General features: G+C 49.3%; 55 protein-coding genes and 2 riboswitches (2 of these 57 only partly in view). Of the genes, 46 read left to right on the top strand and 9 right to left on the bottom strand.

What is annotated here, in order from left to right:
* The 11 genes from CRG97_RS19855 to CRG97_RS19805 form a co-directional block, all read left to right on the top strand.
* Positions 1–137 carry the 3' portion of an indolepyruvate ferredoxin oxidoreductase subunit alpha gene (locus CRG97_RS19855; RefSeq protein ID WP_015736133.1) on the top strand. Its footprint begins 100 nt before the window's first position, so the window shows 137 of its 237 coding nt (coding positions 101–237); its start codon lies beyond the left edge, outside the window; it ends in the stop codon at positions 135–137.
* 1,015 nt (positions 138–1,152) lie between these two features.
* Positions 1,153–2,313, top strand: coding sequence for an ROK family transcriptional regulator (locus CRG97_RS19850; protein ID WP_098746494.1), 1,161 nt, complete (start codon positions 1,153–1,155; stop codon positions 2,311–2,313).
* Between the two features lie 29 nt (positions 2,314–2,342).
* Complete coding sequence (locus tag CRG97_RS19845) at positions 2,343–3,347, top strand: asparaginase (RefSeq protein WP_098746491.1); 1,005 nt, start codon at positions 2,343–2,345, stop codon at positions 3,345–3,347.
* Between the two features lie 94 nt (positions 3,348–3,441).
* Positions 3,442–5,031, top strand: a complete 1,590-nt coding sequence (locus CRG97_RS19840) for a glutathione ABC transporter substrate-binding protein (RefSeq protein WP_098746489.1) — start codon at positions 3,442–3,444, stop codon at positions 5,029–5,031.
* 114 nt (positions 5,032–5,145) lie between these two features.
* Positions 5,146–6,072, top strand: coding sequence for an ABC transporter permease subunit (locus CRG97_RS19835; RefSeq protein ID WP_076322007.1), 927 nt, complete (start codon positions 5,146–5,148; stop codon positions 6,070–6,072).
* Positions 6,073–6,084: 12 nt separating this feature from the next.
* Positions 6,085–6,993 (top strand): ABC transporter permease, encoded by a 909-nt coding sequence (locus CRG97_RS19830; protein WP_098746487.1) that lies wholly within the window; start codon positions 6,085–6,087, stop codon positions 6,991–6,993.
* A 15-nt stretch (positions 6,994–7,008) separates the two neighbouring features.
* Positions 7,009–8,013: an ABC transporter ATP-binding protein gene (locus CRG97_RS19825; RefSeq protein ID WP_098746485.1), complete on the top strand. Its 1,005-nt coding sequence runs from the start codon at positions 7,009–7,011 to the stop codon at positions 8,011–8,013.
* A complete protein-coding gene (locus CRG97_RS19820) occupies positions 8,010–8,999 on the top strand; it encodes an ABC transporter ATP-binding protein (RefSeq protein WP_076322004.1) in 990 nt (329 codons plus the stop codon). Before CRG97_RS19825 ends, CRG97_RS19820 begins: the two co-directional genes overlap by 4 nt.
* A gap of 38 nt (positions 9,000–9,037) precedes the next feature.
* On the top strand, positions 9,038–10,498 hold the full coding sequence (locus tag CRG97_RS19815; protein WP_098746483.1) for a leucyl aminopeptidase family protein: 1,461 nt from the start codon (positions 9,038–9,040) through the stop codon (positions 10,496–10,498).
* 29 nt (positions 10,499–10,527) lie between these two features.
* Complete coding sequence (locus CRG97_RS19810; protein ID WP_098746481.1) at positions 10,528–11,214, top strand: copper homeostasis protein CutC; 687 nt, start codon at positions 10,528–10,530, stop codon at positions 11,212–11,214.
* Between the two features lie 35 nt (positions 11,215–11,249).
* Positions 11,250–12,203, top strand: coding sequence for an ROK family protein (locus CRG97_RS19805; protein WP_098746480.1), 954 nt, complete (start codon positions 11,250–11,252; stop codon positions 12,201–12,203).
* Positions 12,204–12,600: 397 nt separating this feature from the next.
* Here the strand turns inward: CRG97_RS19805 and CRG97_RS19800 are convergent, their stop codons facing one another.
* Positions 12,601–13,128 carry a hypothetical protein gene (locus CRG97_RS19800; protein ID WP_098746478.1) on the bottom strand — a complete coding sequence of 176 codons (528 nt, stop codon included), beginning with the start codon at positions 13,126–13,128 and terminating at the stop codon, positions 12,601–12,603.
* A gap of 258 nt (positions 13,129–13,386) precedes the next feature.
* Positions 13,387–13,517, top strand: a riboswitch (cyclic di-AMP (ydaO/yuaA leader).
* A 3-nt stretch (positions 13,518–13,520) separates the two neighbouring features.
* Here CRG97_RS19800 and CRG97_RS19795 point away from each other — a divergent pair.
* The gene (locus CRG97_RS19795; protein WP_098746476.1) at positions 13,521–13,997 is read left to right on the top strand and encodes a C40 family peptidase; all 477 of its coding nucleotides are present in this window, start codon (positions 13,521–13,523) and stop codon (positions 13,995–13,997) included.
* A 229-nt stretch (positions 13,998–14,226) separates the two neighbouring features.
* Here the strand turns inward: CRG97_RS19795 and CRG97_RS19790 are convergent, their stop codons facing one another.
* Positions 14,227–15,501, bottom strand: a complete 1,275-nt coding sequence (locus CRG97_RS19790; RefSeq protein ID WP_098746474.1) for a stalk domain-containing protein — start codon at positions 15,499–15,501, stop codon at positions 14,227–14,229.
* A gap of 227 nt (positions 15,502–15,728) precedes the next feature.
* Between CRG97_RS19790 and CRG97_RS19785 the strand changes: the two genes are divergently transcribed.
* The 3 genes from CRG97_RS19785 to CRG97_RS19775 all read left to right on the top strand — a co-directional run bounded on the left by CRG97_RS19785 (position 15,729) and on the right by CRG97_RS19775 (position 19,305).
* Complete coding sequence (locus CRG97_RS19785) at positions 15,729–16,115, top strand: 2Fe-2S iron-sulfur cluster-binding protein (RefSeq protein WP_098746473.1); 387 nt, start codon at positions 15,729–15,731, stop codon at positions 16,113–16,115.
* Positions 16,116–16,532: 417 nt separating this feature from the next.
* Positions 16,533–18,809: a PrsW family intramembrane metalloprotease gene (locus tag CRG97_RS19780; protein ID WP_237566498.1), complete on the top strand. Its 2,277-nt coding sequence runs from the start codon at positions 16,533–16,535 to the stop codon at positions 18,807–18,809.
* A 4-nt stretch (positions 18,810–18,813) separates the two neighbouring features.
* Positions 18,814–19,305, top strand: coding sequence for a hypothetical protein (locus CRG97_RS19775; protein WP_098746472.1), 492 nt, complete (start codon positions 18,814–18,816; stop codon positions 19,303–19,305).
* Between the two features lie 90 nt (positions 19,306–19,395).
* On the opposite strand, the gene CRG97_RS19770 is transcribed toward CRG97_RS19775, so the two are convergent.
* Entirely contained in the window at positions 19,396–20,253 is an 858-nt protein-coding gene (locus tag CRG97_RS19770) for an AraC family transcriptional regulator (protein WP_098746471.1), read from the bottom strand.
* A gap of 202 nt (positions 20,254–20,455) precedes the next feature.
* Between CRG97_RS19770 and CRG97_RS19765 the strand changes: the two genes are divergently transcribed.
* The 4 genes from CRG97_RS19765 to fucU all read left to right on the top strand — a co-directional run bounded on the left by CRG97_RS19765 (position 20,456) and on the right by fucU (position 25,028).
* The gene (locus CRG97_RS19765) at positions 20,456–22,249 is read left to right on the top strand and encodes an L-fucose isomerase (RefSeq protein WP_098746470.1); all 1,794 of its coding nucleotides are present in this window, start codon (positions 20,456–20,458) and stop codon (positions 22,247–22,249) included.
* Positions 22,250–22,274: 25 nt separating this feature from the next.
* A complete protein-coding gene (locus tag CRG97_RS19760) occupies positions 22,275–22,934 on the top strand; it encodes a class II aldolase/adducin family protein (RefSeq protein WP_098746469.1) in 660 nt (219 codons plus the stop codon).
* 73 nt (positions 22,935–23,007) lie between these two features.
* Positions 23,008–24,519 (top strand): rhamnulokinase, encoded by a 1,512-nt coding sequence (locus CRG97_RS19755; protein WP_098746468.1) that lies wholly within the window; start codon positions 23,008–23,010, stop codon positions 24,517–24,519.
* Between the two features lie 83 nt (positions 24,520–24,602).
* Entirely contained in the window at positions 24,603–25,028 is a 426-nt protein-coding gene (gene fucU, locus CRG97_RS19750; protein ID WP_098746467.1) for an L-fucose mutarotase, read from the top strand.
* Between the two features lie 62 nt (positions 25,029–25,090).
* On the opposite strand, the gene CRG97_RS33800 is transcribed toward fucU, so the two are convergent.
* Positions 25,091–25,465 (bottom strand): DUF4183 domain-containing protein, encoded by a 375-nt coding sequence (locus tag CRG97_RS33800; protein ID WP_237566497.1) that lies wholly within the window; start codon positions 25,463–25,465, stop codon positions 25,091–25,093.
* Positions 25,466–25,578: 113 nt separating this feature from the next.
* Here CRG97_RS33800 and CRG97_RS33795 point away from each other — a divergent pair, with 113 nt between their 5' ends.
* The 7 genes from CRG97_RS33795 to CRG97_RS19715 all read left to right on the top strand — a co-directional run bounded on the left by CRG97_RS33795 (position 25,579) and on the right by CRG97_RS19715 (position 32,696).
* Positions 25,579–26,016: a hypothetical protein gene (locus CRG97_RS33795; RefSeq protein WP_237566496.1), complete on the top strand. Its 438-nt coding sequence runs from the start codon at positions 25,579–25,581 to the stop codon at positions 26,014–26,016.
* A 302-nt stretch (positions 26,017–26,318) separates the two neighbouring features.
* On the top strand, positions 26,319–26,732 hold the full coding sequence (locus CRG97_RS19740) for a DUF4183 domain-containing protein (protein WP_098746465.1): 414 nt from the start codon (positions 26,319–26,321) through the stop codon (positions 26,730–26,732).
* 710 nt (positions 26,733–27,442) lie between these two features.
* Entirely contained in the window at positions 27,443–27,964 is a 522-nt protein-coding gene (locus tag CRG97_RS19735) for a MauE/DoxX family redox-associated membrane protein (RefSeq protein WP_237566517.1), read from the top strand.
* Positions 27,965–27,969: 5 nt separating this feature from the next.
* On the top strand, positions 27,970–28,560 hold the full coding sequence (locus CRG97_RS19730; protein ID WP_098746463.1) for a hypothetical protein: 591 nt from the start codon (positions 27,970–27,972) through the stop codon (positions 28,558–28,560).
* Positions 28,561–28,588: 28 nt separating this feature from the next.
* Entirely contained in the window at positions 28,589–30,367 is a 1,779-nt protein-coding gene (locus CRG97_RS19725; protein WP_098746727.1) for an ABC transporter ATP-binding protein, read from the top strand.
* Between the two features lie 275 nt (positions 30,368–30,642).
* Positions 30,643–32,139: an amidase family protein gene (locus CRG97_RS19720; protein ID WP_098746462.1), complete on the top strand. Its 1,497-nt coding sequence runs from the start codon at positions 30,643–30,645 to the stop codon at positions 32,137–32,139.
* Positions 32,140–32,159: 20 nt separating this feature from the next.
* Positions 32,160–32,696, top strand: coding sequence for a hypothetical protein (locus CRG97_RS19715; RefSeq protein ID WP_098746461.1), 537 nt, complete (start codon positions 32,160–32,162; stop codon positions 32,694–32,696).
* Between the two features lie 144 nt (positions 32,697–32,840).
* Here the strand turns inward: CRG97_RS19715 and CRG97_RS19710 are convergent, their stop codons facing one another.
* Positions 32,841–33,122, bottom strand: coding sequence for a CD3324 family protein (locus CRG97_RS19710; RefSeq protein ID WP_006211013.1), 282 nt, complete (start codon positions 33,120–33,122; stop codon positions 32,841–32,843).
* Between the two features lie 437 nt (positions 33,123–33,559).
* Between CRG97_RS19710 and CRG97_RS19705 the strand changes: the two genes are divergently transcribed.
* The 11 genes from CRG97_RS19705 to CRG97_RS19655 all read left to right on the top strand — a co-directional run bounded on the left by CRG97_RS19705 (position 33,560) and on the right by CRG97_RS19655 (position 47,326).
* Positions 33,560–35,278 (top strand): GAF domain-containing sensor histidine kinase, encoded by a 1,719-nt coding sequence (locus CRG97_RS19705; protein WP_098746460.1) that lies wholly within the window; start codon positions 33,560–33,562, stop codon positions 35,276–35,278.
* Positions 35,256–35,921: a response regulator gene (locus tag CRG97_RS19700; RefSeq protein ID WP_098746459.1), complete on the top strand. Its 666-nt coding sequence runs from the start codon at positions 35,256–35,258 to the stop codon at positions 35,919–35,921. Before CRG97_RS19705 ends, CRG97_RS19700 begins: the two co-directional genes overlap by 23 nt.
* 179 nt (positions 35,922–36,100) lie before the next feature.
* Positions 36,101–36,661 (top strand): NADPH-dependent FMN reductase, encoded by a 561-nt coding sequence (locus tag CRG97_RS19695; RefSeq protein ID WP_098746458.1) that lies wholly within the window; start codon positions 36,101–36,103, stop codon positions 36,659–36,661.
* Positions 36,658–38,370: a VOC family protein gene (locus tag CRG97_RS19690; RefSeq protein ID WP_098746457.1), complete on the top strand. Its 1,713-nt coding sequence runs from the start codon at positions 36,658–36,660 to the stop codon at positions 38,368–38,370. Before CRG97_RS19695 ends, CRG97_RS19690 begins: the two co-directional genes overlap by 4 nt.
* A 102-nt stretch (positions 38,371–38,472) precedes the next feature.
* Positions 38,473–39,015 carry an NADPH-dependent FMN reductase gene (locus tag CRG97_RS19685; protein ID WP_098746456.1) on the top strand — a complete coding sequence of 181 codons (543 nt, stop codon included), beginning with the start codon at positions 38,473–38,475 and terminating at the stop codon, positions 39,013–39,015.
* A 119-nt stretch (positions 39,016–39,134) separates the two neighbouring features.
* Complete coding sequence (locus tag CRG97_RS19680) at positions 39,135–40,754, top strand: response regulator (protein ID WP_098746455.1); 1,620 nt, start codon at positions 39,135–39,137, stop codon at positions 40,752–40,754.
* Complete coding sequence (locus CRG97_RS19675) at positions 40,751–42,547, top strand: cache domain-containing sensor histidine kinase (protein WP_098746454.1); 1,797 nt, start codon at positions 40,751–40,753, stop codon at positions 42,545–42,547. Before CRG97_RS19680 ends, CRG97_RS19675 begins: the two co-directional genes overlap by 4 nt.
* Positions 42,544–43,524 carry a substrate-binding domain-containing protein gene (locus CRG97_RS19670; protein WP_098746453.1) on the top strand — a complete coding sequence of 327 codons (981 nt, stop codon included), beginning with the start codon at positions 42,544–42,546 and terminating at the stop codon, positions 43,522–43,524. Before CRG97_RS19675 ends, CRG97_RS19670 begins: the two co-directional genes overlap by 4 nt.
* 132 nt (positions 43,525–43,656) lie before the next feature.
* Positions 43,657–45,156 carry a sugar ABC transporter ATP-binding protein gene (locus tag CRG97_RS19665; RefSeq protein WP_098746451.1) on the top strand — a complete coding sequence of 500 codons (1,500 nt, stop codon included), beginning with the start codon at positions 43,657–43,659 and terminating at the stop codon, positions 45,154–45,156.
* Positions 45,157–45,190: 34 nt separating this feature from the next.
* A complete protein-coding gene (locus CRG97_RS19660; RefSeq protein WP_098746450.1) occupies positions 45,191–46,159 on the top strand; it encodes an ABC transporter permease in 969 nt (322 codons plus the stop codon).
* 150 nt (positions 46,160–46,309) lie between these two features.
* A complete protein-coding gene (locus CRG97_RS19655; protein ID WP_098746725.1) occupies positions 46,310–47,326 on the top strand; it encodes an ABC transporter substrate-binding protein in 1,017 nt (338 codons plus the stop codon).
* Between the two features lie 223 nt (positions 47,327–47,549).
* Here the strand turns inward: CRG97_RS19655 and CRG97_RS19650 are convergent, their stop codons facing one another.
* Positions 47,550–48,095 (bottom strand): AAA family ATPase, encoded by a 546-nt coding sequence (locus tag CRG97_RS19650; RefSeq protein WP_098746448.1) that lies wholly within the window; start codon positions 48,093–48,095, stop codon positions 47,550–47,552.
* Between the two features lie 393 nt (positions 48,096–48,488).
* Here CRG97_RS19650 and hxlA point away from each other — a divergent pair, with 393 nt between their 5' ends.
* From hxlA to CRG97_RS19635, 3 genes are all read left to right on the top strand, one after another.
* Entirely contained in the window at positions 48,489–49,121 is a 633-nt protein-coding gene (hxlA, locus tag CRG97_RS19645; protein WP_098746446.1) for a 3-hexulose-6-phosphate synthase, read from the top strand.
* 6 nt (positions 49,122–49,127) lie between these two features.
* Positions 49,128–49,691, top strand: a complete 564-nt coding sequence (gene hxlB, locus CRG97_RS19640) for a 6-phospho-3-hexuloisomerase (protein WP_098746444.1) — start codon at positions 49,128–49,130, stop codon at positions 49,689–49,691.
* An 83-nt stretch (positions 49,692–49,774) separates the two neighbouring features.
* Positions 49,775–50,191, top strand: coding sequence for a winged helix-turn-helix transcriptional regulator (locus CRG97_RS19635; RefSeq protein ID WP_098746443.1), 417 nt, complete (start codon positions 49,775–49,777; stop codon positions 50,189–50,191).
* 297 nt (positions 50,192–50,488) lie between these two features.
* Here CRG97_RS19635 and CRG97_RS19630 read toward each other — a convergent pair whose 3' ends face one another.
* Genes CRG97_RS19630 through CRG97_RS19620 form a run of 3 tightly spaced genes read right to left on the bottom strand, consistent with a single transcriptional unit; the run spans position 50,489 to position 51,709 of the window.
* Positions 50,489–50,995, bottom strand: coding sequence for an SRPBCC family protein (locus CRG97_RS19630; protein WP_098746441.1), 507 nt, complete (start codon positions 50,993–50,995; stop codon positions 50,489–50,491).
* 33 nt (positions 50,996–51,028) lie between these two features.
* Positions 51,029–51,346 carry an ArsR/SmtB family transcription factor gene (locus tag CRG97_RS19625; protein WP_098746439.1) on the bottom strand — a complete coding sequence of 106 codons (318 nt, stop codon included), beginning with the start codon at positions 51,344–51,346 and terminating at the stop codon, positions 51,029–51,031.
* Positions 51,347–51,370: 24 nt separating this feature from the next.
* Positions 51,371–51,709 carry a DUF1801 domain-containing protein gene (locus CRG97_RS19620; RefSeq protein ID WP_098746437.1) on the bottom strand — a complete coding sequence of 113 codons (339 nt, stop codon included), beginning with the start codon at positions 51,707–51,709 and terminating at the stop codon, positions 51,371–51,373.
* Between the two features lie 210 nt (positions 51,710–51,919).
* On the opposite strand from CRG97_RS19620, the gene CRG97_RS19615 reads away from it, so the two are divergent.
* The 6 genes from CRG97_RS19615 to CRG97_RS19590 form a co-directional block, all read left to right on the top strand.
* Positions 51,920–52,198 carry a hypothetical protein gene (locus CRG97_RS19615; protein ID WP_098746435.1) on the top strand — a complete coding sequence of 93 codons (279 nt, stop codon included), beginning with the start codon at positions 51,920–51,922 and terminating at the stop codon, positions 52,196–52,198.
* Positions 52,199–52,435: 237 nt separating this feature from the next.
* Complete coding sequence (locus CRG97_RS19610) at positions 52,436–53,644, top strand: GTP-binding protein (RefSeq protein WP_098746433.1); 1,209 nt, start codon at positions 52,436–52,438, stop codon at positions 53,642–53,644.
* A gap of 355 nt (positions 53,645–53,999) precedes the next feature.
* The gene (locus tag CRG97_RS19605) at positions 54,000–54,251 is read left to right on the top strand and encodes a YolD-like family protein (RefSeq protein ID WP_076321967.1); all 252 of its coding nucleotides are present in this window, start codon (positions 54,000–54,002) and stop codon (positions 54,249–54,251) included.
* A gap of 108 nt (positions 54,252–54,359) precedes the next feature.
* Positions 54,360–54,439: riboswitch (ZMP/ZTP riboswitch) on the top strand.
* A 65-nt stretch (positions 54,440–54,504) separates the two neighbouring features.
* Positions 54,505–55,353: a bifunctional 5,10-methylenetetrahydrofolate dehydrogenase/5,10-methenyltetrahydrofolate cyclohydrolase gene (locus CRG97_RS19600; protein WP_098746722.1), complete on the top strand. Its 849-nt coding sequence runs from the start codon at positions 54,505–54,507 to the stop codon at positions 55,351–55,353.
* A 298-nt stretch (positions 55,354–55,651) separates the two neighbouring features.
* The gene (locus tag CRG97_RS19595; protein WP_098746431.1) at positions 55,652–56,644 is read left to right on the top strand and encodes a LacI family DNA-binding transcriptional regulator; all 993 of its coding nucleotides are present in this window, start codon (positions 55,652–55,654) and stop codon (positions 56,642–56,644) included.
* Positions 56,645–56,825: 181 nt separating this feature from the next.
* On the top strand, positions 56,826–57,671 hold the 5' portion of the coding sequence (locus tag CRG97_RS19590; protein ID WP_098746429.1) for a glycoside hydrolase family 32 protein. It continues 660 nt past the right edge of the window; 846 of the gene's 1,506 nt are visible here — the first part of the coding sequence; the start codon lies at positions 56,826–56,828; the stop codon falls past the right edge of the window.

Here is a 57,671-nt window from a genome sequence, read left to right as displayed (position 1 = left end):
TCGATACCGATATTTGTATCTCCTGCGGAGCTTGCGAAGCGGCTTGTCCGGTTGCGGCCATTTTCTATTTTGAGGATCTGCCGGAAGACCAGAAGCATTATTTCGATAAAGCGGTTGAATATTACAAAAATAAGTAGGGCGCTCCGGTTTGGTTCGCTCCGGTTTGAGGCTATCCGCTCTGTTGTCCGTCCGTTTCCGGATTGGAATAGGTAAGGTAGAAACTGACTCCCAAAGGATCGGCTATCGGGCGCTCCGGTTTGAGACTATCCGCTCTGTTGTCCATCCGTTTCCAGATTGGAAAAGGTAAGGTAGAAACGGACTCCCAAAGGATCGGCTATCCTCAAACCTCCGCTGGTGGGGGAAAACCCCAAGTTCAAAAGATAAAAGATTAACAGATTAAGAGAGTAACATTAGAGATTAAGTAATGATAAAAGAATTATAAAAGACTACGAACTATAAGAAATAATCATGTGTTAAGAGATCAAATAGAGAGTCAGCTATAATAAATGGGATTCAATAAACATGAAAGCCAGAGCACTCAAAAATTCAGGATCAAACATTTACTATCATGTAGATTCAGCGCATTCTATCAAGAATCAGAACAATATGAATATAAAGTTTCTATATACATAAGCCATCCGAGATCATTTGAGGGTCACCTCGAATTTATTTCTCGGGTGGTTTAATTCGTTTTAGGCGGGTAGCAGGGAAGCAACTAAAGACTTGGGATAATACCGAAATAATCATAGATTCCCTCCTTTTGAAGCCATCCGAGATGAAGAATGTACCCAGCATTCTTTCCTCAGATGGCTTTATTTATGAGGTGGAACGACGTTGTTATCTACATTTTAGGAGATTTTGTGTTAAGTTGATGTCATGTTGTGCGCGAAGCGCGGTCATCTGTATGTATGCACGAGATTGAATTTCTTTCGCAAAATATTGAAACACTTACATTTCCAGAAACAAAAAAATATTAATTTAAATGTGTCATATATATTGACACATTTACAAAACACGTTTTATTATTAATATCACTGGAGAATAAAAAAACAAAATTTGATAATAATCACGGTTTTTTGATGATTTCGGATCGTTTTATTTGGAAAAATGATCTAATTAATCTACTGGTGAAATTAAATAGGGGATGTCTTCATGAAAAAGCATGATCAAGACTTTATGAAGCGGCAGAACAGACTCACAGTATTCCAAATCATCAAGAACGAACAGCCGATTTCAAGAGCAGCTATTGCCAAACAGACGGGAATGAGTCCGACAACGGTCAGCCGGATCGTATCGGAGCTGACGGAAGAAGGGTACGTTCACGAAACGGAAGAACAAGCCTCAGCCGGACGCGGAAGAAAGTCTTCCTTAATAAGACTGCTGGATACGGCGGTCATCTCGATTGGCGTTGAGCTCGATCGCCATCAAGCCAATATTGGCTTCATCGATGTTCAGGGGAATGTATTGTGCAGCGGAAGTTTTCCGAGAGCAGCGGAGGATACAGCCGAAGCCACGGTGGCCCAAATTGCAAACACCATTGAGGAACTCATCGCGGAATGCGATATCGATCGCAGGCGGGTGGTGGGCATTGGCGTGGGACTGCCGGGCATCATCGATGTTGATGCCGGAGTGGTTAATTTCTCGGTACAGCTTGGTTGGAAGAATGTGAGGCTTGCCGAGAGACTCAAGGAATTAACCGGGCTTCAAGCGGTGGTAGACAATGAGCTTAAGGTAAAGGCATTGGCAGAGCAGCTTAAAGGCTCGGCATACGGCTCCAACCGGACGGTTCTCCTTGGGTTCGGTAATGGCGTAGGCTCAGCGCTGATCCTGGAAGGGGAGATTTACCGCGGGGTGACCAATAGCGCGGGGGAAATCGGACACACGACCGTTGATCCTGAAGGCATGATGTGTGACTGCGGAAAAGCCGGTTGCCTCCAAACTTATATCAATATACCGTCCTTGTTGTCGGAAGCCAGCAAGATTAAGCCTGTTCGTACGATTGAGGAACTGTTTGCGGAAAGACGGGCTGGAACACGATGGGCGACCTATTTAATCGATAGGGCACTCGCGTATATGGCGATTACGATTAATAACGTCGTCAGCATGTACAATCCAGACAGCGTCATATTGAGCGGTGAGATTCTGGACAAGTTCCCTGAAGTATATGAAGAGATCACCGAACTGTGCTACTCACAGTATATCTGGGAACCGCTTCAGGATTCCTTCACGATTGTCCGCTCCGAGCTTCACGAGCATGGGGTCATCATCGGATCGGGAATTGTCGCACAGGATCGTTATTTTCAATTGAATTAAATACATCTGAAGATCGGGGGAGCAAAATCATGGGATTTGTGCCATTGGTAGAGGAATATCGCGGAAACGTACTGGAGAACATCCACTACGGAGCGATCAGTGTTGTAGACGAGAGCGGAAAGGTGGTCTATGCAGCGGGTGATCCGCATCATATGACCTTTCTGAGATCAGCGGCTAAGCCGTTCCAAGCAATACCTGTGATGAAACGCCGGATTGACGAAGTGTACGGACTTACGGGGGAGGAAACAGCATTGTTTGCCGCTTCCCACCGGGGCGAACGCTTCCACATTGATGCATTAGAATCGATTCTGAAGAAAACCGGGATTCAGGAAGAAACGCTTCACTGCTGCGCAACTTATCCATTGAACGAGGATGCCAAGGCGCAGCGTCATCGCGATCATGAGGACAAGCGGCGGATCTTCCATAACTGCTCAGGCAAGCACAGCGGCTTGATTGCTTTGTGTAAGCATATGGGCTGGGACGAGAGCACGTATTACAAGCCGGAGCATCCGGTTCAGCAAGAAATCATCGAGACGCTGGCTTATTTTGCCGAAGTTCCGGTTTCCTCGATTCCGCAAGGCATTGATGGCTGTGGGCTTCCCATTTTCGCGCTTCCGCTGGACCGTATCGGATACGCTTTCCTTAAGCTGGCCTGCCCGGATTTGATCAAGGACGCAGAGACGGCGGATGCAGCTGCCAGAATGGCAAAGCTGATGAATGAGTATCCGGATATCATTGCAGACACGAAGTTTGTGTGCTCCGCCTTGCTCCGGGACCACAATCTGGCAGCCAAGGGCGGCGCCAAGGGTGTGTATGGCATCGGACTTCGGAAAGAACGCTTGGCGATCTCGCTTAAAGTATCCGATGGCTCCGAGCAAGTATGGCCATGCATTATCGCTTCCATTCTGGAGCGCCTCGGTTACAGCGATCAAGCTACGATCGACCGCTTGTATGCGCTTGTTCCGAATGAGATTTTCAATGATGGCGGTACGCTGGTTGGGAAGCGACGCGCGGTGTATGAATGGAATGTTTAAGCTGTGAGGAACTCAAGGTGATCGGCAGGATGTTACATGCTGACGCGGCGAGTGAATCTATAGATATTCACTACATCAAAGGGGGAGTAAAACAATGAGATTCAAAGGTAGAACATGGTCACTGCTCATGCTGCTGCTCGCATTTACGATTGTTGCGGCAGGCTGCGGCGGAAACAGCGGAAGCGGCAAAGGGGCAAGTGAAGGCGGCGGCGAGAGTAAGCCGGTGACAAAAGAGAACAAAGATGTTGTCATTGCGATTAACGCCAACTTCATTACGCTTGACCCTCACAATGCCGGAGACACGCACTCCATTTCCGGTGCACGCACGATGTACGAAGGTTTGATGGGCTTCAACGAGAAAATGGAACTTGTTCCTGTGCTGGCTGAAGACTACAAGATCAGCGAAGACGGTCTGACCTACACATTCAATCTGCGCCAGAACGTGAAGTTCCATGATGGAACAGATTTCAACGCAGAAGCTGTAAAAGTCAACCTGGATCGCATCATGGATGAAAAGAACAACCTTAGAATGCGCAAAAGCTTCTCTACCGTCGCCGATGTTCAAACTCCGGATGACCACACGGTTGTCATCACCCTTAGCCAACCGTACAACGCTTTCTTGAACAAGACCGCGATGGCGCTGATGATCAGCCCGAAAGCGCTCAAAGAAAGTGCCGACATCACGAAGAACCCTGTAGGTACAGCGTCATACAAGTTCAAAGAATGGATTCAAGGCGACCGCCTTGTCGTTGTAAAGAATGAAGATTACTGGCAAGAAGGTCTTCCGAAGGTAGACAGCATTACGTTCAAACCGGTACCGGAGAACGGTTCCCGGATCGCGATGCTGAAGACGGGCGAAGCGGATTTCATCTATCCAATGCCAACCGAACAAGTCTCTGAAGTAGAAGGCGATTCCAATATTGTCATTGATAAGATCGATTCCACCATCGTTCGTTATATTACGCTGAACACCATGAAGAAGCCTTATGACGATCTGAAGGTTCGTCAAGCTATCAACTATGCTATTGATAAAGATGCTTACATTAAAGTAGTTAAATCCGGACTGGGTTCGAAGCTGAAGTCTTCCATGTCCTCTATGACACAGCACTACTCCGAGCAATCCGGTTATGAGTATGATCCGGAGAAAGCTAAAGCTCTCTTGGCGGAAGCAGGATATCCGGACGGATTCGAAGCTGAGATTTGGGGAGAGAACGATTCCGAAACGGTAAAAGGCATGCAGTTCATTCAGCAGCAGCTGGCTCTGGTCGGAATCAAAGTGGATCCGAAACCGATGGAGGGTGCTACCCTGTCCGATCAGATTAACTCGGCTGCACCAGAAAACGCAAAAATTCAAATGTGGTATGTAAGCTGGTCACCTTCGTCAGGTGATGCTGACGGCGCAACAAAAGGTCTGTTCAGCAGCGAGTTCTTCCCGCCGGCTGGTTCCAATACGGCCTACTACAAGAATGACAATGTAGACCAATGGATCAAAGATGCTAACGCATCCGTAAAAGCTGAAGATGCAAAAGAAATCTATGCGAACATCCAAAAACAAATCTGGGAAGACGCTCCTTGGGCATTCCTCGGGGTCGATCAGGTCATCACGGGCAAGAGAACTTATCTTGAAGGCGTTAAAGCCCTTCCGGACGGATCGATCAGTGTGATCAACGCAGAAGTCAAATAATCAGGCAGCGAAGAGCTTGCTAAACGTATACCTTGTGGTGGGCCGCCTCTTGAATCAATAAGGAAGCGGCCCATCGTATTTTAAAAGCTGGCATGTTGAAAGGAGGCACATCCTTTGGGAAGATATGCAATTCAGAGGCTGCTGGGTGTTATCCCGCTATTGTTCGTTGTATCCATACTTGTATTTATGTTCATTCACCTTATTCCTGGAGATCCGGCACGACTTGTTGCAGGTAAGGATGCCACCCTTGAGGAGATCAACGGGATTCGAGAGCAGCTAGGCTTAAACTTGCCGCTATGGCAGCAGTATGTGAACTACATGGGTGATCTGTTGAAGGGTGATTTGGGTGTATCCGTTACTTCCGGTTTGCCGGTGACGGACATGTTGGAAAGCCGCTTTTTCCCGACGATTGTCCTGACCTTTACGAGCCTTGGCTGGGCACTGGTCATTGGTCTGATCATTGGTATCGTATCTGCCGTCAATCGCGGAAAATGGCCGGACTATATCGGGATGTTGACTGCGATATCCGGTATTTCCCTGCCAGGCTTCTGGCTTGGTCTTGTACTTATTCAAATTTTCTCCGTCGAGCTGGGCTGGTTCCCGACAGGCGGTGTCGACAGCTGGCAGTCCTACATTCTGCCTTCCTTTACGCTGGGGGCCGGGATTATGTCCATGCTGGCAAGATACTCCCGTACTTCGATGCTCGAGACGATGCGTGAGGATTATGTCCGGACGGGACGCGCGAAGGGTCTGCGGGAATTCGTCGTTGTCGGAAGACATGCACTGCGCAACTCCCTGATTCAGGTCGTAACCGTTGCGGGGCTGCAGTTCGGATTTTTGCTGGGCGGCTCGGTTATGGTTGAGACGGTATTCAGTATTCCCGGCATGGGGCGTCTCTTGGTAGACTCGATTGCATTCCGGGATTATACCGTCATTCAAGCGCTATTACTGCTGTTTGCAGCCGAATTTATTCTGATTAACCTGATTGTCGATTTATTGTACGGTGTACTGAATCCAAAAATCCGGTATGCATCGAAATAGGAGGGGGAACCCATGAGCGACAATTCAACAGTGACGGTCAATTCCTCCGTACCGGAGGATACGCTTGCGAAGAGTCAGGCAACTGGCAAATTCAGAGCGTTCATGTCCAAATTTATGAAGCAAAAGCTTGCCGTTATATCGAGCGGATTTATCTTGTTATTGTTAGTGCTGGCGGTGATCGGTCCGCAAATCGTTCCGTATCCTCCGAATGAGCCCAACTATGATGCGATGATGCAAGGCCCGTCGGCAGCCCACTGGGCGGGTACGGATGAGTACGGCCGCGATATCCTAAGCCGCTTGATTGACGGTACCCGGTTGACTATGGCGGTCAGCTTAAGCGCGGTATTTATATCCGCAGTTCTCGGTACGATTCTCGGCCTGATCAGCGGCTACTATGGTGGCTGGATCGACCGTCTTATCATGCGGGGAAGTGACGTTATGTTCTCCTTTCCTGACCTGCTGCTTGCAATCGGAATCGTAGCGATTCTGGGACCGGGCTTATCGAATGTGGTGATCGCGGTGGCTGTCTTCGGAACCCCGTCGTTTGCCAGAATCATCCGAAGCGTAACACTCTCCTCCAAGGAGTCTTTATATGTAGAGGCGGCAAGATCCATGGGCGCCAAGCATAACCGGATTATATGGAAGCATATTTTTCCTGAGACGGTTCCCAGCATCATTGTCAACGTATCGATGAGAATCGGCGGCGCCATTCTGGCTGCTTCTTCTTTAAGCTTCCTCGGACTTGGTGCCAAGCCGACGGAACCGGACTGGGGCGCCATGCTCAGTATGGGGCGCGATTACCTAAGTATTGCGCCGCATATCGTGTACTACCCGGGACTCCTGATATTCTTGACCGTGCTTGCATTCAATCTGATCGGTGACGGACTGAATGATGCCCTTGATCCGAAAACGAAAAACTAATAGGGGGGATAGATCGTGACGCAAACATTGCTTGAAGTAAAGGGTCTCAAAACCGAATTCAAACGCGATGGCTCATCGGTGCTTGCCGTAGCAGGGGTCGATTTTCACATCAATAAAGGCGAAGTGCTTGGACTCGTGGGTGAATCCGGATGCGGCAAAAGCGTGACCTCCCTGTCCATCATGAGGCTTCTTAAAGATACGCCCGGCAGAATATCCGGGGGCTCGGTAAGCTTTGAGGGCAAGGATCTCGTACAAATGTCGGAAAAAGAAATGCGCCGCTATCGCGGAAATGAGCTGGCCATGATCTTCCAAGAGCCGATGACATCGCTGAATCCCGTCCTTCGTATCGGGAAACAACTGGAGGAATCCATCATGCTGCACTTGGGCTATAGCCGCAAGAAAGCGCGGCAGCATGCCATCGACTCGCTCAAACTTGTGGGTATTCCGCGGGCCGATGAAGTTGTGGATGACTATCCGCACCAATTGTCCGGCGGTATGCGACAGCGGGTCATGATTGCGATGGCGATGTCCTGCAATCCGAAGCTACTGATTGCCGACGAGCCGACCACCGCCCTTGACGTCACGATTCAGGCTCAGATTCTGGATCTGATGAATCGACTGAAGACCGAGCAGGAAATGGGTATGCTGCTCATTACCCATGATCTTGGCGTCGTGGCCGAAATGTGCGACCGGGTGGTTGTCATGTACGCAGGCAGAGTCGTGGAAGAGGCGACGGTTGAAGAGCTGTTCGAGAATCCTCAGCATCCGTACACCAAAGGACTCATTCATTCAGTGCCCAAGCTTAGACAAAAGGTACGCCGTTTGGAATCCATTCCAGGGAATGTACCGGATCTACGGAACATGCCGAAAGGCTGCAAGTTTGCCCCACGGTGTCCGTTCGTGATGGAGCAGTGCCTCTCCCAGGAGCCGGAGCTTTTCCCTGTCGCACATGAAGAACATCGTAAGAGCCGCTGCTGGCTGACACAGGAAGGTCACTCGAAGGGAGGAGAAACCGCATGAAAGAAACACCTCTATTAGAAGTAAAGAATTTGCAGAAATCATTCACGGTGAAAAAAGGGTTCTTCGGTACGTCCAAGCAGCTTCGTGCCGTGGATGGAATCTCCTTCGCGATCCATAAGGGCGAGACCTTCAGTCTGGTTGGCGAAAGCGGCTGCGGCAAATCGACGACAGGCCGCTTGGTGACCCGTCTGCTGGCGCCAAATAGCGGCGAGGTCCTGTTTAACGGAACGGATATTAGCGGATACAATGAGAATCAGATGCGCCCTCTGCGCAAAGACATGCAGATGGTCTTCCAGGATCCTTACGCTTCCCTAAATCCAAGAATGAAGGTCAAAGAACTGGTCGCGGAGCCCTTGCTCATTCATACCAAGCTGAGCACCAAAGAGCGGGACAAACTGGCTTGCGAGCTGCTGGAAACGGTCGGATTGAACAGCTTCCATGCCGAACGCTTTGCCCATGAGTTCAGCGGCGGTCAGCGGCAGCGGATCGGCATTGCCAGAGCGCTGTCTGTGCGTCCGAATCTGATCGTAGCCGACGAACCAGTATCTGCGCTGGATGTTTCCATCCAATCGCAGGTGCTGAACCTGCTGCAGGATCTTCAGGAGGAGTACGGCCTGACTTATCTGTTCATCTCCCATGATCTCAGCGTGGTTGAGCATATCAGCGATCGGATTGGTGTCATGTATCTGGGCGCGCTGGTGGAGACGGCCGATAAAGATACCCTATATGACCGCCCGCTGCATCCTTATACTCAAGCCCTGCTATCCTCGGTACCCGTTCCGGATCCGAAGCAGAAGAAGGAACGGATCATTCTGAAGGGGGATCTGCCGAGTCCGGTGAATCCGCCGACAGGCTGCCGCTTCCATACACGCTGTCCATCCTGCATGGAAGTGTGTAAACAGATTACCCCGGTTTACCGTGAGGTGGAGCCGGGCCATCAGGTGGCATGTCATTTATATGACGAAGAAATCATGAAAAATGCTTAACAGCGTTGATTCTCTTATATAGGAGGGAAGGCCTCGATATGAATATCACAATAGATGAAGCTTCATTGGCAGATACTTCGATTTATGTGGTTTATGAGGGCGAGGAGTCTCATTTCCGTTTAACGGAATCTCGAAAGCATAGCATGAAGCTGACTTGGTTCTATGGCCGCTCCGATCAAGAAGCGGACGATCTCGTTGTTGGAATGGGGCAGCGCTCGAACCTGACGTTGGAGCAAGTGCGCAGAACAGGCGCATCAGCTGCGAGAGCACTGCTCAAGGAATACAAATCAAGCGCAGTACTGATACGCACCTCAATCCGCGATGACCGGGCTTCTTCCCGTATTTCGGTGGAGGAAGAACTCCAGGCGTGGGTTGAAGGCTGGATGTATGGATTATATCAATTCAATAAGCATCGTGGGGTTACGGCCAATCTGCAAGCTCTGTCCCTAAATCTTCGACAGGAAGATTGGCAGGGGCTTTCCCGTGAAGAGATGGAAGTCATCATACGGACGGCAGAAATCCGAATCGAAGGGACGCAGCTCACCCGAGACCTGGTGAATGAATCACCGGAAACGCTAAATCCGGAGGCGTTCGTTACGGTTGTCGAGGATCGTTTCAAGAAGGCACCCGTTCAGCTTCATGTGTATCGCGGACAAGAGCTCCATGATCGGCAGATGAACGGTCTGATCGCTGTGGGTGCCGGTAGCAAATACGAGCCTGCCATGATTGAGATTTCCTATAATGGGGTGGATTCCGAGAAGGAAAGTCCTCATATTGTGCTCATCGGTAAAGGCGTAACCTTTGATATGGGCGGGATGAACGTCAAAATCGGCCGAGACATCAGCGATGCTCGTATGGATATGGGAGGCGCTGCAGCCGTCGTGGGTGCCATGGATATTCTGGTGTCACAAAAAGCTCCGGTACGAGTAACGGCGCTTATAGCCGTTGCGGATAATTTATCGGGACCGGATGCAATGCTTCCTTCTTCCGTTGTTCATTATCCGAATGGTTTAAGCGTTCAGGTCGCAAATACGGATGGGGAAGGGAGATTGATCATTGCGGATGCGCTGCTGCACGCAGCAGAGCTTGACGCAGATAAGGTGATTGATATCGCAACCCTCACCGGTAATGTCGGAGCCGCACTGGGCTTGGAGATTGCGGGCATCTGGGGCGATCAACAGATTACGGCCGATTTGGTTGAGATCGGTGAGCGTAACGGAGAACGCCTATGGCCTATGCCGCTGATGGACGAGTACGAATCGGATCTCAGAAGCGATTATGCCGATCTGAAAAATGTGGGTACGTCAACTTTGGCAGGCGCTATAACGGCTGCGCTGTTTATCCGTCATTTTGTGGCGGATTCCATGAAATGGGTGCACATCGATATGGCGGGCACGGTCCAGTATAAACGGGAATTCCCCCACTCCGCAGCGGGGGCTACCGGCTATGGTGCAAGATTGTTGGCGGATTATGTGGAGAAGCAGTTTCTCCATGCATAAAGAATCAACTTCAATAAGGAGTGACGATGATGCTGCTTGAAATAATCGCAACATGCGTGGATGATGCCATCACAGCAGAGAAGAATGGCGCGGATCGTCTGGAATTGATCACGGCGATAACCGAAGGCGGGCTAACGCCCGGAATAGGGCTTGTTGAAGAGGTAGTGAAAGCCGTTCAGATTCCAGTTCATGTCATGGTCAGACCTCATAGCAGATCCTTTGTGTACAACGAACATGATATAGCTACCATGATGGCGGAGGTTAAGGCGATCCGCAAGGCAGGTGCAGCTGGCGTTGTGCTTGGCATGCTGACTCCGGAAGGGAAGATTGACGAGGTCTCCTTGGTCAAAATGCTGGAATGGACAGGAGATATGCAGGTCACGTTCCACCGGGCTTTTGATGAACTGGAGGATCAGTTCGAAGGGCTGCGTACATTGCAGAAATACCCGTTGGTTACCCGTGTCCTAACGTCAGGAGGGCCGCAGCCTGCACCGCAGGCCATCCCGAGAATTCGGGAGCTTGTAGAACAAACGGCAGGCAGTGAGCTTAAAATATTGGCCGGCAATGGCCTGAAGTGGGAAATCATACACGATTTTATCGACCGGACCGGTGTGAGCGAGGTCCATTTCGGCTCAGCTGTCCGGTACGGTCGATCAGGGCTGAAGCCCATCGATCCGGTCGAGCTGCGATCGCTGGCTGAGAGCATACATCAATAGAAGTAGCAAACCTATCGGAAACAGGTGAACAAAAATTGCAAACCGTATGGAATAAACAGCAAGAATTTGTGGTTGGCGTTGACCTTGGGGGTACGAAGATCGCGGCAGCGCTCTTTGATTCCGAAGGACAGCTGCTGAACCGGGAGCAGATGGAAACAGCAGGTACACGTACGGCGGAGGACGTGGTCGGAAGAATTACGGCCATGATCCGCAGCGTGTCGGGCGGCCACACACTCCGAGGCGTAGGCATGGCATCGCCGGGAACGGTTAACAGCCGGGAGGGCATTGTCATTCATGGAACGAATCTGCCGGAATGGACGAATGTCCCCCTCAAAGCATGGATGGAACGTGATCTGCAAACGGAGGTTCAGGTGCTGAATGACGCGAATGCAGCCGCATGGGGAGAGTATGTAAGAGGTGCCGGAAGAGGCTCGACGAACATGGTGTACGTGACGCTAAGCACCGGCATCGGCTCAGGCATCGTGCTGGATGGGAAGCTGTTCCTGGGCAGCAGTTCCTTTGCTGGGGAACTGGGACACCATATCATTGATCCGAACGGTCCGCAGTGCAATTGCGGCAGTCACGGCTGCTGGGAGGTATTTGCTTCAGGAACGGCCATTGGTCATGAGGCCTCCCGGCGGATGCGCTCCCAGACCAGCGTCATAACTGAACTGGCTGCAGCCGAATCGGGAGTGAATGCAAAGCATGTGTTTGAGGCAAAACGTCTGCATGATCCTGTAGCCGTGGAGGTCATCGACCGTGCTATTTATTTCATGGCGCTTGGTCTGGTTAACGTCATTCACAGCTTTAACCCCGATCGCATCGTGATTGGAGGGGGAGTAAGCAGAGCGGGCGAGCTTTTATTTCCGCAGCTGCGGGAAATGACAGACAAGCTGGTGATGCCATCCTATTTAGGGACGTACGAGATCGTTCCTGCAGGACTTCGGGATGATGTTGGTCTGGTTGGAGCTGCGGCCTTGTTCCAATAGCATAGGGGCAAAGAGAAGGTTACGGATAGGATAAAGGATGGAATAGAGCTTAGATAGAGAGTGTTCGGATCGGCAACGTAGTCTCATGTTGACCGAGCTTAAGCGAATTTGACAAAAGCCGCCCTTCAGGGGGCGGCTTTCCAATTATTCATAGAGAGCGGGAAACGGAGCGATCATTTTTTTTCGTAATAAGTCCGTAACATGTGACAGGTGATAGGCGTGAACCGTAAGCCGTCATCCGTTTTCACTGGAGGCGATTTTTTGGTTTCCTGGTTAGGTTTGTTTGTATCCGACAAACAATAAACGGTTGCTCACACTTTCCCGCGATGCCGGCGGAAACCGCCGGCTCCAAACCCGCACGTGGGGTGACCTGCAGACTTGGAGCCGGCGGCTGCCGCTATTCCATGTACTTGGATGCGTCAAACGTAATCATGGACGTATGATTGGCATGTTCAATCAGTGAAGAGAGCTTGGTTACTTCGCGTTCCTTCTTGCGCGCTTGCGCCTGATAAGCTTCCGGATCATATAAGGCGACGTTGAACAGCGTTACGGCACCGTCTCCGCTGCCACGGCTGCTCTGGCGCTCCAGCTTCTTGCGGGAGCCGAGATGGGCAAGCTGTCCGATATCGCTGCGTATCTGCTTGGCCAGCTCGATCGCTTCCATGATGGTCATGTCGGAGCCGTTCCAGCTAATGGTTTGCGTTGTGTTGGAGATTGCCATCAGCAGATCCAGCTTTCTGTAATCCGCCGCGGCCGCTTCGATCTCTTCCGTAATGGCATCCACGCTGCGCGCAGGGTATTCCGCCGTCTCCCCTTTTTCAATGATTGTGCTGCTGTTGTTCAATCGTTCCGACATCAATTGATTGATGAGACGGTTGATGGCTGCCCGGACAGCCAAAGCTTCTGCCATCGTAATTTGACTCATAAGGGATGGATCACCTCTTTAATTTCATTTCTGATTATGTAAACGCATAGACCTGTAAAAAGTTGCTAGATTATTAAAAAAACAGTACGAGAAGGAAAGCAGAGTTACATAATTGTCATGATTGTGTGAGATGGTAACAAATATCCGGCAGAATTTCTTTATCTTTACGACAGCTCCAAACATAAAACGATAGATTCTTAGGATATTATTGACAGCATCCTTGCTTGTATACTATATTAAGAGAAGGTTACAAAACGTTAATGAATTTTGCCGAATTTCGTTTGTGAAAACGGGGGAACCGTCTTGGGTGAATTACTCTTGTATAGAGAGTATAGGGAACCTTCAACCGAACCTTTAGCTAACTCCGTAGGCATCGAAGGAGAGAACATATTTTGAAGAAGTTTGTCATCACTTTACTAGGGTCTGCAATTATTTTTTCTTCTGGTGCCGTATCAGCATTTGCTGATCAACAACCGAATTTTCAATATCAAGTGAAGCAATTGGTAGGAACGCCATACAAATGGGGCGGAACGACCACTAGCGGGTTTGATTGCTCCGGATTTATTCTGTACATGTTTAGAAATTTCGATATAGATCTTCCACGCACATCCCAAAGCCAGGCTAGCGCTGGGGAACATGTGGATCGCGAAGATCTGCGTGTTGGAGATTTGGTATTCTTCAATACAAGCGGCAGCGGAATTTCTCATGCAGGCGTTTACATTGGTGACGGACAATTTGCACATGCTTCCAGCAGCAAGGGAGTCAGAATCAGCAAGCTTAGCGATTCATATTACGAGCCACGTTATGTCACGGCACGTCGTGTGTTGAGTCAAGAAAATTATGCGAGGCTGGTAGGAAGCGCAAGCTAATTGGATTACATTGCAGTTTAGGGTTCAATACATAACCAGAAAGCCTGACAAAGGGTTGTCCTTGTCAGGCTTTCTTTTTTTTAGATATCAGAAAGTATAAACTTCGAAGCTTGTGACTTCCTGATATCGCAAGAATAACTTCTACTAACTGCGGTCTGTCATCTGTGAAAGTACGTCGATAGAAGTTTTTCTTACTATAAGTCTATCAATCCCACAGGGAGTTGTTCGGTTACTCCTTAACAACAGAGGCATTCACAGCTGCTTCCATCCCGTTATTATAGAGACGGAACAAGCCAAGACGCCAGAAAGCAGCACCTTTCAGATCATAGCGTTTGGCCAAACCGAGCTTATCGTCTACGGAAGTGGCTGTTTCGCTGCTTAAGCTGATGCCGAGCAAAAGCTTCTGCTTCGGGACACCTGCTTGGAGTGCCAACTGGATCGCTTGGTCCACCATACTGTTTGGTTCGGGAACCTGAGATTTGGTTCCGACTGGATTGTACTGATAAGCCATAACGATGAGATCATCGGCGATGGAAGCCAGCGTCTTGTAATCATAGCCTTTATAGGCGCTGTTCAATGGCGGCACCGCTAAGGACAGGGCAATATCATGCGGCAATAATGCCTTTAATTGCTTGACATAATCATTGAGCAGCTTCTGCTGGTTTACGGCATCCAGTTTAAAACCAAGCCCTTCAAAATCAAGCACAACGCCGCCGAAGCCGTTCTCCGTTACCGCGGCTGTGATGCCTTCAATGGACTTTTGGCGCAGGCTGCTATCGCTCAGGACCTTGGTTAATTCGCCGTTTCCATCCAAGGCGTAGACCATGAGGTACGATTTAATCTTCTGGTCCGCAGCATCTGCTACCATCGACTGCGGCGTAACGTCACCGGCCGCAGCGGGCAGGCGGTACTCGTCGCCTTGAAGCGTGAACTGACCCTCACGATCGATGCGGCTCCATCCAAAGGCGACTGAATTCATAGATGCAACAAGATCCCGTTCTTGGAAAGATTGCAATGCATAGAAGGCTCTCAAATGCATCTCGCGCTGCGGCGATACAAGGGAAACCGTGCGAGTTGCCTGATTCCAGCCCACATCGACACCGAATTGGCTGCTGAACGAGCTAAGCGGGATCAGTACACGGCCTTCCCGTTGAACCGGCGGGGCCGCAAGCTTCACTTGTTTTCCATTGACCGTTGCTGTCGTGCTTCCCACCTGAAGTAACACTTCAGTCGATTGGCCTTTCACACTGCCGATGGCCTTTACGGTTTGCGTCTTGCTATTCCAGGTGATTTGAATGCCCAGCGCTTCACCGACCGTCCGGAATGGAACGTAGGTGACCCCTTTGTCTACCCGCGGAGCCGCATCGAAGGTTAGCGTAACATCATCCAGCTTTACCGATATGGCAGGCTCAGCATGTACCTGACCAACATGGGGTGCGGTGCCGAGCAAGGATAAGGCAAGAACGGCAGCGACAGCTGTTTTTCCTATTTGTTTATGCAGCATGCTTTGGTATTTCCTCCGATCCATTAAATAATAGAATGATTTCATAGAATATGGAATTGGGTCTAGCATACGCTAGTATAGCAAAATTTTCATAGAGTTCCAATTCCATGATGTCAATGTCATAGAATAGATAAGAGTAAGCGTGTTGATTTTTTAAACTTTCCGGTATAATAAATGAAGGATTTTATACATAACCTGATGATTACATGCATAGGGGGATAACGCGCGTGTTTAAATTCTGGAAAAACAAAAAGGGTAGGAATAGCGAAGACAACAACTCGCCCATCCCGGAAGAGATGATCGAAGCCGTACCGGATCGGATCATTGAACTAACAGGTCGCGAGGTTCGCCGCAGTGTGGCGCCTGTTCTTGGCATGACGGTGCTTGATCTGGCCGAACGGAATGACGTGGACTGGAACTCTTTTTGCAAAAGAGGAACTTGTGCGCGCTGCCGCTGCATGGTGGCGGAGGGAATCGAGTATTTGTCCGAGCCCAATCTGGCCGAAGAACAACGCCTGGATCCTGAGGAGATCGAAGAAGGATATCGTCTGGGATGCCAGAGCAAGATCGAAGCGGTCGGTCCCATCAAAATCAAGCATGCCCCATACTTTTGATGTCATAGAAGGCAGATTGCAATTTCATATTTAAAAAGCAGGCAGCCATATAATGGATATGATCCCCTTCAAGTAGACAGTGCGAAGAAAGAGCACATCCGTTTACTTGGAGGGGATTTTTCATGGGGAACAAAAGTAAGCCACCCTTGATAATTAAACTTGGTTTCCTGGGATGTTGTCGAAAATATTCATCAGATATGAGACTAGCGCCTTTTGCCACATTTTACTAGAATGACTATACTACTAATATCTTGTAAAAAACAGACTATAGATAATTTGCGGAGAAACTCAAAAAAACCTCCGCTGCGATCGATCGGTGACCATGGTTTTATGAGTTCTTATCATTACTCGTGGCAGGACCGACATCAAGGGAGATGTCCTGCTCGCACGAAGCCGCTTTCAAAGGAGGCGACCGTTATGAATTCGATCTGGTCCATCCGAACCGGAATTCGGGATTTCCTGGAGTCTATCTATCGAACTGGCCGGTCCTGGATTGAGAAATATCCATTTATTAAAACGGCGTATACGATATTTTCCTGGTTGTCGCTAATCCTGTTTGTTTTAAGCTTGTTTTTCGTTAAAGAATCGCGTACCATGATGGTTCAATATTTATGGTCGTTTTATGTACTCCTGCAATTTTGGTTTCTATGCCGAAGCAAAACGATTCCGTGGAAGCAGATTGTGCTGTTTGTTCTGGCGGGCGTTTTTCTTGTCGTACCTTTTACGACGCTTACGGTCAATGCTCTCCACGTGCTTTTCGGCGGAAGCACATCTGACACCTGGTCCATTGCCGTGATCACGCCAATTTTCGAAGAATTGTGGAAGCTCCTTCCGCTAGGCATATTTCTGTTGTTCTCGCGTCGAGCTTCCGCTTTGAGTTTAAGCGATTACACGCTCATCGGCGCGGCGACTGGCGTTGGCTTCCAACTGATGGAAGAGCTCTCCCGAAGATGGCTAAGTTCCGGCCCACTTGAGGAAAAGTTCGGCTACAGCTTTACATGGCTGGGCGGCGAAACGATTCATTGGGATTTGTTCTCGTTGTTTCCTGGGCGTTTCGAAGAAAGTGTGTTTCCGACACTGATGACCGTCGGTCATCCTGTGCATACCGCCATGATCGCGCTTGCGTGCGGAATAGCCTATCGGCTGCGGACAAAACTGACGAAATGGGTTTTTCTGTTCCCGGCAATCATGTTGCTGTGGGCCATCCTGGATCACGCGGCTTATAACGGTCAGTATCAGCTGCCGGGTTGGATGTTACGGCTTCATGATTGGACCGGCAGCGGTTATAAAACTCAGCCGGCCTTCCTACTGATGCTGCTTGCATCGATTACTGCCGACTATTGGTCGCTGAACAAAATACGAAACCGCCTGCCGTCGCTGCCGAGCGAGCTGCTGCTTAATCCGTTCACCGAGCTGTGGAATATGACCCGCTCTTTTTGTCTAGACCGTGGGAAATTCGTATATTGGCTAGGATTTTACCGGGAGCGCAGGGAGCTCGGATTTCATTTGCTTTATGGAAATGAAGAAGCAGCCGGTAGACAGGAACCTGTCCAGGCTCGGGTAAAAGCTCTTTACCAGGTGCTAACCGGAATCGCTATAATTCTGCTCGTGGCCGGTCTGTTCGCAGGTATCGGGACACATGCGAGCGGAGGAGAAACGGCATGTTTCGCCTGCATGTTCGACTCGCTGCAAGATTGGTGGGATCGGCTGGATTGGTATGAACAGGGAGCGATCCTGCTCGGAGCCCTTGCCTTGTCACTGCTGTTCGTTGGATTCTGGCCGGCTTTTGGCATTGCAATGACGGGGATGGGAATAGCCGGAAGCGGGCATGAGATTGCCGGCTATATCCGGGATCCGAAGAAGCTGTTTACTCCCGAAAAGGCGATTTCTGTCGCAATAGGCATTGTACTAAGCCGAATTCCATTCGGCAAAGCGTTAAGCTGGGCAGGAAAAAAAGGACGCCATTATGTGAGCAAGCTTCTGGATAAACTTGGTTCCCGGAAGCCGGATATCGACGTCCCGGTTAAACCGAAACCTCCGAAGCATGACGGCCCGGATCATCATCCGGGCGATCCAAAGAAGCCGGATGACAATTCCAAGAAGCCGGATGATGATCCGAAGAAGCCAGATGGCGATCCCAAGAAGTCGGATGACGATCCGCAGAATAAGGATAAAGCCGATGAGGGGACGGAACAAGATGAGACCATTGGAGACGTAGTTAAGGAAGGAAATAAAACGAAATATACGAATCCAGCTGGAAATGAACTTACTTGGGTTGATCAATCTCCGAAAAATATTAATCGAGATATTGACCAATTCTTAAATAGTAAAGACGTTGGTAAAGCAACTGAGGCTAAGGTTGCGGACTTTGTAAGAAATGAAACAGACATAAAAGCGTATGCACAAAAAGTTATGAGGAGTGATGGTCAAGCTGCCGGTGATTTAGACGTCGTAACAAAAGATGCGATTATTGAAGTCAAAGCATCCATTAAAGCGGTAAAAGAAGACCAGTTGAATAAATTTACGGATCCAACCCATGATTTATTCTTTAATCCAGATCAAAAAAAGGTTATTTTGTATATTGATAAACCTTTGAGTAATTTAAGACCCGAACAACAAGCCATGCTGGAAAGCATAAAGTCTAAAGGCGTTACGATCATTAACTCATTAGAGAAGTTGAAGGAGGTTATATAATCGGATGGGGACTTCTGCTTTTATCTTAATGAACCACAAAAAATATACACCGGAGCGTCTTTTAGCTGATTCTATTATTTCTGCTTTTCATGCGGATGTAATGCTGAACTTTCATAACAGTAAAAATTATGCCAGCAATGGACAATTGCTTTCTACGACGTTGAATATTAATGATAAGAAAGTACGAGAAAATAATGAATCGTTTATACTTTATGTAGATGCATTGGATAATCCACAACTTGATTTTTTTTACTATGAGGATGTGGGTTTGGATTCCAATCATAAACTATATCAAGTAGGGGCAATTGAAGATATTTTTGGCGTTGAAGAGTTGGTATTTCGATTTATATATCATTATCTCGAAATAAATCCTGACGACTATTTTTGGGTTGCGGATTATGATTGGGTCTACAGTTGGGAAGACGTGCAACAATTAAAATCCCAACCATATGACTCAGATTGGTGTTATAAAGACCCTAGTGAAAGTTCTGGATAAACAATAAGTAACGAACATACAGAGGCTCATTCCAACTTGAACGATGAGGAGGAATGAGCTTTTTTTAACTGTCTACAACTATGAATCCCTTTACTCCATGGCCATTTTACTTTGTTCCCGGAACGAGCTCGGCGTTTGTCCGGTAATTTTTTTGAATAACATCGAGAAGTACTTATCGTTGCCGTAACCCACTTGAGAAGCAACCTCATGAACCGGCATTTCAGAATCTGCCAGCAGGCGCTTGGCCTCTTCAATCCGGCGGGATATCAAGTAATTGAAGGGGGAATCGCCGACTTCTTTTTTAAACAGATGGGATAAATAATGCTGACTGACATACATCGTATCGGCAATGTCCTTAAGACTGATGCTCTGGGTATAATTGGTGTCGATAAAGTGTTTGGTCCGCAGCGCGATTTCGTTCTTGCCCTTCAAGGACTGGAATTGGTGTTTAACGTCCACAATGCGATAGATCACGGTAATCAATGACATCAGCAGGTTGGTGCTCAGTGTTTCATACCCCAGCACCTGAGAATCGCATTCGCGGAGGATCTCGGAAAGATAGCTCTCTACTTTATAGGCGTATTTCTCACAGGATATGACCGGCTCCACATAAGCCGGGAGCAGCATCCCTTGGGGAACCCCTTCAATGTGAAGCGAGTCCACGCCGCAGTATATCACCTTGAAAGGCCCGTCCGTGATAGATCTCTCTTCATGAGGAATGCCGGGGTTATAAATCGCGACATCGCCTTTGTGGAGTTCGTATACTTTTCCTGCAATAGTAAATTCTCCGCGTCCTTCTACTATATAGATGATTTCGCAGAAATCATGAATTTGCGGCGGTCCATAAAAGAAGTCCTCGTCCACGACCTGCCCGGCAAAGAGCAGCTGCGGATTTTTGATGAAGCGGAAGTGATCGCTTTTGCTATGCGAGATTTCGATCTTTGGCACGTTCTTGTCCCTCCTGGAAAGCAACATCCTCTACTTATTATAATGCATAACACCCTTCGATGCAGAAATCGTTTACATCCTTATCCGGAAAGGTTCACTGTCTTGCTGAAATTAAGATCCGATATAACAAAATAGTGGGTTATCTCTTGCACCAAATAATCTTACAATGATGTCATAATCCTTATAGGGAGGCATGACAGATATGACAATTGAAAACGATTACAGATGGCGGGACGGATTTCCGAAAATCGGCATTCGCCCTACGATAGATGGAAGACGGAGAGGGGTACGGGAATCTCTCGAGGAACAGACCATGAATCTGGCTAAGGCTGTCGCCGAGATGTTGACGAGAGAGCTCAAATATCCGAACGGCGAGCCGGTTGAATGCGTGATTGCGGATACGTGTATTGGTGGTGTTGCCGAAGCGACTGCAGCCGCCAAAAAATTCAAGAATGCCGAGGTCGGCCTGACCATAACCGTTACGCCTTGCTGGTGTTACGGCACCGAGACGATGGATGCCGATCCTTCCCGTCCGAAGGCGGTATGGGGCTTCAACGGAACTGGACGTCCAGGCGCGGTTTACCTGGCCGCCGTACTGTCGGCCCATGCCCAGAAGGGGCTTCCTGCATTCGGCATCTATGGCGAAGACGTTCAGGATGAAGGGGATACCCGTATTCCGGACGACGTTCAAGAGAAGCTTCTGCGTTTTGCTCGAAGCGGCTTGGCTGCATCGTACATGCGCGGACAATCGTATTTGTCCATGGGATCGGTGTCGATGGGCATCGCTGGCTCAATCGTGGACGACAGCTTTTTCCAGGAGTATCTGGGCATGCGGAATGAATATATAGACATGAGCGAGTTTACGCGCCGCTTGGAAGAAGGCATCTATGATCCTGAAGAATATGAACAGGCGCTTGCTTGGGTGAAGGAGAACTGCACGGAAGGACCGGATAACAATCCGGATCATCTCCAGAACAGCCGGGAGCGCAAGGATCTGGAGTGGGAAACCGTCGTTAAAATGACGCTGATCACCCGCGATTTGATGATCGGTAATCCGCGTCTGAAGGAGCTTGGCTTCGAAGAGGAAGCTCAGGGCCACAGCGCAATCGCTTCCGGATTCCAAGGTCAGCGCCAGTGGACGGATCATTCCCCTAACGGTGACTTCCTGGAGACCATTCTCAATTCCTCTTTCGATTGGAACGGCAGACGTTCGCCATATATCGTGGCAACGGAGAATGACAGCCTGAACGGTGTCGGCATGCTGTTCGGATACCTGTTAACCAATACGGCACAGATTTTCGCGGATGTGCGGACTTACTGGAGTCCGGCTTCGGTAGAACGGGTTACCGGCTATAAGCTTGAAGGCAAAGCGGAGAACGGCATCCTGCATTTGATCAATTCCGGCTCGGCTGCGCTGGATGGAACGGGAGAGCAGGAGCTTGACGGCAAACCGGCCATGAAACCGTTCTGGGAGATCACGGATGAAGAGGTCGATCGCACGCTGAAGGCCACGCAATGGAGACCGGCTAACTTGGAGTATTTCCGGGGCGGCGGTTACTCGACCGACTACTTGACGCGCGGCGGCATGCCGATGACGATGTTCCGTCTTAACCTGGTAAAAGGACTTGGTCCCGTACTGCAAATCGCCGAAGGTTATTCCGTGGACCTGCCGGCGGAGGTACACGACACGCTCGACAAGCGTACCGATCCAACATGGCCAACGACCTGGTTTGTACCGAATCTTACGGGGCAGGGTGCGTTCTCAAGCGTTTATGAGGTCATGAACCAGTGGGGTGCTAACCATGGCGTGATCAGTTACGGACATATCGGAGCGGATCTGATCACCCTGGCTTCGGTTCTGCGTATTCCAGTCAACATGCATAATGTGCCTGCCGAAGAGGTGTTCCGCCCGCGTGCATGGGGGATGTTCGGAACGACCGATCCGGAGAGCGCCGATTTCCGCGCTTGTCAGAACTTCGGTCCTCTATATAAATAAGGTCAATCGAGAGGAGTAGGACATCATGCTGAACATGGACACGAGAAACGAGCTCTGCAAGTATGCCAAAAAAATCGTTGACAGCGGACTCGTTGTAGGACCGGGAGGAAACATCAGCGCCAGAGCCGGGGACAAAATGTATTTGTCCCCGAGCGGTTTTGCGCTGGAGGAGATAGAACAGGAGCAATGGATTGAAGTGGATATCCCAACCGGCGATATTACCGATATAGGTTTACGGCCTTCGTCCGAAGTGCTGATGCATCTGTATGGATACCGCAGCAACCCCGATATCGGGGCGATGGTGCATACACATCCATCCCATTGCATTGCCTTCACGTTGGTTGAGAAGGAACTACCGGTGATGTTTCCCGACCAGGCGGCATTGGTTGGTCGAACGGCCTATATCCCTTACATCATTCCTACGACGGATTTGCTGGCAGATGCCGTCGCGGAGAAAGTAACTGCAGCCAGTTCCATCCTGCTGGGGAACCACGGACTGGTCACAACTGGCCGGAATCTGCGTGAAGCGTATTACCGAACTCAGGTGGTTGAAGAGAGCGCCAAAATTTATCTGAGCGCCAAGGCAGCCGGCACACCGGTGCCGCTGACAGACCAGGAAGTGGATGATATCGCTGCGCTGGAGAGCGAAGATTATCGTATTCAGCTCCTACAGAAGATGAAATAATGGATTTTGGATTTAGATCCGGTTGTTCAAACTCGGATCGGTATAGTACTAAAGGTGAGAAAGGATGCGGCTTATGAGCAAATCATCTGCGGTGCTTGCGTTTGACATGGGGGCCAGCAGCGGCCGGGCGCTGCTGGGCGAGATCACCTCTTCTGATCATGAATCACCCGGCATGCTGAAGATTACCGAGATTCACCGCTTTGCCAATATCCCCGTCCAGATGGGAAAGCATTTGCACTGGAATTTCCCGATGCTGCTGCAGGAGGTTAAGCATGGCATTCGCAAGGCTTTCCAGGCCGGCTATCAACCGGTCAGTTATGGCATCGATTCATGGGGTGTCGATTATGGACTGATTGACCGTAATGGAGAGCTTATCGGAGTGCCTTACCATTACCGGGATCTGCGGACGGAAGGCATGGTGGAGGAAACCTGCGAGCAGGTCGGGAGAGAACGTCTGTTTCAAGAAACCGGTCTGCAATTCATGCCGTTTAACACGATCTTCCAGTTAAATGCGATGCTGAAGTCAAAATCCCCGATGCTGGATATTGCGGATAAGTTTCTGCTCACTCCGGATCTTCTGAATTATTTTCTGACGGGGGTCCAGGCGTGCGAGTTTACTATGGCAACCACTACTCAGCTATACCATGTTACTGAAGGCAAGTGGAATGAACCGTTAATGGAGGAGCTGGGGCTTCCCGCATCCCTGTTCATTGAACCCGTACAGCCAGGAACCGTGATCGGAAGTCTGCGGGATACCGTGGCGCAAGAGCTGGGTGTTCCGGCGATTAAAGCGATTGCTGTAGCTTCGCATGATACGGAATCCGCCGTGGTAGCCGTTCCGGCGAACACATCCCGTTTCGCCTATCTTGTATGCGGGACCTGGTCACTTCTCGGAACCGAGCTTTCGGAGCCGCTTGTTCATACGGACGTGCTGGAAGCAGACTTTTCCAATGAGGGTGGAGCTTATCAAACCTTTCAATTGCTGAAGAATATCATGGGCCTCTGGATTCTTCAGGAGTGCAAGCGGCAATGGGAGAATCAAGGCTTGACGTATTCTTTTGCAGAGCTGGTTGAACTCGCACAGGATGCGGAATCGTTCAGCAGCTTCATAAACCCGGATGACCTACGCTTCATGAATCCGGCGGATATGACGGCTGAAATTCGGGATTACTGCCGGGAGACAGGGCAGCCCATTCCGCATAGCACCGGAGAGTATGTCCAGTGCATCCTGAAGAGCCTGGCCCTAAGATACCGTGAAGTGCTTGAGCGGATGGAGGTTCTTACAGGACAGTATTACGATGGGCTTCATATGGTTGGCGGCGGCATTCAAAACGAGCTGTTATGCCGGTATACGGCCAATGCCATGGGCAGAACGGTGTGGGCCGGACCGATCGAAGCAAGTGCTATCGGGAATATGCTGGTTCAATTTGTGGCGAATGGTACATTGCGCAATCGGGAAGAGGGAGTAGAACTCGTCAAGCGGTCTTTTCCGCTTGCCTGGTACGAGCCTGAGTCCAACGAAGATTGGGAGGCAGCATTCCAACATTATAAGACCATTGTCGAGCAGCAGCAGGTACAACAGTGAGGTTCAGGGATCTTTGGAGACTGACGGTCTCCTAATGTAATCCAAGCCTTACATTTAAATCTGATAGAGAAGGATGTTATACCATGCTAAAAGGCATATCTCATTTGCTCTCGCCTGAGCTGCTGAAGATTCTGATGGAGATGGGTCACGCGGATGAAATTGTGCTCGGTGATGCCAATTTTCCGGCAGCCAGTCATGCCCAGCGGTTGGTCCGGGCAGACGGACACGGGATTCCTGCGTTATTAAACGCGATATTGCCGTTATTTCCGCTGGATACGTATGTTGAGTCCCCGGTAGCGCTGATGGCCGTGACGCCGGGTGATACCGTGGAAACTCCGATTTGGAATGAATACCGTGAGATCGTTCAGCAGTTTCACAGCGTTCCCATAGAATTTGATGAGGTAGAGCGATTCTCGTTCTATGAACGGGCGAAGAATGCTTATGCCATCGTGTCGACAGGTGAAAAGGCTCTGTATGCAAATGTGATCCTCAAAAAAGGCGTCATCTAAATATAAAACAAACGTAAATAACCCCGCTGCTCGGTTGCAGCGGGGTCATTTGTGTGTAGCTGTTAAGCTACCACCTGAACGGTGAGATACAGCACTTCTAGTTGGATAGGTGTTCCGGCCAGAAGAACATCACCTGGAGAATACAGTGTTAGTGTCTCCGGAGTGAGGGTGTATATTCGGCCTTCCTGTATCATGCCGTTGATATAAAGAGTTGAGGAGCTGTTTGGACCGACTTCAATATTTAGAAAAGTATGATTTCCATCGTCATCCGTAAATTGATCGGCAGATATGACAAGAGGAGTATCCAAGCTAACCTCCGATATCAATACGTAAAAATATCGGATCATGGTCGGGAGTACACTGATCTCCGGGATAATCACGCTGCCGGGTACTCCTTGAGGCCCTTGCGGGCCTTCAGGTCCTGGTATCCCAGGCACTCCGGGAATACCTTGAATGCCTGGAGAGCCCTGAGGACCTTGTGGCCCGACTGGCCCAGGAATACCAGATAGCCCGTCATTACCCGGAGGGCCTGGAGAGCCCTGAGGACCTTGTGGCCCGACTGGCCCAGGAATACCAGATAGCCCATCATTACCTGGAAGACCTGGAGAGCCCTGGGGACCTTGTGGCCCGACTGGCCCAGGAATACCAGATGGCCCGTCATTCCCTGGAGGACCTGGAGAGCCCTGAGGACCTTGTGGCCCGACTGGCCCAGGAATACCAGATAGCCCGTCATTCCCTGGAGGACCTGGAGAGCCCTGGGGACCTTGTGGCCCAACTGGCCCAGGAATACCAGATAGCCCGTCATTACCCGGAAGACCTGGAGAGCCCTGAGGACCTTGGGTACCTGGTAGTCCAGGTGTTCCAGGGAAACCTGCAGGACCGTTTGCCGCTTGAGGTTTTTGCTGGACAGACAGATGAGTGGATCTGGAGTGACGTTTCCATTTTCTGTTACCTGGTGACACGATATGTTTACACTTGCTCTTCTTGAAACTTCTGCGCTTCGGATGTCTGGCAGGCTTTAGCTTAGGACACCGTTTTCGTTTGATCAAGGGAGTTTTCAGTCTTTTCACCGCCCCGGATGAATGTATGTAATTAGCTTATGTCATTTGAGGGAGAGTGGAGTGGACATTTATCCTTCCTTCAGGGATAATTCGACCAGATCATTGGTGATTACTAAATTATTTTGAAAATAATAGGGAGAATGCCAGAGTCAAATCTCTAAAACTATCATTTAATGATACTATGGCACAGCCATATTTTTATTATCCCACAACAGAGAGGAGTGATTATATGCCAGTTATCAAACCTGTTATTACCGCTGTCTCATCGGTTCCCGTTTCAACAGGCGGAACGATCACCACAACGGTAACGCCAACTGTAACCCGTTATTTTGCGCTGATCACGGAAGCTATGATCGGAGCAGACTCGATTACCATGCCGGCAACGAGCTTTGTCGATGATGCCGAAGCAGCCGTGACAGCATTCCCAGCGTTGACAGGGACAGAATATTTTAATGTGTATATTAACGGCATGCTTCAACAACTTGCTTTATCGACATTAACAACCGCCAGCTTGGTGCTTGATACGACGGATGTTCCAGTCGGGATACCGGTTTTATTGGAAATTGCCAGCTTCACGAATACAGCATCCACTATCACGACACAGCCGACGATATCGGCGCCGGTCATTACGATCATTAGTTAACAGCCAAGCAAAAGGGTTGCCCTAATCAACATGAGAAGGGCAACCCTTATTATGTAATTTCTTAAATAAGGGATAATATCCTATTATTTTACTGTAAGATATTATCCTTGCAATAAATTACAAATATAGTATATTTGTAATATCTTGAAAGCTAGTTAGTTAGGACAAGCTCCTCTTACGCTACTTCTGAATTGAACCCGCTTACAATGTTTTCGGCTTATGAAATGAAAGCTCCTACATCCAGTGTTTAATACACCTCGATCCTTCAGCACGGCAGCACCTTTCATATATATGGATGAATTTCATGACTTGAAAGGAGGTGAACATTTATGTGTATTCTTCGTCATACTTCCTGTAACACAACGGAGCAATGCGGACGTGATAAATTCGGCGTTCGTCTTGAGGTATGGGACTGCGGCAATGGTTCCGAAGAGAGATATACTTGCGGTTGCTAATATTTTATGAAAGCGCATGCATAAACAGCGGAACTCTTTGTTCCGCTGTTTATATTTCGCGCCGGTTCTCTGGTTTCTTATCACCGTTGAAGAGTGAGGTATCAATTATGATGACGGGTCCATTGCAATTGCAATATGAAAGAGAGACAGTGAACAGCGAAGAAGAACAGCAAGGAACAGTGTTAGCAAGATATCAATGTCATCGGATGGGGGCTTGGTCTCCCTGGTTGTCGGGAAGGAGAATGAACGGTGTCCATGAGTGCGCTGTGCCTATTGTATCTGAGCTTGATTTTTGTGTTTTCGGGAGTGTCGAAACTGTTGTCGTTAGCGGATTTCAGGACGACAATCGAACGACTGCAGCTGCCTGCAGGTCGCTTACCGATTGTACCTGTTCTCATTTGCACCGCTGAGATTGCAGCTGGGGCAGGTTTATTGTTTTCCTGGAGCAGAATGCTTGCGCAAATCGCGATTTTTATTTTGCTGGCAGGGTTCGGCTACGCTGTTTACCAAGCCAGGGTCGTGCAGAAACAGGAGATAACATGCAGCTGCTTCGGCTCATGGTCTAATGAGACCCTCGGCAGGAATACGGTTGTTAAAGTTGCATGCTTAGGTTTATTAAATGCGCTAATTTGGCTTTTTACAGAACCCGTGAATACACTCAGTATGCCGGTCCAAGAGGCGGTTCTCACCGTGCTGTCCTCCGTCGGCATTGTCGCAATTTCGTTAGTCGCACTGAATGTTTATACTCTTGATTCCATACAGGCGAGGGGAGAATAAAATCTATGGATTTGATTACAACTGTACTCGTGATTCAATATGGCTTGATATTCAGTTTGGCCTTCTTCGTCATGAAGCTGTACCGGCATGTTCGAGAGTTGAAGTTGAGGCCGCAGACAGCCGTAAGCGGTGATGAGGAACCGACCGTTCCGAAGGAGGGACTAGAGCTCGGCATGCAGATTCCCCGAACAACCTATGAGAGCATGAGCGGGGACCCCCTTAATCTGTATGACGATAAGTCCAAAATCCTCTTGTTCACGATGAATCATTGCAATGCATGCAAGGAAACATACGGGGCCATCAAAACGTTCATGACATCGCATCCGGAACTTCCGATTACGTTGTTTCTGTACGCCCAGGATGCCGAGGAGGCCGCTGAAATGGCCAGTGTCAACGGATTAACGGATTTGCAGGTGGTGTGGGCTGATCGGGCCTTGATCGATTCGTTTAAGGTGAACCGGTTTCCGTTGGCGTTCTATTTATCTGAGGAGCAGATCGTGATCAACAAAAGCGTAACCAATTACTTGCATCATTTTGAACAAATGATCAAGCAGCTGCCGCAGGCAAAACCTTCAGCCCTTAACAAATCGGCTTAATGACGAAGGAGGCTCAAGGTTGCACAACATGAAATATGCAAACCTGATGTTTGAGGTTATGAAGCAGGTGTACCGTGTCTCACCACGCATGTTTACTAGATCTACGATGATATATCTACTCCAAGCTTTTCTGCCCGTAGCACAGATTTACGTTACGGCTCAAGTCATAAACGCCATTACCGGTGTTCTTACTCGGGGCGAAGCTCCAATCAACGCATTATATTGGCTGGTTCTTCAGCTGATGGCTATGCTGATTGGCATTGTGCTGGCCTCCCTTCAAAAGTATACCGAGCGAAAGATGAATGCTTATGTTTCCTTCTGGTTTAACCTTCAGGTATCTGAGAAATTAAGCAAGCTTCCGTTCGTATTCTTTGAATCTCCAGAAAGCTATGACAAGCTGCAGCGGGCTCTGCGCAATCTGAATATATGCGGTATTAACATGGTGTTCTACATGTTCTCGATTGCACAGAGCGTCATTACGCTGGTCGGTTTGCTCATTCTATTGTTTAGCTTTCATTACATATTGCCTATAGTCATGCTGCTTCTGATCATACCACTGCTGATCATCCAGAAGAAAGAGGGCACTTCCCGATTCGTGGTGATCCATCAGCAGACCGCTTCATCCAGGATGGCGGCGTATATGAACCAGCTGCTGCAGACGAAGGAAGCGGCCAAGGAAATCCGGCTGTTTCATGCTAAAGACTACTTATTGAACAAATGGCGGGGTATCTATTTCAAGAATACGTATGAAATGCTAGGCGTCGAACGGAAAAATATGAAGAATCGCCTGATCGTGGAATCGGCGGTCACGATTTTTTCTTTTAGCATTTTAGCTGTATTCATATGGATCGGTTCCCGTGTCAAACTAACCATCGGCAGCTATGTCGCGCTCTATCAAGCGGTACAGGACACCCGTTATTCCATACAAAACATCAGCCAGAACATCGGGCAAATCTATCATGACGGCTTGTTCATCCACGAACTGTTTGAATTTCTGGATACGCCGGTTCCGCAAACGGATCAAGCCCTGCCGATGGGCACGCCTTTACGGAAAGGAATCGATGTGGAAGGCGTAACGTTTCGATATCCGAATCAGGAACAACCTGTTCTTGAAGATTTGACGATTCGCATCAAGCCCGGAGAGAAGGTCGCGATTGTCGGCGAGAACGGTGCGGGGAAGAGCACCCTCGTTAAAGTTATGCTGGGACTGTATGAACCGACGCATGGTGTCGTGCGTTATGACGGCATCCCGATACAGGATTATGATCCTGCGAGCTTTCGCAGTAGAGTAACGGCGGTCTTTCAAGATTTTTACCGATATGAATTGACACTTGAGGCCAACATAGCGCTGCGGGAGATTGATCCGGATGATCGTCAAGCGCATCACCAATTGAATGATGCCATGGAAAAGGCATCGATGACCTCACTTGTGGATTCGCTGCGAGATGGTGTCTCAACCCAGCTTGGAACGCGTTTCTCGGGAGGGCGTGAACTGTCTCAGGGCCAATGGCAGAAGGTGGCGATCGCCCGGGCGTTCTATCGGGATTTCGAAGTGATTTATCTGGACGAGCCGACAGCAGCAGTAGACCCGTTGACGGAATCCGCCATTTTCGAGAATCTGATGTCCATGACCGATGGCAAAACTGCCATATTTATATCCCACCGATTGGGAAGCTGCAGACATGCGGACCGCATTCTCGTTCTCAAGGATGGGAGAATCGTCGAAGAGGGAAGACATGAGGAGTTAATTGAGCAGGGTGCCCACTATGCCGAGATGTTCAACAAGCAGGCTCAATGGTATCGGTAGAATCGTACATTAAGTTGAAGATTTCGAATTGGGACAGGAGCGGATCAAGAACTATTCTTGGTCCGCGTTTTGTGTTTCGTTCGAGATGAAGAGATAACAAGCAGAGAACAGGGGAGACGGAACATACAGGTACCGCTTGGATTATGCATAATAAGAGGAATTTTGTTCCTGAATTCCGAATTAAATAAGGATATAACAGACTGGAGGATAAAATATGAAACATTAATTCCCATCACCTACCGTAAGGTCAGTAAGATAAGTCAGGGGGACTATATATGATCATGGATAAAAAAACATGGATTGTGGAAGCAACCATTTCGGATATGCAGCAGGCGATGGCAGAGGGTTGGATGACTTCAGTACAGCTGGTTCAATTGTATCTGGAGCGGATCGAGTTATATGATGGAATTCTCCGTTCGATTCTTGAAGTGAACCATGAAGCGCTGCAAATTGCCGGGGAGCTGGATCGGGAGCGCAAAGACCAGGGAGCAAGAGGATTGCTGCACGGGATTCCCATCCTGCTCAAAGACAATATCGACACCGGGGATCGGCTGCATACGAGGGCCGGCTCCATCGCCCTTGCGGATTCGTTTGCCACGAAAGACTCTTTTGTTGCAGCTAAGCTGCGTAAGGCGGGTGCTGTTATTTTGGGTAAGAGCAATATGACCGAGTGGGCGAATTTCATGTCATCGACGATGTGGGCCGGATACTCGTCAAGACATGGACTTACGTTAAATCCATACGGCCCTGGCGAAATGTTCATTGGAGGTTCAAGCTCAGGCTCCGGTGCTGCGGTGGCGGCGAATTTGGCTGCAGCGGCCATCGGGACGGAAACATCCGGATCGATTATCAGCCCTTCCAGCCAGAACAGTCTGGTTGGCATTAAGCCGACGATCGGACTGGTAAGCCGGTCAGGTATCATACCCATCACCCATACGCAGGATACGGCAGGTCCGATGACCAGAACGGTGGAAGATGCCGCAATTCTGCTTAGCGCGATCGCGGGAACCGATGATTTGGACGAAGTGACCAAGATAGACCCTCAAAATAGGGTGGAGGACTACACGAAGTTTCTGGATTCGAGTTATTTGAAGAAAGCTCGAATCGGGATTCCCCGATACTACTATAAGCACCTGGATCGGGATAGACTAAATATTGTAGAGTCCGCTATTGAATTGCTGCGGGATCAAGGAGCCACTATTATTGATCCGGTGGAGCTGCCTTGCCAGGATACCAAGTGGGATGCCAATGTCCTTCGCTATGAGTTCAAGAAATATGTCAATGATTATTTGGCGAACCTAGATGCGTCTCTGCCGGTTCATTCGTTGGCTGAAGTTATCGCTTATAATGAGGCACACGCCGATGCTGCCTTGAAATATGGACAGGGGACATTGATTTGGGCCGAGGAGACGAGCGGTACGCTGACCGAAGCAGAGTATCTTGAGAGCAAGCAGAAGAATAAAGAAATGGCGGGAACGAGAGGGATTGACCATGTTCTGCAGACATATCAGCTGGACGCCCTGCTGTTTCTGGGTAATGAATATGGACCAGATTTGGCTGCCCGGGCAGGGTATCCATCGGTTACCGTTCCCGGCGGTTATGCCGAGAATGGCGTCATTGCACCTGGAGGCTATATTACGAAGGGACCACAGGGCATTACGTTCATCGGGACGGCATATAGCGAGCCCGTGCTGATCCAATTAGCTTACGGCTTTGAGCAGGCTACCCTGCATCGGGTACCACCAAAGCTTTCATCCCAGTCATCAGAGTAAAAGAGAGGTGAAGTTCCATCATGCCGCGCAATTTGGAGTATGTTCCTTACGGTTACGAGCCCCCGAAGCCAACAACCAAAGGGACCTTAATATTCTACGACCTCTTCGAGCAGATCCAGAAGGATTTGGAGCAGGCTTCTGCCATTTTAGAAGAACGGTCATTTGTTAAATTGGTGCTGTATCCGCTGCATGAAGAGACGGCCAGGCGGATGTTCAAGGAGCCTGTAAGCCCTTATTACAAGCGGGAGAAACAGCTTCAGGAATGGATAGAGGAGCATGAAGGATCATCGGTTGTGATTGAACCCTTCGAGTCGAAACGGAAAAAATACACGCCGATCGATACTGCGCTTCGTCATCTGGTAGAGAAATACGGAAGTCCCCATTTTCTTATTCTGACACCTGAGATGGCCAATGTGTTTGCATCCTTTTCTTCTTTTGAGGAATGGATTGTGAAGCTGAGGCTCATCCTCCTGTCAGAGCCGCCGCAGCTTCATCCGCGATTGGAGAAATTTCGCCATCGTTGGGATGTCGCGGGGGAGAAGCGGGAAGATCACTAGAGTATAAAAAAATGCCCGATTGTAGATTCACCTACAGTCGGGCATTTACTATTATGTAGTAGCATTCATATAAAATGGAAAGGACTGCGCCCCAGGGGAACAGTCCTATGTTAATCCGTGTGCAGACCGTTAAATCTCATCGATTCAGGTCCCTACGCGGGTAAGTTTACTTATGATCTTGCGCACGCTTTCTCCAGACAGGAAGTAGGTCCGTTCCAATTCCTCGATAGACCGTCCTTTGCAGTAAGCGCGATACATTTCTTTATTTCGACTTTCGATGCGTTGTTTGGAACCGCTTAACTCTCCCCAGCCGGCTCTTTGCTCGCTCTGTTTCGGTATGTAGAGTAATTCTCCATCTATATACTGTTGAATTTGCTGCAGCAGCTCGGGGGGAAGCACTTCTCTTCCGTTCTTGTAATGGCCCATCGATGCCCTCCTCTTTCTGTATACATATTTAAGCTATCGTTGAGTTTCAAAACAATTGCATTGATCATGCTTGCCCTCCTCCTTTCGTGATATTGGTTTTTTTGGGTTTTTAGATTTTTGGATTTAAAAATAGATATAGGGAGCCCGCAGCGGGCTCCCATTTAACGGATATTCGCTTTACGCGAATACCACCTCACGGATCTGAATCATTGCAATCAGCCTCCTTTCAGCTCATTTCGTCGGCCCCGACTTCTATATTAAGCCATATGTAGGTGGAAATTTGCAAGAGATAAAACAATATTAATTGTTTTTTACCAAAATTCATGGGGTGAATGATCTGTGAAAAGCCGAAGGGCTCATAGGGGATTTTGATGGTGTGTGACAGGATTATATAATATAGTTACTTCAGAATGCAAAAAAAGAAGGAGCTTTCGTGTATGTCCAATCACGATCCGCATATTCAGGAGTTAATTACGCTGAAAACGATCGCAGAAACGTTGAACGAGTCCAATGAGCTTGCTCCCATGCTGGACGTTGTTATTGCCAAGCTGCTGGAGCTAACGGGACTTACGACCGGCTGGCTGTTCCTGGTGGAAGATCGGGGAACGCATGAATTCGTAGCCAGCCGGAATTTGCCGCCTGCCCTGAGCCGGGATGATAACGAACCCATGAGATGCGGCAGCTGCTGGTGCCTGGAGCGTTACGATGACGGACGCTTGAAAAATGCAGTGAATATTTTGAATTGCAAACGTCTGGATAACGCCGTTCGGTATCAGTGGGGCGATACGGAGGGCATAACCCACCATGCAACCGTTCCACTTCGATCCGGCAGCCGCAGGTTCGGCGTACTGAATGTGGCTGCACCCGGGAAGCTGCATTTTACCAAAGAGGAACTGGCGCTGCTGGAATCGGTAGCCTACCAAATTGGCAGCGCCATTGAGCGCATGCGGCTGTACGCTGCCGAGCAGCGCCGCGCGGATTTATTTGCCCGGCTTGGGGAATATAGCAGTGCTCTCGGTGCTTATGCTTCCCAGGCGGTTAACCGGGCCGAATTGACGAAGCAAGTCATGAGTTTAATGGGACGTTACTTTGACTGGCCAGTTGCCGCATTACTAGAGCCTATCGGTAACGATATGACACTGCGTGCCCTATACAGCGGAGGTCAGACGACGCTGCCCCATGCTCAATTTCCACTTCCTGAAACCGCACGAACCCGTTCTGGCAAGGGAAAGGTCTCTGCGGATCCGGTCAGTACCGAAGACGCACAGCGGCTTGCGGATTTATTGGTTGAACAGGGATGGATATCCTCCATCACCCGAGCGGTTGCGGTTCCGCTGGCGGCTGCCGGAGACACCTTTTTTGGACTGCTTTTGATAGGGTACGATCATTACGGGGATGCGTACCGGGCGGATATGGAGGTGATCGAGGCACTGGCTGAACATATCGGCATGACCCTTCAGCGCATCCGTCTGGAGGAGAACCGGCGGGAGCTCGCAAGAATGGATGAACGAAATCGTCTAGCCCGAGACCTGCACGACTCGGTAAGTCAAACCCTGTTCTCGTTAGTCATGATGTCCAAGGGGGTTGGGGGGATGCTTGCCGCGGAGCCGCATGAGCAGAAAAGCATGCTGCAGGATACCATCCATGATATACAGTTTTTATCGCAAAGCGCCCTTAAGGAAATGCGGGAACTGATCATGCAGCTTCGCCCACCCGGACTTGAGGAAGGGCTTATGACAGGCCTTAAACAATACGGCGAACGTTTGAAGCTTCATGTAAGTTCACATATCAGCGGGATACGGGACCTGCCCCGGATCGTGGAAGAAGCCTTGTGGAGGATCGGTCAAGAGGCGCTGAATAATGTAAGCAAGCATGCGGATACGAAGGAAGTAACGGTAGTATTAACCCTGCAGGAAAATGATGTTGAACTTCGGATCGAAGATCATGGCCGCGGGATTACCAAGCAACGATTGAACGAGCTGACGCGGCATTCGATTGGGTTGTCGAGCATGCGGGAACGAGCCGAATCGCTCGGAGGACAATTCCGTCTCTACAGTGTGTACAGAGAGGGAACCATCATTGAGGTTTTGATGCCCTTAAGGGTGAGATCAACAGAGAAGGGAGGGATAACGAATGATACGATTGTTGATCGCTGACGATCATGCCATGGTACGCCGGGGATTGCAGGTTTTTCTGGCTACGCAGCCGGATATCGAGATGGTTGGTGAAGCCGCGAATGGCGAGGAGACGTTGGAGACGACCAAACATCTAAATCCCGATGTCGTGTTAATGGATCTGAATATGCCGATCCTCAATGGAATCGATACGACCGCACGGTTAAAAAAAGAACAGCCTCACATTAAAGTCATCGTGCTGACCTCGTTTATCGATTATGACCATGTTTTGCCAGCCATTCGGGCAGGCGCACGCGGCTATCTTCTTAAGGATATTGAGCCTGAGGATCTGGTGGCTGCGATCAGGCGCGTGTATGAAGGCCAAGTTGAACTGCATCCGGATGCGGCAGGCCTGCTCATGACGCATGTTACATCGCCGGCGGGAGCAGATGAGACCAGCTTGTCCGGCCATCAGGAAGAGGCAGCGCAGTTGGATAAACTAACCCGCCGGGAGCAGGAGGTACTGCAGCTGATTGCATCGGGTATGAACAATAGGGAAATCAGCGAAGCGCTTTACATCACCGAGAAGACGGTTAAAACCCATGTCAGCCATCTGCTCGATAAGCTGGGGGTTGCCGACCGGACACAGGCGGCCATTTATGCGCTCAAGCATGGAATCGTATGAGGATTGCTGTATTTGGCGTACATAACGATCATATCTAAGACTATAGTTGTAGAAGCTCTCAGCCGAAGGCAGGAGAGCTTTTGCTCGTAAAATCACTCCAAATGTTGACGATTTCCATGGCTTGCCTCCTCTACAATGGACTTAACAAAACATTCAATACCAAAAAGGGAGGCAGTACCATGAAGATCGTGATTATAGCTGGCAGTAATCGCAAGGAAGCAACAAGTACCGTTCTGGCCAAAGCCCTGGAAGCGCAAATGAATACGTTGTTCGTGGAGGTGAAGCTGTTTAACTTGTATGAGACACCGCTCCCGTTCTATTCACCAGACGAGATATTCAACCGCCATGCTGGCGTGCGCGAGCTGCAGCGTCTGTTAATGGAAGCGGATGGCATTATATTGACGACACCGGAGTACCACGGAGGAATGAGTGGAGTTTTGAAGAACGCCTTGGATCATTTGGGACAGATGCATTTCTCAGGTAAACCGGTGCTATCGGTAAGCTCGGCGGGAGGGGCGGTCGGTGTGAGTTCACTGCAGCAAATGCAAGCTACCATACGCAATTTGCACGGAATTAATAGTCCGGAATGGATCTCCATTGGCGGTTCTCAGCGGACCATTTACGAATCGGAAGCGGCAGAAGGCACGATTGTGCTGGATTATCGGGCTAAAGAGGCGCTATCCATCTTTATGGAGCTGGTCAAGAAGGTCAGCGGTAAAGAGGAGGTTGAAACCTCATGATCACTCATTTTGCCGGATTGAAATTAAAAACGGTCTCCATTCAGGGTGTGAAACAATTTTACAACGGACTGCTTCATTTCCCGATTGCAAGCGAAAGCGAGGTTGAGATCGTATTCCAGCCTACACCGGATTTCACGCTCGCTTTTAAAGAAGCGTATGAATCTATAGCTCCTGCCCATATCGCGTTTGAAGTGCCTTATTCCCAGTTTGAATCCATGATCCAGAAGCTCGCAGAGCAGGTGCCTTTGTTGAAATGGCCTGATGGTGAAGTGGTTGAGCGGTTTGATTCCGGCGTGAATGTGTACTTCAAGGATGGTGATGGAAACTTGCTTGAGTTTATCGCGCACGATGATCTGAAGGAAGGGGTACTTGCGCCGAACGGCACCTATGGCGTCCTGTATTTGCGGGAGGTGGGATTACCTGTGGAGGATCCGATAGCCGCAAGATTATGGATGCAGAAGACGCTCGGTTTAACGATCGCCAAGGAGTCGGAGGAATTCGCTTTTGTCATTGGAGGAACAGCCCATGCCGTTGTTGTATCAACAAAGCGCAAATGGATTCCGATATCGATGTATGCACTGGCACCATCCCTGGAGATAACTTATGGAGTAACCGACGAACGGTTTCTGGACCGGGTTCGATCCACTCTGGATCGGCGGATGATGGTTTCGGATACCGAGGATGGTTTGCATTTTAGAATGTATGGTTACAGCATCCGCTTGAAGATCACAAGCTTCCCCAAAGACATTGCAGCCAGGCTGAATCTGCCGAGTGCAATCGAAAGGAAGGAGGTGAATTCGGTCATTAGTGACCGGTATTTGGAGGATGGTCTTACAGCCTTGAGCCGCGGCGGCGAGATTGGCTGGTTTGAAGGACATGTTGGCGGAGCGTATTTGGCGGCTTATTACATGCAGAAGGAGTTTGATCTGCCGCAAGATGTACTGCAGGGGTTGGCTGCCAATTGCTGGCACTTGCGCAGTCAGCATGAAGATTGGTTCGAACCCTATCCTCTCGAACCTGCGCAGCCTGAATTAATGAATCGATTTATTGAAGGACTGCTGCCTAACCTGACGAATCTGAGTACCTCCGGACACGGGGTAACCCTTGCCGTCTTGGGACTGAAAGCATTGCGGGAGCGTCCGGACTTACTGACGCCGTCTATCGTGCGAGGTTTACTTAAGCTGATGGAAGATGCAGCAGTTGAACACAAGCTTGCCAGGTATTACGGAATGGATGATTACACGAAGCTGGAACGATCGGAGATCTCACTCTCGGAAATACCGCCGTACCGGAATGCATCCGATCTGGCCATTCGTGCCTTATCCGAGTTGGATCATGTGCTGCCGGATCAACACGTTGAGGGGAAGTACTACTTTTTTGCAGGTGAGCTTGAGCATGGCATTACCCACGCCCACGCATTGATTGAGCTGGAGCGACTCGGATACGTTCAGCTTGCCAAGCTTGGTCAAAACAATCACCGACTGCAAATAAAACTCAACCGTTTAAAGCCACAAGCGCTATCAAATCAGAGAGTTGAGGCTGCAGAGGAAGCTTCGATTACGGATTCGGCCTATTGGAGTAAACGGTATGAAGATCCCCATGCCATCAAAGTGCCTTATGCCGCACTGGCTCTGCTCCAATATGCGCCGCCTGAACAAAGAGAATATATGGAGCGCGATGTGTGTAAGCTGCTCTCGTTGATGAAGTAGGACAAACGATATTTTGACATTGGTAAAATATGGTGATAGGCTAAAGTTAGTTGTCAACAATAGAATGGAATGTGCTAAGAAGGCATAGAACTGGAGGGTATCATGAAAGTAGCAATCGTTGTTGGAAGCATTAGAAAAGAGTCGTACAATATGAAACTCGCGGAATATTTGAAGCAGCGTTACTCGGATCGGATCACGTTTGAAATCCTGGGGCTTCGTGATCTTCCGTTCTACGATCAAGACATTGAATTGGATCCTCCTGCGGTTGTTAAGGATTTCAAAGAGCGGATTGCTGCCGCCGATGCGGTATTGTGGATCACACCGGAGTATAATTACTCTATACCGGGCGTGCTCAAGAACGCGCTCGATTGGTTATCGCGCGTTGATAAGGTCATGAACGGGAAGCCTTCATGGATTATGGGGGCGTCGATGGGACAGCTTGGAACGGTTCGCGCTCAAGAGCATCTCCGGGATATTCTGTTTTCTGTCGGCATTACTTCGCCGCTGCTTCCGAACAATGAAGTATACATCGGCGCGGTACACGAGAAGATGGATGAGGCTGGCAAGTTAATCCATGAGCCAACAATCGGTTTCCTCGATATTGTGGTGAACAATTTCATTACATGGATGAACACCCGCAAATAAATATGAAGTCATGGAGCCCTTTGGCAGTTGCTTGCCAAAGGGCTTTTCCTGTATATTCACCTCGTAACACGATAGAACCTAAGCAAATGGGATTTGCTTATGAACGGGGGAGGCTTTGATTGTATACGATTCTTATTGTGGACGACGAACCGATCGTAAGGGAAGGGATCCGAAACCGGATTCAGTGGGCGGATCATGGCTTTGAATGCATCGGAGATTGTGAGAACGGCAGGGATGCATTGGAGGCTGTCACCCGCCAACCACCTGATGTGGTGTTAACGGACATCAACATGCCGTACATGGATGGCCTGGAATTGTCCCGCCATATTACGGAACGTTTTCCTAAGACGAAGATCATCATTCTGACCGGGTTTGACGATTTCGAATATGCCCAGCAGGCGGTGAAGCTGCAGGTCACGGATTTTATTATGAAACCGGTTACCTCGGCGGAAATAAGGGAGATGCTTGATAAACTCAAGCTGGAGATGGATGAGGAACACGGACGTACGGAGCACTTGAAGAGGCTCAAATATCAGTTGAATGAGAGCTTGGTCTTACTTAAGGAACGATTTCTCGAACGACTGGCGTCATCGCCGATGAAGCGATCCGAGATCGAGAGCAAACTGTCTTATTTTGATATTCCGCTTCCGGGGCCGCTTTATATCGCAATGGCAGCGGATAGGGATGAGCTTCGTTCGGATGAACAGCACGTCGATAATGAGCTGTATGCTTTTGCCTTATACAATATCATGCAGGAATTATTGGCGGGTGAGCCCGGTGCAGCCGTTTTTCGGTACAAGGAGAACAAGGTTATGGCCATTCTGTCGGGCTTCGGCGAGGAGGAGCTGCACGCTCGGGCGCAGGAGCTGGCGGAGGGAATTCGCGGATCTACGAAACAGTTCATGAAATTCACGGTCACGCTGGGCATCGGAACGATTTGCCATGAGCTTCAGGACATCCGTTATTCCTGCAGGGCTTCGGAGGCTGCATTGGAATACAGGCTCCTGATCGGCCGCGATCAGGTGGTCCATATCACGGATCTTGAAAAGCGGGGGGACGCTCCTCTCCTGGATGGGATCGAAACCGAGTCAGCGCTAATCTCCGCGATCCGGGCCGGTACGGACTCTGAAGTGAAGACGTGCATCCGGCGGTTGATCAGCGAACTTGGAAGCGCTTCAATTTCGATCGAGCTCTGTTATGTGCGGATCGTACGAGTGATGCTTGCCGTGCTTCAAACTTTGATGGAAATCGGCTGCAATGAGAACGAGTTGATCGGCAAAGAGAAAAGGCTGCTATCCGATCTACATTCTTTTCGGTCCTTGGATGAGATCGAAGGTTGGTTATGCGAGGTGTGCGGGCAGGCGCTAAGGGACGTTGCCAAGACGAGAAAGGACTTGACCCGCTCCCAGATGCTGGAGGCGGTCGATTTCATCCAGCGACATTACGAGGATCCGGAGTTATCGATTAAGACCGTGTGCAGCCGGATCTTCATGAGCACGAGTTACTTCAGCGCTCTGTTCAAAACGCATACCGGGAGAACCTTCGTTGAATACGTAACGGAAGTCCGTATGGAAAAAGCAAAGGAACTGCTGAAGCATTCCTCGATGAAAACCTATGAAATTGCGGCAAAAACCGGTTATCAGGATCCACAATATTTTAGCGTGCTGTTTAAGAAACATACCGGAGATACCCCGACCGAGTACCGAAACAAAATGGCGTCAGACGAGGTGAGGCCATGAAGGCACCGCAGCGAATCAAAACCATTCAGTCCCGCATTGCCAGCTCCTTCGTGATGTTAGTGCTGTTTACGGCGCTGCTGCTGATCTTCATCTCCTATCGGCTATCCGAATCGGCAGTGCGTGAAACGGCGGAGAGTTATACCTCCGAGCTGATCAATCAAGTGAATGCGAATATCCAAACCTACATTACGGGCATGAAGGACATCTCGCTCGCAGCGATGAACAATCCGAATGTCAGGGAATATCTGGCCTCGGCCGATGAACTGCAGCCTGCGGAACTGGCCATATTGAAAGCGAAGATATCGGAATATTTCCACTCGATTCGGGTTTCGCGCAAAGATATTGCGTCGATTAATATTTTTGGAGCCGGCGACACCTTTATCTCCGATCGGGCAGACGCCGAACTGAATCCCTATATTGTGTTATCGGAGCAGCCCTGGTATCGGCAGGCGAAGGAAAACAAGGGACAGACAGTGATCTCCTCGTCCCATGTACAGCCGGTCATCAAGGGAGAGTACCGCTGGGTCGTATCACTGAGCCGCGAGCTCAGCGGCGTGAATCCTTCGAATGGGCTGGGCATTCTGTTGATCGATCTCAACTTCAAGGTGATTAACGATATGCTCAGCAAGCTGGATCTGGGGAACCGGGGTTACGTGTTTGTGATTGACCGTCAAGGCCGGATTGTGTATCACCCGCAGCAGCAGCTGCTCTACAGCAATTTGAAGACGGAGAGATTAGAGCAGGTCCTTTCGGACAAGCTAGGGGGATTTGTCGTGAAGGAGGGCGGGGCAAGCCGGATATACAGCATCAAGGATACGGATTTCGGCTGGAAAATCGTTGGCGTTTTTTACGAGAATGAGCTGGTGGACAATAAGAAGCAGATGCAGCTTTCTTTTGCCATAGCGGGGTTGTTATGTCTTGGCGTGGGCGTGTTGTTCTCCGTTGTCATCTCCCGCAACCTGACGCGTCCCATCAAGAAGCTCCAAGAAAAGATGATGGAAGTGGAGAAAGGGAACTTCGATATCCGGGTTCCCGTGGGGCATTCCAGGGAGATCTCCGGTCTGGCCCGGAGCTTCAACGTGATGGTGCTGAAGATCAAGGAATTAATGGATCAAATCTTGGTAGAACAAGAGATTAAGAGGAAAAGCGAGCTGAATGCCCTGCAAGCCCAAATCAATCCCCATTTCCTCTATAATACGCTGGATTCCATCATATGGATGGCTGAGAGCAAGAAGCATGATGAGGTGATTCTGATGACATCGGCTTTAGCAAGGTTGTTTCGAGCTTCGCTCAGCAAAGGGAGGGAGATGATACCGATTGCTACCGAGGTGGAACATATAACGAATTATTTAAAAATACAACAAATGCGATACCAGGACAAAATCCGGTTTGCTCTGGATATCGATCGCGTTCTTTACCCGTATCTGACATTGAAGGTGCTGCTGCAGCCGCTGGTGGAGAATGCCATTTATCATGGCATCAAGAACAAGGAAGGTCAGGGAACGGTCACGATTACGGGGAAGCTTCAAGATAACCGGATCGAGTTTCAAGTTAAGGATGACGGCATCGGCATGGATCGGTCCAAGGTTGAGACTCTGCTAACGTCCAAAGAAGGCAACCCATCGAGAAACAGCGTTGGGATTGCGAATGTCCATCAACGGATTCAGCTATATTTTGGAGCGGAATATGGCCTTAGCTATACGAGCGAACCCGGATTGGGGACATGCGTAAAGGTGCTCATTCCGGCTGTTCATCCGGATGAATGGCGGAGCTTGGAGGGGGATGTGCCATGAAGTCGTACATGAGACTGCGATATATTTTACTGCTGCTGATTTCGGTACTAATCCTGGGTTATGTCGCCTTTCATTGGTCCAAGGAAGAGCCTGGTGCCAAGAAGATCATCGTGGGTGTTAAAGCACTGGATGAAATTGAATTCTGGCGGGTACTGATTGAAGGGGTGAACACGGCTTCTCGTGAATTCGGTGTGGATGTCTCGGTGGTAGGACCCACCCAGGAAATCGAAGTGGACTTGCAGATTCAATTGCTGGAGGAAGCCATCAAACAGAAGCCGGATGCGATTGTCATGGCCGCCGGAGATTATAACCGCCTTGTTCCCGTGGCTGAGTCCATTCGTAAGGCTGACATCCCGCTTATTATGATTGATTCCGCCGTTAATGGTGATTATGCGCAGAGCTTGATCGCGACCGACAATGTGAATGCCGGACAGAAAGCAGGCAAGGAGCTCTCTTCATTACTCCCGGCAGATGCCAAAGTTGCTATCGTCAGTTTCGTGCAGGGTACCTCGACGCAGATCGAGAGGGAACAAGGGGTTCGAAGTATTTTGGAGTCGCGCAGTGGCACGGAAATTGTGGGCACTTACTACAGCGAAGGCAAGGAGGAGAGAGCCTATGAAATCACGAAGAAGCTGCTGCTGGAGAGGCATGACCTGAATGGAATCGTGGGCCTGAATGAGCCTTCTACAGTCGGGGCAGGCAGAGCGATTCGAGAATTGGGGCTGGGGGGCAAGGTCAAGCTGGTCGGATTCGACAGCTCGGTGAAGGAAGTCAAGCTGCTCGAAGAGGGGGTCCTTCAATCCACAATTGTACAGAAGCCCTTCAATATCGGCTATTTGGGCATCAAAACAGCCGTATCCATCATCGAAGGCGACAAGGTGTCACGCAACGTGTACACCGATTCCGTTGTCATCAACAAAGACAATATGTATACCGAGGAGAACCAGAAGCTGCTCTTTCCCTTTGTGGAAGAGTAGCTTCTTCCCTTATGGTGTCCTGTTAACAGATCATAGATTATTCAACATCGATCAGAGAATATTCCATTCCTCCGCTAGGGAGCGATTTGTACAATGATTCATAAAAGGTGCCAGCTAGAGAGGTGAGGGGCTTTGAGCGAAGTATTGATACAAATGGAAGGAATCACGAAGGAATTTCCGGGCGTGCTGGCGTTAAATAACTGCCGATTCGAGCTGCTGCACGGTGAAGTCCATGCGCTTATGGGTGAGAACGGCGCCGGCAAGTCAACGATGATGAAAATTTTAACCGGCGTATACCAGAAGGACGAAGGTACGATTCGGTACAAAGGACAGCCCGTGGAGTTAACGAATCCGAAAGCGGCACAAGACGCCGGGATCAGCATGATCCATCAGGAGCTGAATTTGGCGCCTGACCTGACGGTCGCCCAGAATATATTCATCGGGCGGGAGCCGCGACGAAAGCTCCGATTGTTTCTGGATGAGCATGCGCTAAACCGACAAGTGAAGGAACTGTTCGAGCGGATGGGACTGGACATGGACCCATCCATCAAGGTTTCGGAGCTAACGGTTGCCAAGCAGCAGATGGTGGAGATTGCCAAGGCATTGTCTTATAACGCTGACGTGCTGGTCATGGATGAGCCAACTGCGGCTTTAAGCGAAACCGAGATTGAGGATTTGTTCCGCATCATTCGCCAGCTTCGAGAAGCCGGAGTTGGAATCGTTTACATTTCCCACCGGATGGATGAGATCAAGCGAATTACGGATCGCATTACGGTCATGCGTGACGGACAGTACATCGATACGGTATTAACGGATGAGGTCACCACCCAGGACATTATTTCCAAGATGGTTGGCCGGCAGATCTACGAGACCTCGAAGCCAGAGAGGATCGCAGATGTACGTGAGACGGTACTGCAGGTTAAAGGACTGAATCAAGGCCGAACTTTAAAAGACATTAACTTCACTCTGAAAAAGGGAGAAATCCTTGGCATTGCAGGCCTGGTTGGCGCGGGGCGGACCGAGCTTGCCCGAGCGATCTTCGGTGCCGACCGCATTCAATCCGGGGAGATTCACGTCCATGGCCGCAAGGTAACGATCAAGGGCCCCCATGATGCGGTGCGCCAAGGGATCGGTTATTTATCCGAGGATCGCAAGCGTTTTGGATGTGTTGTCGATCTGGATGTGAAGAGCAATGTGGCTATTGCCTCATACGGCAGCTTCCTACGTCCCGGAGGCTGGATGAATACGGCCAGGATTCGCGAGCAGGCAGAGGAAATAGTGTCGCGATTGAAGGTCAAAACGCCGCATGTCGACCAGGAGGTCAAGTTCCTCTCCGGCGGCAATCAGCAGAAAGTCGTTATTGGCAAATGGCTGACGCGGGATTGCGACATCCTGATCTTCGACGAACCTACGCGAGGGATCGATGTAGGAGCCAAGAGCGAAATCTATCGCTTGCTGAACGATCTTACGGCACAGGGCAAATCGATCATCATGATCTCCTCAGAGCTGCCTGAAATCCTTCGGATGAGTCATCGGGTTCTCGTGATGTGTGAAGGCCGGATTACGGGCGAGCTGGATCAAGCAGAGGCGAACCAAGAAAGCATTATGCATCTGGCTACAGCAAGAATGTAGGCCGTTATCCATACATGTCAGGAGGAACAAGCAGATGAACATTCAAATCAAATCGGGCGCACTTCAGCAAGTGCTAGCCCTAGCCAGCTTGGTCGTGCTCATTCTATTCTTTACGTTCTCATCCAGCAATTTCTTTCAGTTCTCCAATATCGTGGGCATTCTTCTCTCGACCGCGGTAATCGGCGTGTTGGCCTTGGGATCTACCTTTGTCATCATTACCGGCGGCATTGATCTGTCTGTCGGGACGGTCATGACGCTGAGCGGCATTATGACCGGTGTATGCATCACCTTCTGGGGATTGCCAGTTCCGGTCGGCATCCTTGGCGGCATCTTGACGGGCGCCCTGTGCGGGCTTCTGTCCGGAACGGCGGTAGCGAAAATGAAGATCCCGCCTTTTATCGCTACGCTGGCGATGATGATGATCGCCAAAGGACTGGCGCTGATTATCTCCGGAGCCAAGCCAGTCTATTTCAATGATGCCGAAAGCTTTGCCGAAGTGTCCCAAGGCAGCGTGCTGGGCTGGCTGATACCGGGCCTCGATATTCCGAATGCGGTCGTTATTTTCTTCATTGCGGCGGTTGTGGGCTACCTCATCTTATCGAAGACCATCATCGGCCGGTATAACTTTGCCTTGGGCAGCAACGAAGAGGCGACCCGATTGTCCGGTGTCCATGTGAGCTTCTGGAAAATCGTCATATACACTCTAACCGGCGCCTTTACCGGCTTGGCCGGCGTCATGATGGCATCGAGGCTGAACTCGGCCAATCCGGCGCTGGGTGCCGGGTATGAGCTGGAAGCCATCGCGGCGGTTGTGATCGGGGGAACTTCGCTCAGCGGAGGGAAGGGGACCATCATCGGTACCGTGATCGGAGCTTTGATCATGAGTGTGCTGACGAATGGATTACGCATTCTGTCCGTGCCGCAGGAGTGGCAAACCGTTGTCGTAGGGTTCGTTATCATACTCGCGGTGTATGCGGATATTTTGCGCAGACGCAAAGCGTAAGCCTTTTTCATTAGAACGTCTCTATTCGATTCCGGGCAGGTACCTAACCCGGTAGATTTTGGAGTTAGCCGTATATTAGCTGGATAGAAGCTTCCTTGGATGGAAGTTCTATAGATGTACTATTTTGATAAACAAGGGGAGATTGCGATTATGAAAAGGCTTTCTGTATTGGCTCTGATTCTCATGTTGACTGCAAGTATGCTGGCGGCTTGCGGTTCATCGGGCAACAACGCTGCCGGAACCGACAGCCCAAGCGAGGGGGGATCAGGTTCAGGTTCCGGCTCTGCAGCCGAAGGGGAAATCTACATTCCGATCATTTCCAAAGGCTTTCAGCACCAGTTCTGGCAGGCGGTGAAAACCGGTGCCGAGCAGGCAGGGGAAGAGCTTGGCGTAAAGATTACCTTTGAAGGACCAGAGACGGAATCCCAGGTGGATAAGCAGATCGAAATGCTGCAGGCTGCACTCGATAAGAAGCCAAGCGCGATCGGTTTTGCTGCACTGGATAGCCAGGCCTCCATTCCTTATCTGAAAAAAGCCCAGGAAAACAACATTCCGGTCATCGCCTTCGATTCGGGCGTGGAAAGCGACATTCCGGTAACGACGGCATCGACGGACAATATGGCTGCATCCGCGCTTGCGGCGGATAAAATGGCGGAGCTCATCGGGAATGAAGGTAAAATCGCGATGGTGGTCCATGACCAGACCAGCGTAACCGGGGTTAGCCGCCGCGACGGTTTTAAGAAGCAGATCGAAGAGAAGTATCCGAACATCGAGATCGTTGACATTCAATATGGAGGCGGGGATCATCTGAAATCGACGGACCTGGCCAAAGCAATGATGCAGGCACATCCGGACTTAAAAGGGATATTCGGGGCGAATGAAGGCTCCGCCGTCGGTGTCATCAATGCGGTAACGGAGATGAAGAAGGAAGGTCAGATTATCGTGGTTGGATTCGATTCCGGAAAAGCGCAGATTGACGCTATCAAGAACGGAACAATGGCGGGAGCCATCACGCAAAATCCGGTCGGCATCGGATATGAGACGGTAAAAGCCGCCGTGGCGGCCATCAAAGGGGAGAAGGTCGAACCGCAGATCGATACGGGATTCTACTGGTACGACAAAAACAATATCGATAGCGACGAGATCAAAGCCGTGATTTACGAGTAATATGAAATGAAGGGGAGCCCTATACGGGGCTCCCCTTAACGTGGCATCCGCTTATGCAGATGCCACCTCCATATTCTGAATCAACTCGTTCAGCCTCCTTTCCGATCATTTGGTCCAGCCGGACAACTATATTTAACCATAGCCGGTGGCGGGACAGAAGTGAATAAACAGGCTTAATTGTTTTTTACCAGGAAGTCTCGTCATGAATGCTACCGAGTATATGTTAACGGACTTTCCCCTCATCCCAAATCCGCTTCCAAATCTCTTGGGCGGTGTCCTCAGGAGAAAAATCGGAGGTATCCAGCCACAGGCCAATTCTTGGCGTTTCGTCGGCTAACCGCCGGTTCAGCTCGTGGATGGTCCATACCCCGTAGCCTTTTTTGTCACGTATCTGCTCTCGTTCGCTAATGGCATTCTCGGATGGGTTTAGCACAACGATGAAGACGGGAAGGCCATTTAGCATTGCTGTGATATCTTGCAGTGCCGGGCCGAGAATGACGTCCTGCAGAATGACATGAAAACCGGCTTCAGCATAGGTTCTGGCAGCGGAGGCGGATAGCTGATACCGTAATGCGAGTTGCCTCTCCGCCTCAAGGGAAGCATCCGGAAGCATTTCTTCTCTGCCCCTGACTATCATTTTCCGAAACGAGTCCCCCCGCAAATGGACTCCGCGTTCAAATTTCTCCGCTAGCAGCTGGGCTACCGTCGATTTACCGGAAGCCATGACGCCAGTGACAATTATAACGGCTGGTTCACATGAATGTGACATAACATTACCTCCAATTCTATCGGATTGTAAATGAAAGGGAGCCCTATAACGGGCTCCCTTAAACGTGACACCCGCTTTATGCGGATGCCACCTCCATATTCTGAATCAATTCGTTCAGCCTCCTTTCCGATCATTTTGTCCGGCCTGACAATTATATTAAACCACAGCCGGATGTGAGTCGAAAGTGAACAAACAGGCTTAATTGTTTTTTACCAGCCGCATTGAGACAGCATGCTTAACAGAAAAAAATGAAGCCACTAACCCTTTGTCTCCATATTACTTACTTCCACGTAAGTATCTCACTTATAAGTACGTACTTCCGTAAAGTAAACTGTCGCTCTACAATGATCGTGTAGTCATTAAACAATACGTTCATAAGGAGAGATTAACAATATGGAACTTCAATTGGCATTGGATTTGGTGAATATTCCAGAAGCAAAACAAGTGGTGGCTGAAGTAGCCGAGTTTATCGATATCGTGGAGATCGGAACGCCCGTTGTTATTAACGAAGGGCTTCATGCCGTCAAAGCGATTAAAGAGGCGTTCCCGCATCTGCGCGTGCTGGCCGACCTTAAAATTATGGATGCGGGCGGTTATGAAGTGATGAAAGCATCTGAAGCCGGTGCGGATATCATTACGGTGCTTGGCGTATCCGACGATTCCACGATCAAAGGCGCGGTAGCGGAAGCCCTCAAGCAAGGCAAGCAAGTGATGGTGGATATGATCAATGTAAAGGACATTGAAGGCAGGGCGCGGGAGATCGATGCTTTCGGCGTGGATTACATCTGCGTTCATTCCGGCTACGACCACCAGGCGGAAGGCAAAAACTCATTCGAGGAATTGGCAGCGATCAAACGTGTCGTGAAACAAGCCAAAACTGCCGTTGCGGGCGGAATCAAAATGGAGACGCTCCCTGAGGTGATTCAGGCAAATCCCGATCTCGTCATCGTCGGCGGCGGAATTACAAGCCAAACCGACAAGAAGGCCACAGCGGCTCAAATGAACGAGCTTGTGAAGCAGGCATAAGTCACCATGAGTCATAACATCTTTCAACATGCATCCGTCATTGCCAAGGAGTTATCGGAATCCGTACAGCAGGTGGATGCTGGCCAGATCGAGGAATTGATTGAACGGATCGTGCAATCCGATGCCGTCTTCTTGGCAGGGGGAGGCAGATCCGGTCTGATGATCCGAGCTTTTGCCATGCGATTAATGCAGATGGGGTATAATGTTCATGTCGTGGGCGATACGGTAACTCCAGCCATCGGCGCGCGGGATTTACTACTTATCGGTTCAGGCTCCGGCGAAACGCAGAGCTTGGTGTCTATGGCACAGAAGGCCAAGGATATAGGCTCTGCCGTAGCGGTGGTAACCGTGAACCCCGAATCACGTATCGGTAAGCTTTCGGATGCGATCGTTCGACTACCGGGCACAACGAAGGATCAGCATCAAGGATCCCTTGTCACCGTTCAACCGATGGCCTCTTTATTTGAACAAACGATGCTGATCGTTTTGGATGCCGTCATCTTGAGATTGATGGAGATGAAGGAAGTTCACTCGGAAAATATGTTCGGGCTACATGCCAATTTGGAATAAGAAGCCAAGGTCTGGGTAAAGTTGCCGTTTTGATGATATAACCGCGACCGTTGTATACTGTAGGGAAGAAGGGGTGATGCATTATGGCAAGTGAAGTCAAGCAGCGAATCAATCTGAAGGAAATAAACTGCCATAAGGAGTTAACCCTGGCGGTCATCGGCGGCAAATGGAAGCTGATCATCCTATGGCATCTTGGCTTAGAGGGGGTTAAACGCTTCGGCGAGCTGAATCGAATGATTCCTCATATCACGCAAAAAATGCTGACCAACCAGCTCCGTGAATTGGAGGAAGATCAGCTCGTTCATCGCGTGGTTTATCCCGAGGTTCCGCCACGAGTCGAATATTCGCTCACGCCTTACGGGGAGAGCTTAATGCCGATTTTGAAGTTGATGTACGATTGGGGAAAAGATTACGGCGAACAGGTCATCTGGAAAGACGGCGAGTTGCCTGAGAATAAAGACGATGAACAGGCAAAGGAGCAAGCAGTCGCACAGAAGTAGTAATTTTTTTTGAACAATGGTTATGAATGTATGGGCAACGCGATCGTCACAAATGCATCGAGCTGTAATCAGCGGATTCATACATTCCCGGGTTGCTTTTACAAGGAAACTTGTCGTTTTTTCGGCAGGGTCCGAGTGACAGAACGATTCGTTGTCAGATGGCTTAGAGCAATGCAAGCATCGCCCCCCCCCCCCTTGAAGGAGGGAGTCGAGCGCGATGATGCTGAGCTCTGAAGAATAAAAAGGCGAACCTGTTGGTTCGCCTCCGCTGGTTTGAGCTTCCTTAATCCAATGTAATTATTGCTGGCTTTCGAGGTATTCAGCGAGTTGATCAAAAGTACCGCCAAATCCTTGTTTCACCATTGGAGCCATTTCATCAAACGCTGCTAGTTCTTCTGGAGTCGCGTTTACAGGGCCTCCCTGCATGGTAAGCGTAGTTTTTCCGTCGATTTCTTCAAGCGTGATGATATTCATTATTTCAAGCGGCCAGTTTGCGTTAAAAGGTGCACGTATCGTGTTACCTTCCTCATCTGAGAATGATTGAACGAATACCAGTTTCTCAGGAACGATAACTTCCTGATATACAAATTTACCCCACATGGCTTGGCTGCCGTCCGGAGACTTCTGACAACCTAGGAACATGCCTCCAGGACGTACATCCATTTTGATAACTTCTAAGGAAAACCCTTGAGGCCCCCACCATTTGCCGAAGTGTTCAGGGTCGGTCCAAACTTTAAAAACCAGTTCCCTGGGGGCATTGAAAACACGTGACAGAAGTAAGCCTTGTTTGCTTTGCTCGGACATTTGAATTCCTCCTAATAAGAAGGGGAGCGGCTGCTACCCTTTCTTTTGTAATTTTTCCAAATAATGCTCAAGTTGATCTAAGCGCTTTTCCCAAATACCGCGGAACGATTCCAACCATTCGTCCATCTCTTGAAGCGGTTCAGGTCGTAGTCTATATATTCGTCGATTAGCCTCCGCATGAACTTCTACCATTCCTGCTTCATGCAATAACTTTAAATGTTTGGAAGTCTGCGGTTGCCGGATTTTAAGACGATCAGCAATCTGACCGACAGTTAAGGGACCGTCTCGTAATAGTTCGACAATCTGCAATCGGTTAGGTTCGGCTAGTGCGTTCAACGTTGTCTGTTTCATATGACCTTACCCCCGATCTTGTTATTACAACGAACTTGATGCTTGAACTAATAGTTGGGCTAACAGTTCAAAATCTGGAGTATCATCTTTTCGAATTTTAAGCCATTTTCGTTCGGGTGGACCATCGAAATTTTGGGGGACTTCTAAATTTGTTGTGTTCATGATCATAAAGGCGATTGCATCTTTTGATGGTGAAATTACAGCTGCATACTGTCCGTTCTTTAGAAAATGTGGCTTTTTGTACTGAATTCGTTCTTCTACTTCCGGAATTGCTTCTTGGACCATGTGTCGAAGCTTTTTGCTGACGTCTACTTGCCAAGGCAAACTAAGGTTTTCGATGAACGAAATTACTTCCTGGCTCATATCGTATCCTCCTTATTTGTAAAGATTAACCAACGATTGATTATAATATACCATGATGAGAATATTCCTGTAAGGGAATATTAAGAAATGAATCTTGCCTGCACGTTTAAACGTCTGTTGAGCACCACATGATAGTTTTGCCGTAGGACTATGTAAGCATAGAAAAAGGCGAGAATGCCGCGCACGGCCGTATGAAAGCGACATACGACTGTGACCGTAAATCTTCTCGCCTTACGTTTTTCATTATCAATTATTATTATTATTATTGATCGTCTTCTCTCCTCATTTGGTAGTGATGGTGATAGTGGTGATGGTGATGATGATGGATCATATGATGGCCTGATGGATAACTATATGGATGAAAATGGGGGTGATGCTCATGACCGTGACCATGACCATGACCATGATGATAAGGTTGAGGTTCTCTTTGTTGAGTTTCTTGAAGGTTATAGTTTTGTTGATTCATCGAATTTCTCCTTTTCGTCTTGAGATAATTCATAGTATGTATACAAACGATTAGTGACACTTGACCATAAGAAAATGGGCAGCCAAGATAAAGGTTGAAAATAGTGATGAAATAAACCTCCGGTACTTAAGTGCCGGAGGTTTATTTTGCTTGCCGGATCATTTTTTGAACCGAAGGATTGACAATTGAAGTGCGGAGATATAACATCATACCATATAAATCGTAATAATTACGATTAAGAAATGGAGGAAGTTCATTAGATGAATAACAACAATAGAATTCCGGTTACTGTACTTAGCGGCTACCTCGGTTCAGGCAAAACGACGGTCCTGAATCATGTGCTTCATAATCGCGAAGGATTGAAGGTAGCGGTCATCGTGAACGACATGAGCGAAGTGAATATTGATGCGGATTTGGTTCGAGGGGAAGGAAGCCTGTCCCGAACGGATGAGAAGCTGGTCGAAATGTCCAATGGCTGCATCTGCTGCACGCTACGGGAAGATTTGGTGCAGGAAGTTCAGAAGCTGGCTCAAGAGAACCGTTTTGATTACATACTGATCGAATCGACGGGAATCAGCGAGCCTGTGCCCGTTGCGCAGACCTTTGTCTATCCGGATGGGGTGTCCGGCGTACAGTTGTCCGATCTCGCCCGTCTGGATTGCATGGTGACGGTGGTGGACGCGAACCGATTCTGGAAAGACTTCTCTTCGGGCCAAAGCCTGCTCGATCGGAAGGAAGCGCTGGGCGAAGAGGATACGCGGGAAGTCGTGGATCTGTTGATTGACCAGATTGAAATGTGTGATGTACTCCTATTGAATAAATGCGATTTGGTAAGCGAAGACGAGTTGGCCAAGGTGGAAGGCATCCTACGTAAGCTTCAGCCAAGCGCCAAAATCATACGCACTATGAAAGGACAAGTCTCTCCTGCGGAAATTATGAATACCGGTTTATTCGATTTTGAAAAAGCCAGTCAGTCCCCCGGCTGGATTCAGGAGCTTCAGAAGGAAGAGCATGTGCCGGAGACGGATGAATACGGCATCAGCTCTTTTGTTTATCGGAGAAGAAGACCGTTTCATCCAGAGCGGCTGGCAGAATTTTTGAGTTATTGGCCGGAAGAGGTCGTACGCGCGAAAGGGATCGCTTGGTTGGCTGTACGTGAGGACGTTGCGGCAAGTTTAAGTCAGGCGGGACCTTCGATTCAGTTCGGGCCAGCAGGATACTGGGTGGCAGCTTTAACCGAGCAGGAGCAGCAGGAGCTGATTCAGAGTGAGCCAGATGTGCAGCGAAAATGGGACGGCATCTGGGGAGATCGGATGACCGAGCTCGTGATGATCGGGATAAGGATGGAACAGTCACAGATCGAGCGGGAGCTGGACGATTGTCTGTTGACCGATCAGGAAATGCAGCTGGATTGGTCGACCTTTAACAATCCGCTGCCATGGATGGCCATCGAAGAGATATCGCTATAAGGTTATATTTTTTTTTTAAAAGTTAATCGTAATAATTACGAATAAGTAAGGAGCCACTTGAGTGGCTTTACTGGTTTTCTAGAATATAATCCCCTTTGCGTAGACAGTGCTGAAGAAGAGCGCTACAGTTTACTTAAAGGGGATTTTTGCCATGGATAGTTCATATACGAATACTTTGTTCTATAATGGATCTGTCAAGAACTCATACCTATCAAGTCCAGAGCGCCTGCTTTGTATTTGTTGTATAATAAGAAGAATAGGAAGAAGATTCCCAATTCATGTTTCGATGATAGCTTTATCGTATTTCAGAATGTAATGCTGACGCATGAGCAACATCAATCAGGAGGACAAGGTTATGGCAAAAGCAAAGGTTCCAAAGAGACCCACTAGAGATGAGTTTGTACTGGAAGAGCTCGGAAATCAGCTTACGGAAGCTTACCAGGAGGAATCGGTTATCGTGCTGACGGTCTGGGGAAGGGAAGAGGCGGTCCGCGGGCAAATCGATCAAATGGACTCCCGAACAGGGAAGGTACATATGAAACAGAATGGCGTTATTACGAAGGTTCCTTTTATGGACATTATGGAAGTGAATTATCCGAGAGACTAATCAGAATCATATGTGCTTCCCGCAAATGAATCAAAGAGATTGCGATTTAAAGCGGCCGGCTTCATACCCGGTAGCGCGATGTCCAAAGTCGTGGTATATTAAAAAAAGTTATCTATGTGTTACTGGCGTAGCTTGGGGCACCAAGAGGGAGCACATAGGATCATATGCCGTACGCCTGGGCAAGAGGTAAGGAGACGATCAGTCGCCTTGCCTCTTTATGTTTTTTAATACAATGGCGAAGGAGCGGATTAGCATGAGTAAGGAACCCGTAATTTTAGATGGAAAAAAGGTATCCGACGATATCAAGGCCAAGCTGACCGTAAAGGTACAGGAATTGAAGCAGCAGGGGGTAACGCCTTGTCTGGCAACGATTCTGGTTGGAGATGATCCTGCATCGGCGACCTATGTGCGGATGAAGGGAAATGCATGCGAGCGGCTTGGCATCATATCTAAGAAAGTGGTACTGGAGACATCGACAACGACCGAGGAGCTGATCGCCGCGATCCAGGAGCTGAACGAGGATCCGAATGTCCACGGTATTCTGCTGCAGCATCCGGTACCGCATCAAATCGATGAACGGGCGGCTTTTGATGCCATTGACATTGAAAAAGACGTGGATGGAGTCACCACGCTCGGGTTCTCGCAAAATGCGTTTGGTTTTGCCGATTACCCGTCTTGCACGCCTGCCGCGATTATTGCGATTATGGATTATTATGATCTGCCGATCGAAGGGAAGCATGCCGTGGTGGTCGGACGAAGTCCGATTCTGGGCAAGCCGGTCTCGATGATGCTGCTCAACCGCAACGCTACCGTTACGATCTGCCACTCGAGAACGAAGAACCTCGGGGAGATTGTGTCCCAGGGAGATATCGTAGTTGCGGCTGTCGGCAAGCCTAATTTCATTCAAGGGGATTGGATTAAGCAGGGTGCTGTCGTATTGGATGCCGGCTACAATAAAGGAAATATCGGGGACTGTGATTATGAAGCCTGCGCGAAGGTGGCATCTGCGATTACGCCGGTACCTGCCGGTGTAGGACCTGTTACGATTGCTACATTGCTGAAGCACACCGTCGAATCGGCCGAGCGGACCGTGCAAGCCTAAGGGAAAGCCATAGACCATTTGCATATGAATTAAGGGGGGCGCCCATGAACAATCCCCTTCGAATCGCTTCATTTCATGTAAGAGTCTGGAATATGGAAGAGATATGGCCTAGGCAATGATAGGCTTGGAGCCCGCATTTCACGGATCCTTGGACGTCATGGTATAGTTAGGAAAAAGCGAAATCGAAGGGGAGAGTTTTCATGGACAAACTCTACATTACCAATTGTGCTGCCCAACAAGGAGCTGTGGACGATAAACTGTTCGTTGCAGCGCCGCAAGCGGCTCCCGGGAGCACCGAATGAAGAACACGATTGCAGATATTGCCAAAAAAGCCGGAGTTGCCAAAAGCACGGTCTCCCGTTTCTTAAACGGAGGTTCCGTCAGTAATGCAACACGCCAAAAGATCGAGCTGGTCATTCAGGAAACCGGTTATATTCCGAATTCGTTTGCACAGAGCTTGAAAGCGAAAAAAACCAGCATGATCGGCACCATTGTGCCGCGTCTGGATTCATTCTCGGCATCGCAGACCGTTGCCGGCATGGATGAAGAATTAAGGAAACACGGTTATCAGCTTCTCATTATCAATGCAAGCCAGGACTTATCCAGGGAGATTGAAGCGCTGTATGATCTTGCCAGGCAAAAAATATCAGGCATTATTCTGTTCGCCACGCAGGTGACGGAAACCCATCTTGCCGCGATTAAAGAGATCAGTATCCCCGTCATCCTGCTTGGACAACAGCATAAGGATGTCCACAGCATGATATATAACGACTATGCCGCAGGTTATGACATGGGGAGATATGTGCTGTCCAAGGGACACCGTCATATAGCCTATATCGGTGTGACGGAAAAAGACGTTGCTGTCGGAGTTCAGCGGAAGGAAGGGTTTCTGAAGGCGTTAAGCGAGTATGACGAGGTCGAAGCGGTTCTCTACGAGAGTGGATTTAAGATGTCGGATGGTGTGAAGACCGCATTGTCCATTTTTGAGTTGAACCGAACGCTGCCAACTGCCGTGGTCTGCGCTACCGACAATATCGCGTTAGGCGTTATGAAAGCGGCTCATATGAAGGGCATTCAAATTCCTAACGAACTCTCGGTTACCGGATTTGGCGGATACGACGTAACCGAGGTGATTCATCCCGGATTGACAACGATTAAATATGGATATTCCCAAGCGGGCCACCTCGCAGCTCAGCATATCATAAAGCTGGTCAATGACGAGTCTGTGGATTTCCTGACGGTCATGAATTGCGATATGATTCATCGGGAAAGCGTTGACAATCTAAATTAGGTATTTTATACTGAAAAAAACGGAACCGGTTCCAATACTGCTTTTGCTTGGTATTGGAGCTGAGTTCATTATTTTTACCTCTGATTGGAACCGGTTCCGCTACAAATGGGTTAGGCTGATGTTCACGCATGGCATGATCAGTTTGTTTTTTTGAGAAAGCCTATTTACAAGGAGAAGAGACATGGACAGAGAACGAAGATACCGACGCCTGGATCAGGCCTCTCCCGAAGAGATTGACTCCTTGAAGGAGCAAGCGAAACGAAGCGAATGGAGGCAGAGGTTTCACGTACAGCCCATCATGGGCTTGCTGAATGACCCCAACGGATTTTCTTATTATAACGGGGAATACCACTTGTTTTATCAATGGTTTCCTCTGGGCACGTTTCACGGCCTGAAATACTGGTACCATACCTCCTCCACGGACTTGGTGCACTGGCAAAACAAAGGCATCGCCATTGAGCCCGGGCACTCGCATGATGCATATGGCGCCTATTCGGGAAGCGGAATCGTGAAAGACGACAAACTGTATCTGATGTATACCGGGAATGCCCGGGATGAGGAATGGAACAGGCATTCTTATCAATGCATGGCCGTGATGGACCGTTTTGGCACCATCGCGAAGTTCGATAAGCCGCTGATTGACCGTGTGCCGGATGGATATACCGAGCATTTCCGGGATCCGAAGGTATGGAAAGACGAAGACCTGTTCCGGTTCGTCATCGGCGCCCAAAGGGACGATCAAACAGGAACGGCTGTCGTGTATGAATCACCGGATTTGCTGGATTGGTCATGCAAAGGGGAAATCCAGACCCGTCTTGAACATTTCGGCTATATGTGGGAATGCCCCGATTATTTTGAACTGGAAGGACGGGGCGTGCTGCTGTTTTCGCCGCAGGGGCTGAGTCCGCAAGGCGACGAATTCCGGAACGTTTACCAATCCGGCTACATCGCGGGCAAGCCGCTGGATCGGGAGAAGCTGGAGTTTGAACACGGCTCCTTTTACGAGCTGGACAGAGGTTTTGATTTC

Origin of the sequence: Paenibacillus sp. EZ-K15 (assembly GCF_002573715.1) — a bacterium.
Lineage (GTDB): Bacteria > Bacillota > Bacilli > Paenibacillales > Paenibacillaceae > Paenibacillus_AQ.
Note: the sequence above shows the minus strand (reverse complement) of the source record. Positions and strands in the feature narration are given on the sequence as shown.

Bases quoted from the DNA above. Each gene is read 5' to 3' on its own strand.
- CRG97_RS19850 (WP_098746494.1), top strand. From the start codon at position 1,153: ATGAAAAAGCATGATCAAGACTTTATGAAGCGGCAGAACAGACTCACA.
- CRG97_RS19845 (WP_098746491.1), top strand. From the start codon at position 2,343: ATGGGATTTGTGCCATTGGTAGAGGAATATCGCGGAAACGTACTGGAG.
- CRG97_RS19840 (WP_098746489.1), top strand. From the start codon at position 3,442: ATGAGATTCAAAGGTAGAACATGGTCACTGCTCATGCTGCTGCTCGCA.
- CRG97_RS19830 (WP_098746487.1), top strand. From the start codon at position 6,085: ATGAGCGACAATTCAACAGTGACGGTCAATTCCTCCGTACCGGAGGAT.
- CRG97_RS19820 (WP_076322004.1), top strand. From the start codon at position 8,010: ATGAAAGAAACACCTCTATTAGAAGTAAAGAATTTGCAGAAATCATTC.
- CRG97_RS19815 (WP_098746483.1), top strand. From the start codon at position 9,038: ATGAATATCACAATAGATGAAGCTTCATTGGCAGATACTTCGATTTAT.
- CRG97_RS19810 (WP_098746481.1), top strand. From the start codon at position 10,528: ATGCTGCTTGAAATAATCGCAACATGCGTGGATGATGCCATCACAGCA.
- CRG97_RS19800 (WP_098746478.1), bottom strand. From the start codon at position 13,128: ATGAGTCAAATTACGATGGCAGAAGCTTTGGCTGTCCGGGCAGCCATC.
- CRG97_RS19790 (WP_098746474.1), bottom strand. From the start codon at position 15,501: ATGCTGCATAAACAAATAGGAAAAACAGCTGTCGCTGCCGTTCTTGCC.
- CRG97_RS19780 (WP_237566498.1), top strand. From the start codon at position 16,533: ATGAATTCGATCTGGTCCATCCGAACCGGAATTCGGGATTTCCTGGAG.
- CRG97_RS19775 (WP_098746472.1), top strand. From the start codon at position 18,814: ATGGGGACTTCTGCTTTTATCTTAATGAACCACAAAAAATATACACCG.
- CRG97_RS19765 (WP_098746470.1), top strand. From the start codon at position 20,456: ATGACAATTGAAAACGATTACAGATGGCGGGACGGATTTCCGAAAATC.
- CRG97_RS19760 (WP_098746469.1), top strand. From the start codon at position 22,275: ATGCTGAACATGGACACGAGAAACGAGCTCTGCAAGTATGCCAAAAAA.
- CRG97_RS19755 (WP_098746468.1), top strand. From the start codon at position 23,008: ATGAGCAAATCATCTGCGGTGCTTGCGTTTGACATGGGGGCCAGCAGC.
- fucU (WP_098746467.1), top strand. From the start codon at position 24,603: ATGCTAAAAGGCATATCTCATTTGCTCTCGCCTGAGCTGCTGAAGATT.
- CRG97_RS19740 (WP_098746465.1), top strand. From the start codon at position 26,319: ATGCCAGTTATCAAACCTGTTATTACCGCTGTCTCATCGGTTCCCGTT.
- CRG97_RS19735 (WP_237566517.1), top strand. From the start codon at position 27,443: ATGAGTGCGCTGTGCCTATTGTATCTGAGCTTGATTTTTGTGTTTTCG.
- CRG97_RS19730 (WP_098746463.1), top strand. From the start codon at position 27,970: ATGGATTTGATTACAACTGTACTCGTGATTCAATATGGCTTGATATTC.
- CRG97_RS19725 (WP_098746727.1), top strand. From the start codon at position 28,589: ATGAAATATGCAAACCTGATGTTTGAGGTTATGAAGCAGGTGTACCGT.
- CRG97_RS19720 (WP_098746462.1), top strand. From the start codon at position 30,643: ATGATCATGGATAAAAAAACATGGATTGTGGAAGCAACCATTTCGGAT.
- CRG97_RS19715 (WP_098746461.1), top strand. From the start codon at position 32,160: ATGCCGCGCAATTTGGAGTATGTTCCTTACGGTTACGAGCCCCCGAAG.
- CRG97_RS19710 (WP_006211013.1), bottom strand. From the start codon at position 33,122: ATGGGCCATTACAAGAACGGAAGAGAAGTGCTTCCCCCCGAGCTGCTG.
- CRG97_RS19705 (WP_098746460.1), top strand. From the start codon at position 33,560: ATGTCCAATCACGATCCGCATATTCAGGAGTTAATTACGCTGAAAACG.
- CRG97_RS19700 (WP_098746459.1), top strand. From the start codon at position 35,256: ATGATACGATTGTTGATCGCTGACGATCATGCCATGGTACGCCGGGGA.
- CRG97_RS19695 (WP_098746458.1), top strand. From the start codon at position 36,101: ATGAAGATCGTGATTATAGCTGGCAGTAATCGCAAGGAAGCAACAAGT.
- CRG97_RS19690 (WP_098746457.1), top strand. From the start codon at position 36,658: ATGATCACTCATTTTGCCGGATTGAAATTAAAAACGGTCTCCATTCAG.
- CRG97_RS19685 (WP_098746456.1), top strand. From the start codon at position 38,473: ATGAAAGTAGCAATCGTTGTTGGAAGCATTAGAAAAGAGTCGTACAAT.
- CRG97_RS19675 (WP_098746454.1), top strand. From the start codon at position 40,751: ATGAAGGCACCGCAGCGAATCAAAACCATTCAGTCCCGCATTGCCAGC.
- CRG97_RS19670 (WP_098746453.1), top strand. From the start codon at position 42,544: ATGAAGTCGTACATGAGACTGCGATATATTTTACTGCTGCTGATTTCG.
- CRG97_RS19660 (WP_098746450.1), top strand. From the start codon at position 45,191: ATGAACATTCAAATCAAATCGGGCGCACTTCAGCAAGTGCTAGCCCTA.
- CRG97_RS19655 (WP_098746725.1), top strand. From the start codon at position 46,310: ATGAAAAGGCTTTCTGTATTGGCTCTGATTCTCATGTTGACTGCAAGT.
- CRG97_RS19650 (WP_098746448.1), bottom strand. From the start codon at position 48,095: ATGTCACATTCATGTGAACCAGCCGTTATAATTGTCACTGGCGTCATG.
- hxlA (WP_098746446.1), top strand. From the start codon at position 48,489: ATGGAACTTCAATTGGCATTGGATTTGGTGAATATTCCAGAAGCAAAA.
- hxlB (WP_098746444.1), top strand. From the start codon at position 49,128: ATGAGTCATAACATCTTTCAACATGCATCCGTCATTGCCAAGGAGTTA.
- CRG97_RS19635 (WP_098746443.1), top strand. From the start codon at position 49,775: ATGGCAAGTGAAGTCAAGCAGCGAATCAATCTGAAGGAAATAAACTGC.
- CRG97_RS19630 (WP_098746441.1), bottom strand. From the start codon at position 50,995: ATGTCCGAGCAAAGCAAACAAGGCTTACTTCTGTCACGTGTTTTCAAT.
- CRG97_RS19625 (WP_098746439.1), bottom strand. From the start codon at position 51,346: ATGAAACAGACAACGTTGAACGCACTAGCCGAACCTAACCGATTGCAG.
- CRG97_RS19620 (WP_098746437.1), bottom strand. From the start codon at position 51,709: ATGAGCCAGGAAGTAATTTCGTTCATCGAAAACCTTAGTTTGCCTTGG.
- CRG97_RS19610 (WP_098746433.1), top strand. From the start codon at position 52,436: ATGAATAACAACAATAGAATTCCGGTTACTGTACTTAGCGGCTACCTC.
- CRG97_RS19605 (WP_076321967.1), top strand. From the start codon at position 54,000: ATGGCAAAAGCAAAGGTTCCAAAGAGACCCACTAGAGATGAGTTTGTA.
- CRG97_RS19600 (WP_098746722.1), top strand. From the start codon at position 54,505: ATGAGTAAGGAACCCGTAATTTTAGATGGAAAAAAGGTATCCGACGAT.
- CRG97_RS19595 (WP_098746431.1), top strand. From the start codon at position 55,652: ATGAAGAACACGATTGCAGATATTGCCAAAAAAGCCGGAGTTGCCAAA.